A 46,560-nucleotide genomic window follows, 5' to 3' on the forward strand; every position below is an offset into this window, starting at 1 on the left:
ACCCTTGCCTTCAGCTAACACTTCCCCTTGCCGGGTGTGTAGAGGACTTTCACCTCCAAGTCGCCAGGCTCACCACCACAGTGAACCCGACAGCGCCAGTCACGGCGCTACGCGCCATGCCTGGCGCGCCACAAAAAAGGGCGACCGAAGTCGCCCTTTTTCATGAAGAACCCGAACTTAGTTCTGGTTTTCCATCTGAGCACGGATCAGATCACCAATGGTGGTCGGGCCAGTGCTTTCTACGTCCTGCTTGGTGCGCAGCTCTTTCATCGCATCCTTTTCGTCTTCGACGTCTTTGGACTTGATGGACAGGCTGATCACGCGGGACTTGCGGTCGATGCTGATGATCTTGGCTTCAACTTCGTCGCCTTCCTTCAGCACGTTGCGCGCATCTTCAACGCGGTCGCGGCTGATTTCGGAAGCTTTCAGAGTGGCTTCGATATCGTTGCCCAGATCGATGATGGCGCCTTTGGCGTCAACTTCTTTCACGGTACCGCGAACGATGCTGCCCTTGTCATTGACGGCGGCGTAGTTGGAGAACGGATCGTCTTCCAGCTGCTTGATGCCCAGGGAGATGCGCTCACGCTCCGGATCGACCGACAGGATGACGGTATCCAGCTCGTCGCCCTTCTTGAAGCGGCGAACGGCTTCTTCACCCGGCTCGTTCCAGGAGATGTCGGACAGGTGAACCAGGCCGTCGATGCCGCCGTCCAGACCAATGAAGATACCGAAATCGGTGATCGACTTGATGGTGCCGGAGATGCGGTCGCCCTTGTTGAACTGGCCAGAGAAGTCTTCCCATGGGTTGGACTTGCACTGCTTGATACCCAGGGAGATGCGACGACGCTCTTCGTCGATGTCCAGAACCATGACTTCCACTTCGTCGCCGACCTGTACGACCTTCGACGGGTGGATGTTCTTGTTGGTCCAATCCATTTCGGAAACGTGTACCAGACCTTCGACGCCTTCTTCCAGCTCGGCAAAGCAGCCGTAGTCGGTGAGGTTGGTGACGCGAGCCTGAACGCGGGTGCCTTCCGGGTAACGAGCCTTGATGGCAACCCATGGGTCTTCGCCCAGCTGCTTCAGGCCCAGCGATACACGGTTGCGCTCGCGGTCGAACTTCAGAACCTTGACATCGATCTCGTCGCCAACGTTGACGATCTCCGACGGATGCTTGATACGCTTCCAGGCCATGTCGGTGATGTGCAGCAGACCATCGACGCCGCCCAGGTCAACGAACGCACCGTAGTCGGTGAGGTTCTTGACGATACCTTTGACCTGCTGACCTTCCTGCAGGGACTCGAGCAGAGCTTCGCGCTCGGCGCTGTTCTCGGCTTCCAGTACGCTGCGGCGGGAAACGACAACGTTGTTGCGTTTCTGGTCAAGCTTGATGACCTTGAACTCGAGCTCTTTGCCTTCCAGGTGGGTGGTGTCGCGCACAGGGCGGACATCGACCAGCGAACCCGGCAGGAACGCACGAATGCCGTTGACGTCGACGGTGAAGCCACCTTTGACTTTGCCGTTGATGACGCCCTTGACCACTTCTTCTGCAGCGAAAGCCGCTTCCAGAACAATCCAGGATTCCGCGCGCTTGGCTTTTTCACGGGACAGCTTGGTTTCGCCAAAGCCATCTTCAACCGCGTCCAGAGCAACGTGGACCTCGTCACCCACCTTGATGGTCAGCTCGCCCTGCTCGTTGTAGAACTGCTCGACCGGGATGACGCCCTCGGACTTGAGGCCGGCATGCACGGTGACCCAGTCACCGTCGATGTCGACCACGATGCCGGTGATGATGGCACCCGGCTGCATGTCGAGGGATTTAAGGCTTTCTTCAAATAGTTCTGCGAAGCTTTCGCTCATGTTGATTCCTGCTGTTTTCAGGCGAGAATCCGCCCAATCTCCACATTCCAGACAATGTGGGTTCATTCATATAAAAAAAGGCCTGTGGGACTGGATCTGGTCTCCCACATGCCTCCTTGTTAACGGCCCCGAGATGCACAGCCTGCTGGCTGTGCCTACTCAAGATCCGTTTGGCCGCCTTTCGGCGTTCCGATCATCCAGCCAAATCGCGGTCGGCGACTTCGCTCAGAATCTTTTGCAACACCTCATCAATGGAGAGTGTAGTGGAATCCAGTTGAACGGCATCATCTGCCGGCTTCAGCGGGGCCACCGCACGTTGGGTATCGCGCTCATCGCGCTCCCGAATCTCCTCAAGAAGACTCGCGAGATTAACATCATCGCCTCGCGCCTTCAACTGCAAGTAACGTCTGCGAGCACGCTCTTCCGCACTCGCGGTGAGGAATATCTTCAACGGCGCGTCGGGAAATACCACAGTACCCATATCACGCCCGTCCGCGACCAGTCCCGGTGCCTCGCGGAAGGCCTTCTGTCGCTGTAGCAAGGCGGTGCGAACCACCGGTAACGCTGCGACCTGGGATGCGCCGGCGCCAACCTGCTCGTTACGGATCGACTCGGTGACCTCCTCCCCCTCCAGAATGATGATCATGCCGTGCCCATCGCGTGCGGCACCAAACTGGACATCGAGGTGCTCGGCGAGCACCTTCAGCGCTTCTTCGTTGGTCAGATCGACCCCGTGATTGCGCGCTGCGAATGCCAGCAGGCGATACAAGGCACCGGAGTCGAGGAAATTCCAGCCAAGCCTGCCCGCGAGCAAGGCTGCAACTGTGCCTTTCCCCGAGCCACTCGGCCCATCGATGGTGATGACCGGAACGGGCCTGATCATGAATCACCCTCCGAATGTACCTGCATGCCGGCGCGCTGCGCCAAGGAGAGGAAGTTGGGGAACGACGTCGCCACGTTGGCGCAATCATGGATTCGAATCGGGCCATTGGCTCGCAGCGCAGCCACACTGAAGGACATCGCGATGCGGTGATCGCCATGCGCCCAGACTTCACCGGAACCGATCGCACCACCTTCGATGACAATTCCGTCCGGGGTCGGTTCAGCCTTGACCCCCAGTGTCTGCAGCCCGTCCGCCATGACCTGGATGCGGTCAGACTCCTTGACCCGCAGCTCTTCGGCACCGCGCAACGTAGTACGACCTTCCGCGCAGGCCGCAGCCACGAAGAGCACCGGGAACTCGTCGATCGCCAGCGGAACCAGGTCCTCGGGAATGTCGATACCCTTGAGCTGCGCGCCACGCACGCGAATATCCGCCACCGGCTCGCCGCCCACCTCGCGCGGGTTCTCCAGAGAGATGTCGCCGCCCATCAACTTCAGAATGTCGATCACGCCGGTACGGGTCGGATTCACGCCGACATGCTCGAGCACGATCTCCGAACCCTGCGCAATGCTCGCCGCCACCATGAAGAATGCCGCTGAAGAAATATCGGCAGGCACTTCAATATGAGTACCACGCAGCTTGTGCCCTGGCTCGACAACCGCAGTACTGCCCTTGACGGTCACCGGATAGCCGAAACCGCGAAGCATCCGCTCGGTGTGATCACGCGTCGGAGCCGGTTCGGTTACCGAGGTCTGATCAGCTGCATACAGGCCGGCCAGTAACAGGCAGGACTTGACCTGCGCGCTGGCCATCGGCATTTCGTAATGCATGCCGGACAGACGCTGGCCGCCGCGAATGGTCAGCGGCGGACGCCCTTCCGGTGCCGTCTCGATAACGGCTCCCATCTCACGCAGCGGCTTGGCGACGCGGTTCATCGGCCGTTTGGAGAGGGACGCATCACCCGTCAACGTCGTATCGAACGGCTGCGCCGCGAGCAAACCGGACAGCAGCCGCATGGAGGTTCCTGAGTTGCCCAGGTAGATCGGCCCGGGCGGGGCCTTGAGGCCGTGCAGACCGACACCATGGACCGTCACGCGCCCCTGATGCGGACCCTCGATGACGACGCCCATGTCCCGGAACGCCTGAATGGTCGCCAGAGCATCTTCGCCTTCCAGGAAGCCTTCGACTTCCGTCACGCCCTCGGCAAGGGAGCCGAGCATGATCGAGCGATGAGAAATGGATTTGTCGCCTGGCACACGCAGATGGCCGGTCAGGCTGCCGCCAGGGTTGGCGAGGAAAACGAGGTCATTGGAATGCATAACGTCCACATAGGCTCGGCGAGCCAGTATTTTGCTGAAATGTTCCCGGGCAGCCTTGGCGCGAGTGAAAACGCCCAACAGCTTGTGCCCGTCTCCTTCATCGACCGCGGCGCGCAGCGCGTCGAGGTCGGCACGAAAATCGTCCAGGGTATGCAGCACTGCCTCGCGGTTCGCGAGAAAGATGTCGTGCCACATCACCGGATCGCTACCGGCGATACGGGTGAAATCGCGAAAACCACCTGCCGCGTAGCGGAATATCTCGAGATTCTCATGGCGCTTGGCGAGCGAATCAACCAGTCCGAAGGCCAGCAGATGCGGTAAATGACTAGTGGCAGCCAGCACCTCATCGTGATGCGTCACCTCCATATGCTCGACATCCGCACCCAGCGCCGACCAGAGCTTGCTCACCAGGGTGAGCGCTTGCGGATCGGTATTTTCCAGCGGCGTCAGGATCACCTTGTGCCGTCGAAACAGCGTGCTGTTCGCCGCCGTCACGCCACTGAGTTCGGAGCCGGCGATGGGGTGGCCAGGCACGAACCTTGGTGGCATGTTGCCGAACACTTTACGCGCACAGCGCACGACATTGCCCTTGGCGCTGCCGACGTCAGTGATCACTGCGTCGCCCAGTTCGAGCTTCGCCAGTTCACCAAGCAGCCGCTCCAGCGCAAGGATAGGCGTCGCAAGCTGAATTACGTCAGCCCCATGACAAGCCTCGGCGAGCGTGTCGGCGCAGCGATCCACCACGCCCAGTTCGACCGCCAGCTCACGCGAGCGTGCATCCAGATCGAAGCCGACCACCTCGCGACAAAGGCCAGCCTCACGCAAGCCCTTGGCGAACGAGCCGCCAATCAGGCCAAGTCCGATCACAACCAGGCGATTCACAATCGGCGAAGGCTGCTGCGCGTGACGAGCGTGATTCACTGAGCGAGTACCTGGCGCAGCACATCGAGAAAGCGTGCATTTTCCTGCTCGGTGCCAATTGAGATACGCAGGAATGTTGGCATACCGTATCCGGCCGCAGGACGCACAATCACCCCTTCGCGCAACAGCGCCTGATTGATCGGCGCAGCGTCACGGGCGAAGTCCACCGCGATGAAGTTGCCCCGCGAAGGGATCCACTCCAGTCCCAGCTGACGGAAACCCGTTTCCAGCTGAAGCATCCCGGCATCATTCGCCTTGCGGCTGGCAAGCAGGTAATCGACGTCATCCAGCGCTGCGCAAGCCGCCGTCAGTGCCAGACTGTTCACGTTGAATGGCTGCCTGACGCGATTCAGCACATCGGCGATCACCGGCGAACTGATCGCGTAGCCGACCCGCAGCGCAGCAAGCCCATAAGCCTTGGAGAAGGTGCGCGAAACCAGCAGGTTCGGATAGTCGGCCAGAAACGCCAGGCCATCCGGCAACTCCTGCCCTTCGGCATATTCGATGTAGGCCTCGTCCAGCACCACCAGAACACGCTCCGGTACGCGCGCGAGAAATCCACCCAGCGCAGCAGCATCGAACCAGGTTCCGGTGGGATTGTTGGGGTTGGCGACGAAAACCACGCGGGTATTCTCGTCGATGGCCGCCGCCATTGCGTCGAGGTCGTGCCCCCAGCTCCTGGCCGGCACGGCACGTCCCTCGGACCCGACCGCCTGCGTCGCGATCGGATAGACAGCGAAGGCATGCTCGCTGAACACGGCGTTGAGTCCCGGAGCCAGATAGGCGCGCGCAACCAGTTCAAGAATGTCGTTGGAACCATTGCCCAGGGTGACTTGATTGATTCCGACCGAATAGCGCTCGGCAAGTCGCTGCTTGAGCGCGAAGCCGTTGCCGTCCGGGTAGCGGGTCAACTCCGAAAGCTCAGCCCTGATCGCATCAAGCACTTTCGGGCTTGGCCCCAGCGGGTTCTCGTTACTGGCCAGCTTGACGATTCCTGCGGGGTCCAAACTCAGCTCGCGCGCCAGTTCTTCAACCGGCTTGCCCGGTACGTACGGCGACAGCTTCTGCACCCCTGGCTGCGCCAGGGCGAGGAAATCACAACTCATAACAAAACCTCAGGCTGCAGGCCTCAGGCGGCAGGTACAAGCCGGTCGCCTGCCCCACTGCCGCGACCTGAAGCCGCAATTAAAGAACCGCTTTGGGGTAGGAACCCAACACCTTAAGAGCCACAGCTTCCTGCCCGAGCTTCTCCAGAGCATCCTTGATCAGCGGATCCTGGTGGTGACCCAGGAAATCGATGAAGAACACGTAGGTCCACTTGCCGCTGCGCGACGGCCGCGTTTCGATTCGAGTAAGGTCGATGCCGTTGGCATGAAACGGCACCAGCAGCTCGTGCAAGGCGCCTGGCTTGTTGCGCATCGAGACGATTATTGAGGTCTTGTCATCGCCGGTCGGCGGCACCTCCTGGCTACCGATAATCAGGAATCGCGTGGAGTTGTCCGGGCGGTCCTCAATCTTCTCGGCCAGCTTGGTCAGACCGTAGAGCTGGGCAGCCATGTCGCCGGCGATGGCCGCCGAATTCCACTCGCTCTTGACCCGCTTGGCCGCATCCGCATTGCTGGAAACCGCTACGCGCTCGACATTCGGGTAGTGGGCATCAAGCCACTTGCGGCACTGCGCCAGCGATTGCGCGTGGGAGTAGATGCGCGTGATCCGATCAGTCTTGGTCGTCTCGCCCACCAACAAATGGTGGTGGATACGCAGCTCCACTTCGCCGCAGATCACGATGTCGTGCTCGAGGAAGCTGTCCAGCGTGTGATTGACTGCACCTTCGGTGGAGTTCTCCACCGGCACTACGCCGAAATTCACAGCCCCCGCCACAACCTCGCGGAACACCTCATCAATGGCTGCCATTGGCGTACTGATGACCGCATGGCCGAAATGCTTGAGCGCCGCAGCCTGGGAGAAGGTACCCTCTGGGCCGAGATAGGCAACCCGGAGCGGCTGTTCCAGGGCCAGGCAGGACGACATGATCTCGCGGAACAGACGCGCCATCTCCTCGTTATCGAGCGGCCCGCGGTTGAGCTCCATGATGTGCTTGAGCACCCAGGCTTCGCGCTCCGGACGGTAGAACACCGCGGACTCGCCCTCGGCCAGCGCCGCGGTCTTGACCCGGGCGACTTCCTGGGCACAGCGGGCGCGCTCGCTGATCAGAACGAGAATGCGCTCGTCGAGGCTGTCGATTCGAACCCGCAGGGCCTTCAACTGATCGGCGTCGCTCATCAGCCGTGCTCCTTCTCGAACTCGGCCATGTAGGCCACCAGCGCTTCGACCGCATCCAGGCCTACGGCGTTGTAGATAGAAGCGCGCATGCCACCCACGGAGCGATGCCCTTTGAGGTTCAACAGGCCACGCGCGTCGGCGCCGGCCAGGAACACCTTGTCCAGACGCTCATCGGCCAGACGGAACGGAACGTTCATCCACGAACGCGCATTGATGGCGATCGGGTTGGTGTAGAAATCGCTGGCATCGATGGCACCGTAGAGCATGTCCTTCTTGGCGCGGTTGCGCTGCTCCATCGCCTCGACGCCGCCCTGCTCCTTCAGCCACTCGAAGACCAGCCCCGAGAGATACCAGGAAAAGGTTGCCGGCGTGTTGTACATCGAGCCGTTATCCGCCGCGACCTTGTAGTCGAGCATGGTCGGGCAAGCGGAACGCGCATGGCCGAGCAAGTCTTCACGAACGATGACGACCACCAGCCCGGATGGCCCGATGTTCTTCTGTGCTCCGGCGTAGATCAGGCCGAACTGCGAGACGTCGATGGTCCGCGACAGAATGTCCGAGGACATGTCGACGACCAGCGGCGTATCGCCGAGATCCGGAATCCAATCGAACTGCAGGCCGCCAATGGTCTCATTGCTCGCGTAGTGCAGGTACGCCGCGTGCTCGCTCAACTGCCAGTCGTTCTGTCCTGGAATGGCGAAATAATCGAGGGGTTTGGCGCTGGCCGCCACGTTGACGTTACCGAAACGACGCGCCTCTTCGATCGCCTTGCGCGACCAGATGCCGGTATCGATGTAGTCGGCAACACCATCTTCCGGCAGCAGGTTCAGCGGAATCTCGGCAAACTGCTGGCTGGCGCCCCCCTGGAGGAACAGCACCTTGTAGTTCGACGGAATCGCCAGCAGGTCGCGCAGATCCTGTTCGGCCTTTTCGGCGATAGCGGTGTATTCGTCGCTACGGTGACTCATCTCCATGACCGACAGGCCCTTGCCATGCCAGTCGAGAAGCTCCGCCTGGGCACGCTGAAGGACGGCTTCGGGAAGCGCAGCCGGACCGGCACAGAAGTTAAAGGCGCGTTTGCTCACTGCTGTTCTCTCGCTCTTGCTCGATATTGAATCCCGCGGCGCGGCGACCGGTACCTCTACCGTCCGCCGCGCTACCACCTGATTGCGGATTGCTTTCGCCGATCAGTCTTCGTCGTCTGTCGGCACCACATCCGGAGATACGTCGCCAGCCCCGCCGAGCAGTTCATCCTCGCCCGGCTCGGTGCTGAGTACAGGCATTTCCTTCTCGAGGGCGTCGTCATCGAGCAACGCTTCGATGTCTTCCAGCACGTCTTCCTCGGATGGCTCCTGCACGCGCTCCAGACCAACCAGATGCTCGCCCTTGCTCAGCTTGATCAGGGTGACGCCCTGAGTATTGCGACCCAGCGATGACACCTCGTCGACGCGGGTCCGGACCAGCGTGCCCTGATCGGAGATCAGCATGATCTCCTCGCCCTCGAGCACCTGCACGGCACCGATCAATGGACCGTTACGCTCGTTGGTGACCATGGCGATGACGCCCTGACCACCGCGACCGCGGCGTGGAAACTCTTCCATCGCGGTGCGCTTGCCGTAGCCACGCAAAGATGCGGTAAGGATCTGAGCACCCGATTCCGGAATCAGCATGGAGATGATGCGCTGCCCTTCGGGCAGACGCATACCGCGTACACCGCGGGCATTGCGGCCCATGATGCGAACCTTGCTTTCCTTGAAACGGATGACCTTGCCGCCGTCGGAGAACATCATCACTTCCTGGGCACCATCGGTGACGGCCGCAGCGATGAGGGTGTCGCCTTCTTCCAGCTTGAGCGCGATCAGGCCGGACGTACGCGGACGGCTGAACTGCACCAGAGGTGTCTTCTTGACCGTGCCATTGGCGGTAGCCATGAAAATGTAGGAGCCGGTCGGCTCGTCTTTCTCGTCGCTGTCGGCGTCATCGCTTTCGACGTCGTCCGCATCATCATGCTCGATGACCAGGCCTTCTGCTTCGTCCAGGTCGTCCTCACCTTCGGCGGCCTGCTTGCGCAGCGCTTCCAGATCGACCTGAAGCATGGCGGTGATGCGCTCGCCCTCATCGAGCGGTAGCAGGTTGACCAGCGGGCGGCCACGCGAAGTGCGAGATGCTTCGGGAATCTCGTAGGTCTTCAGCCAGTACACTTTGCCCTTGCTGGAGAACAGCAGCAGCGTGGTGTGACTGTTGGCAACCAGCAGATGCTCGACGTAATCCTCTTCCTTCACACCAGTCGCAGCCTTGCCGCGACCACCACGGCGCTGCGCCTGGTAGGCGGCCAGCGGTTGCGACTTGGCATAACCACCATGAGAGATGGTGACGACGCGCTCTTCTTCAGTGATCAGGTCCGCCAGCGTCAGGTCCAGACGCGACTCGAGAATCTCGGTGCGCCGTGCATCGCCGAAATCGCGCTTCACGCCTTCCAGTTCTTCGCGGATGACTTCCATCAGGCGAACCGGATTGGTCAGGATGCGGATCAGCTCGCCGATCTGGGTGAGGATTTCCTGGTATTCGCTGAGCAGCTTCTCGTGCTCGAGGCCGGTCAGGCGGTGCAGACGCAGATCAAGAATCGCCTGCGCCTGTTCCGGCGACAGAAAGTACTTGCCGTCACGCAGGCCAAACTGCGGATCGAGGCCTTCCGGGCGACAGGCATCAGCCCCTGCGCGCTCGACCATGGCTTCAACGGCGCTCGATTCCCAGGCAGTGGAAATCAGCGCATCCTTGGCCTCGGCTGGAGTTGGCGAAGCCTTGATCACCGCAATGACCGGATCGATGTTGGACAGCGCGACCGCCTGCCCTTCAAGAATGTGCCCACGCTCGCGCGCCTTGCGCAGTTCGTAGACGGTACGGCGGGTAACGACTTCGCGGCGGTGGCGAACGAAGGCTTCCAGCAGCTCTTTCAGGTTCAGCGTACGTGGCTGGCCATCGATGAGCGCAACCACGTTGATACCGAAGACGCTCTGCAGCTGGGTCTGGGCGTATAGGTTGTTGAGGATCACCTCCGGCACTTCGCCGCGGCGCAGCTCGATGACCACGCGCATGCCGTCCTTGTCGGACTCGTCACGCAGCTCGGTGATGCCTTCGATCTTCTTCTCTTTCACCAGCTCGGCGATCTTCTCGATCAGCCGTGCCTTGTTCAGCTGGTAAGGCAGCTCGGTGATGACGATCTGCTGGCGGCCGCCGACCTTGTCGATATCTTCGATATCGGCGCGAGCACGGATATAAATGCGGCCACGGCCGGTGCGGTAGGCCTCGATGATGCCAGCACGGCCATTGATGATACCGGCAGTGGGGAAATCGGGGCCCGGGATGAACTGCATGAGTTCGTCGATAGTGATATCGGCGTTGTCGATCAGCGCCAGGCAACCATCAATCACTTCGCCCAGGTTATGCGGCGGGATGTTGGTCGCCATGCCTACCGCAATACCGCTGGAGCCGTTCACCAGCAGATTGGGAACCTTGGTCGGCATGACCGCCGGGATCTGCTCGGTGCCATCGTAGTTGGGCACCCAGTCGACGGTTTCCTTTTCCAGGTCGGCCAGCAGCTCATGGGCCAGCTTGGCCATGCGCACTTCGGTGTAACGCATCGCTGCAGCGCTATCGCCGTCGACCGAACCGAAGTTGCCCTGACCGTCGACCAGCATGTAGCGCAGCGAGAACGGCTGAGCCATACGCACGATGGTGTCGTATACCGCCGAATCGCCGTGCGGGTGGTATTTACCGATCACGTCACCGACCACACGGGCGGATTTCTTGTACGGCTTGTTCCAGTCGTTGCCGAGTTCGCTCATGGCGAACAGTACGCGGCGGTGTACCGGTTTCAGGCCATCGCGCGCGTCCGGCAGCGCACGGCCAATGATCACGCTCATGGCGTAATCAAGGTAGGACTGCTTGAGCTCGTCTTCGATATTGACCGGGAGGATTTCTTTGGCCAGTTCGCCCATGGAAGCCTGGTTCCTTATAGTCAGCAGGGTCCTGTAATAAGCGCGGGATGGTAACACAGACGACTGCTATAAACTGAGCCTTGCACGGAGCAAAACCGGCTTGCACGCCACGCCCGAGCGCGACCGGCCATTACTCAGTGCAGCCGTTTGCGGCTCATCAGCTCAGCCAACTTCGCGGCGTTCGGGCGCTCAACCACACCTTTCTCGGTGACGATGGCGTCGATGAGATCGGCCGGCGTCACGTCGAACACCGGGTTGAATGCCTCGACATCAGCCGCGAAGCGCTGACCGTTGACCTCAAGCAGCTCGCTGCCGGCGCGCTCCTCGATCTGGATCTCCTCGCCGCTCTCCAACGCCATGTCGATGGTCGAACTCGCCGCCACCACCATGAAACGCACGCCGTGGTGCATCGCCAGGACCGCAAGCTGGTAGGTGCCAATCTTGTTCGCCACATCGCCATTGGCGGTGATGCGATCCGCACCGACGATCACCCAAGAGATGCCTCTGGATTTCATCAGATGAGCAGCCGCCGAGTCCGCATTCACCATAGCCGGAACGCCATCACCGAGCAGTTCCCAGGCCGTCAGCCGGGAGCCCTGCAACCACGGCCGGGTCTCATCGACATACACCCGCTCTACCAGCCCCTCAAGATGCGCCGCCCGGATGACTCCGAGCGCCGTACCGAAACCGCCGGTCGCCAGGCCGCCGGTATTGCAATGGGTGAGCAGGTTCTGCGGATTACCCTGATGGCGGCGGATGAGGTCGACGCCAAACTGCGCCATCGCCAGATTTGCCTCGCGATCGCTGTCATGGATGGAAATGGCCTGGGCTTCCAGCGCTGCATACGGGTCTTCACCCGGCTTGAGGCGATCCAGTCGTTCGCGCATCTGGTTCAGCGCCCAGAACAGATTGACCGCAGTGGGACGGGAATCGGCCAGCACCTTGAAGTCCTCCTCCAAGGCCTGTCGCCAATCACCGCCGCCGGCGATACGGGCACGCGCCGCAAGGACCAGGCCATAGGCTGCGCTGATGCCGATTGCCGGCGCGCCGCGCACGACCATATCCCGGATCGCCGCAGCGACCGACGCTGCGGAATCATGGCTGCACCAAATCTCTTCGACGGGAAGCTTGCGCTGATCGAGCAGGTTCAGGCGCCCGTCCAGCCATTCGATCGACTTAACCTTTTCCGCAGCCAACAAACGCTCGCGCATGGCATTTCCCTCGTTCAGCTTCGTCGATACAGGGCCATCATGCGCCCCGAACAGCAAAGAAAAAGCCCGGATCGCGGGCGAACCGGGCTTTCCAATCTCGATATGGCCGGGAAGCAGCAAACATGAGCACTGCGGCCTCTTATCCCGGGCGCGAATGCTAATCGACGGGTTTTCCGAGCACAAGCAGTGATCAGGGCTTGGCGACGCCTAATGGCCGAGCAGCTTTCAGGCTGGCCCCGCCTTCCATGGAGAGAGCATGCGCTCGAACAGATGAAGTGTCGCGCTCACTCATCGCGTCGTGCTTGACCAACTCGCGGCAGGCCAAATACTGTATCTATATACAGTTATTTTGGATGCCTCTTCATGACCGCAGTGGTCGCCCTCGATAGCCTGCTGGATACACGTCGCGTCTGGCGTGGTCAGGCCATAACGTCTCGCACGGCCGTCCAGCCGACCGGAAATGCCACACTGGATGAGTTCCTGCCCGGCGGCGGCTGGCCGGAGTCGGCCATCAGCGAGCTCCTCGTCGCGGCCACGGGCATTGGCGAGCTGAATCTGCTGTGGCCGACCCTTGCACGACTGACCACCGCCGGCGAGCGGGTGGTGCTGATAACGCCCCCTCATCGACCTTACCCCCAGGCCTGGCTGGCCGCGGGTGTAGACCTGCAGTGGCTGACCATCATCCAGGCAAAGGGCCGCGATGCGCTGTGGGCTGCAGAACAATGCCTACGTTCCGGCAGTTGTACCGCCGTGCTGTGCTGGCCGCAACAAGCTGATGACCGTGCCTTAAGGCGCTTGCAGATTGCTGCTGAATCCGGCCAAACCCTGGGCTTCGTCTATCGGTCACTGCGTGAAGCAAATAACCCATCACCGGCGGCACTACGCTTGACCATCGAGGCCCAGCCGGCGCAGCTACGTGTCATCAAGTGCCGCGGCGGCCTGGCTCCAGGACAGGCGCTCCCGGCCAGCGCCTGGCAACAGGCGTGACGATGCTCTGGGCCTGCATTCTGCTGCCGCAACTGGCCATGGACGGCATCCTGCGCCACCGCGACGATGCCGCCGCGCCGCTGGCCCTGCTCACCGGCCCGCCACAGCGCCGCGTGCTGCAGGTCGTCAACGCAGCCGCCCGCAAGCTCGGCCTCAAGCCAGGGCAAACGCTGATCGCAGCCCAGGCATTGACCCACGACTTCGCCACCGCCGATTACAACCCGCTGATGATCGAACGCTGGCAGCGGTTTCTGGCGGCCTGGGGTTACGGCTACAGCGCACAGGTCAGCCTGCACTACCCGCGCTGCCTGCTGTTGGAGGTGCATTCCAGCCTCGGCCTGTTCGGCCCATGGCCACGATTCGAGACGCGTCTACGCAAGGAGCTCACGGCTCTGGGCTTCCGCCACCGCATCACCCTGGCGCCCAACCCGGCGGCCGCGCGCATCCTCGCCAATGCCCATGACGGGCTGGCCGTGACCGATACAGCCACGCTGCATCAGGCGCTCGGGGTACTGCCGATCGAGCGCCTCGGCCTGCCCCGAGAAGTCAGCACATCGCTGGTACGCATGGGCCTGCGCTATCTTCATCAACTGCTCGCCCTGCCGCGCGACAGCCTGGCCAGACGCTTTCCGGAAGAAGTGCTGACCCAGCTCGACACCCTGCTCGGGCATCGGCCGCTGCCTCTGGAGTTCTACCGCCCGCCGGATGTCTTCGACACCCGCATCGAACTGAATTTCGAAGTCGAATCTCACCAGGCTCTGCTGTTTCCATTGCGCAGACTGACCGCCGACCTGGCCGCCTTTCTCGCCGGGCGGGACAGCGGCGTCCAGCGTTTCAGCCTGTACCTGGAACATCGCACCCTGCCCGACAGCGAGGTAGCGGTCGGCATGCTCAGTACCGAACGCGAGCCCGCCATGCTGTTCGAACTGACCCGCGGCCGCCTCGAGCACCTGCAACTGCCGGCCCCCGTCCTGGCCGTGCGTCTGCTGGCTCGTGATCTGCCAGCCTTCACGCCGGCCCATCAGGCCTTGTTCGACGAGCGCCCGCAGCAGAATGTGCCTTGGGAGCAACTGCGCGAACGCCTCCGCGCCCGACTGGGCGACGATGCCGTGGTATCGCTGAGCGCACGAGCGGACCACCGTCCCGAATATGCCTGGCGGGAAAGCAGCCTCGCCCGCACCGAACCATTGCCTCACGTGGGGTTGCGCCCCGGCTGGCTGCTGAGTAATCCGCAACCCTTGCGCGAAGAGGGTCTGCTCACCCTGACCGGCCCCGAGCGCATTGAGTCAGGCTGGTGGGATGGTGCCGACGCGCGACGCGACTACTACCGGGTGCAAACCGCTACCGGCCAACAGGGTTGGGCGTTTCGCGACCTCGCCGGAGGCCCCCTGCTGCTGCACGGCTGGTTCGCATGAACGCCGAATATGCCGAGCTGCATTGCCTGTCCAACTTCAGCTTCCAGCGGGGTGCATCCAGCGCGAGCGAACTCTTCGAACGCGCCAAACGCCAGGGCTATGACGCTCTGGCGATCACCGATGAATGCAGCCTGGCCGGTATCGTGCGCGCCTGGCAGGCCTCGAAGGACACCGGCCTGCCGCTGATCATCGGCAGCGAGGTGCAGATCGAGGGCGGGCCCAAGCTGGTCTTGCTGGTGGAAAACCTGACCGGCTACCAGGCACTCTGCCAATTGATAACCCGTGCCCGCCGACGAGCCGAGAAAGGCCGTTACCAGGCGCTGCGCGAAGACCTGAGCGAGTGGCCACTAGAGGGTCTGCTGGCAATCTGGCTGCCCGCCCACACCGGCGCCGATGCCGAAGGCCAGTGGCTGCGCGAGCGTTTTCCCGAGCGGCTGTGGCTCGGCATCGAACTGCATCGGGGGCCGGACGACGCGCTGCAGCTGCGGCAAAGCCTGGCGCAGGCCTCACGCCTGGGCATACCCGCGGTGGCCTGCAGCGATGTGCACATGCATGCCCGCGGTCGTCGGGCATTGCAGGACTGCATGACCGCCATCCGCCACCATCTGCCAGTGGCCGAAGCAGGATGTCACCTATTTGCCAATGGCGAACGCCACCTCAGATCGATCGTCGAACTGGCCCAGCTCTATCCAGCCGAGCTGCTCGCTGAAACCCTTCGCATCAGTCAGCGCTGCCATTTCCAGCTCGACCAGTTGAAGTATCAATATCCCCACGAGCTGGTCCCGCCCGGACATGACACCACCTCATGGTTGCGCAAGCTGGTCGAGGATGGCGCAAGCTGGCGCTGGCCGGACGGCATCACGAAAAAGGCCCGCGCGCAGCTCGAACATGAGCTCGAGCTGATCGCCGACCTGCATTACGAAAGCTATTTCCTGACCGTGCACGACATAGTCCGCTTCGCCCGCGAACGGGGCATTCTCTGTCAGGGTCGAGGCTCAGCGGCTAACTCAAGCGTCTGTTTCGTGCTGGGTATCACCGAGCTCGACCCGGTGCGCAGCAAACTGTTGTTCGAGCGCTTCCTATCCCGCGAACGCAACGAGCCACCCGATATCGACGTGGACTTCGAGCACGACCGGCGTGAGGAAGTCATCCAGTACGTCTTTCAGCGCTATGGGCGCAATCGCGCCGCCCTCACCGCCGTCGCCAGCAGCTACCGCGCAACCGGCGCCCTGCGGGATGTCGCCAAGGCGCTGGGGCTGCCGCCGGACCAGATCAACGCCCTGGCCAGCTGCTGCGGGCGCTGGAGTGAACACATACCCGACGATTCTCGGCTGTGCGAGGCCGGCTTCGACCCGGACAATCCGGTTCTGCGCCGGGTTCTGGTGCTGACCGATGCGCTTATCGGATTTCCTCGCCACCTTTCCCAGCACCCTGGCGGCTTCGTGATCTCCGAGCAGCCACTCGATACCCTGGTGCCGATCGAGAATGCCAGCATGGCCGACCGCACGGTGATTCAATGGGACAAGGACGATCTCGACGCAGTCGGTTTGCTCAAGGTCGACGTGCTGGCCCTGGGCATGCTCAGCGCGATACGACGTTGTTTCGACCTGATCGAGCATTATCGCGGTACGCGCTGGACCATCGCCACGCTGCCCGCGGAGGACAAACCCACCTACGACATGATCAGCCAGGCCGATACCATCGGCGTCTTCCAGATCGAGTCGCGGGCGCAGATGGCCATGCTGCCGCGCCTGTGCCCGAAGACCTTCTACGACCTGGTCATCCAGGTCGCCATCGTTCGCCCCGGACCGATCCAGGGCGACATGGTGCATCCCTATCTGCGTCGACGTAACCACGAAGAAAAGGTGGATTACCCGTCCGAAGAACTGAAACCGGTGTTCGAGCGCACCCTTGGCGTGCCTCTTTTTCAGGAACAGGTGATGGAACTGGCGATCGTGGCGGCCGAGTACACACCAGACGAGGCCGACAAGCTGCGCCGTGCCATGGCCGCCTGGAAACGCCACGGCAACCTTGAGCCCCACCGCGTGCGGCTGACCGAGCGAATGCTTGCCAAAGGCTACCAGCCCGAATTCATCGCGCGGATCTTCGAACAGATCAAAGGGTTCGGCAGCTACGGCTTTCCCGAATCGCACGCTGCGAGTTTTGCGCTGCTCACCTATGCCAGCTGCTGGCTGAAGCGCCACGAACCGGCTGCGTTTGCCTGCGCCCTGATCAACAGCTGGCCAATGGGCTTCTACAATCCGGATCAGATACTGCAGGATGCTCGCCGCCACGGGCTGGAAATACGCCCGGTGGACGTTCGGCACAGCGGCTGGGATTGCAGTCTCGAACCAAGCCGCCAGGCACAACCGGCCATCCGCCTGGGGCTACGTATGGTGCGCGGCTTTCGGGAAGCCGATGCCCAGCGCATCGAAGCCTCACGCCAATGCCAGCCATTCACGGACATCCATGACCTATGCCGTCGTGCCGAGCTCGAACCGCGCGCACGCGAGCAGCTCGCCGATGCCGGGGCCCTGCGCGGTCTGGCCGGTCATCGGCATCGTGCGCGCTGGGCCGTTGCAGGGATCGAACCACAGTTACCCCTGTTTGACGGCCTGCCCGCTATGGAGGAAACGCCCATCTACCTGCCGCTGCCTTCGGTGAGTGAAGACCTTTTCAACGATTACGCGACCCTCGGCACTACGCTGGGGCCGCATCCGCTGAGCCTGCTGCGAAATGAGCTCAAGGCCAGGCGCTGCCAGAACTCACGGGAACTGGCCACGATCGAACATGGGCGCCTAGTCAGCGTCGCCGGCCTGGTTATCGGCCGACAGCGCCCGCAGACCGCCAGCGGTGTCATCTTCGTCACTCTGGAAGACGAGTTCGGCATGGTCAACGTAGTGGTATGGCGCGATTTGGCCGAGCGCCAAAGGCGGCCGTTGATCCAGTCCCAATTGCTTCGCATCGACGGCCACCTAGAATCCGCCAGCGGCGTTCGCCACGTCATCGCCGGCCGCCTGAGCGACCTCACGCCCCTGCTCACCGGGCTCGATGTGCGTAGCCGGGACTTTCAGTAAATTAGAGCTTTCGTCCATTAGTGAGTGCCAGCGAGAAAAGCATGGCGAAAACCAGGCACGCCACCCGATGCATCGAATGAACGATTTGGTCCTACGTTGGGCCACAAGAACGACAGCATCACCAGCCACTACTCGGCGGCCGAACTGGGCAAGCTGATCGATGAGGCCAACAAGATATCGGCGACGGATTCGCGAGGGCCGGCGCTGACGATACTGAGGAGGAAGGCAGGATGAAAAAAGCCCCCCCAAAAGTCCCCACATCGATGAGCGTCGACCGGGCAAAAAAAAATCCAGTCACCGCCACGTGACTGGATTTCTTGAGGTTTTTGGTCGGGACGGAGTGATTCGAACACTCGACCCCTTGCACCCCATGCGCTTATTTAGTGGATTTCCATAGATCACCATAGACAACCGCAAACAACCTAAAACCTAGTAATTACGGGGCTTTCAGGCTATTTTACCTTCCCATGGCGTCCACTATCGTCCACCAGCAGCCAAGCGTTTCGGTGGCACAAAAGTGGCACAAAATTCGGACGCGAAAAATTTTACTAGGGGTAGAGTGTGGCCAAGCTGACGATCAAGCAACTGGAGGCTTTCACAGCTGAAGATCATGGAAAGGTCTTCCGAGAGGATGGAGGGCTGGTGGCAGAGGTGCGAGCTGGCGTACGCGGAGTCACTGTTCAATTCAGCTATGAATTCAAACTAGATGGCTCCAGAACCCGAAAGCGGCTGGGCAGCTGGCCGAAGAAAAGCTTGGCGCAAATCCGGTCTGAGCGTGACGAAGCCCGGACTCTGGTTACGAAAGGCTTGCACCCTACTCTTGCCGCCAAAGCAGCGCGGATAGAGGCGCAAGCTGCGATTGCCGCCACTATTGCTGAGGCTGAGCGTGAAGCCGCCGAAAACAAAACAGTGGCAGACCTGTTTGACGAATGGATACGCGACGGCGTCTCTAGGCAGGATGGCAATGCTGAACTGATTCGCAGCTTCAAAAAAGACGTACTCCCCCTCATTGGCAAGAAGCCGCTTCGCAGTCTGACAGAGAAAGATTTACTCACCGTCCTACGCTCAGTCAAAGCGCGTGGCCTGAACCGTACCGTCGTGATCCGCAGCAAGGACATCGGCCAGATGCTGCGTTGGGGAGAAAAACGTAAGCCGTGGCGCACTCTGATGGCGGACGGCAATCCCGCCGACCTGATCGACGTGAGCAAGCTGCTGGATCACGACTACGAAGAACAGCGCGACAGACTGCTTTCGCCAGATGAGATCCGTGAGCTCCGCAATATCTTCGAGCGCCTCGAGCGTGACTACGAGGCCCTACCCGCCGGCCAAAAATATTCAGGTATTCGCCCTGTCAACTCGCGTGTTCAGTGTGCAGTGTGGATCTGCCTGAGCACGCTTTGCCGCATCGGCGAGTTACTCAAATCTGAATGGCGGCATGTGGACTTGGACAAAGGCACCTGGTTCATCCCAGCCGAAGCAACCAAGGGGCATAAGGGTAAACGTCAGGATCACCACGTCTTTCTCTCAGCCTTTGCTCTGGACCAGTTCAAGCGGCTGCACAAAGAAACCAGCGATACACCGTTCTGCTTCCCCAGCAAGGATGGAAAAAACCACGTCGACACGAAGACGGTCAGCAAGCTGATCGGCGACAGACAGTGCCGATTCAAAAACCGCAGCAAGCCCCTTGCCGGCCGGCACCATGACGACTCATTGGTACTGAGTAAGGGAACCAAGGGTGAATGGACGCCACATGATTTGCGCCGCACAGGCGCAACCATGATGCAGGAGCTCGGCATAACCCTAGAGATCATCGACCGCTGCCAGAACCATCTTCTAGGCGGATCTAAGGTTCGGCGGCACTATCTGCATCACGACTATGCGAAAGAAAAAACCGAGGCTTGGCGGCTTCTGGGAGATAAATTGAAAACTATCTTTCTTAAAAAAACTTCATCTGACTAATCTACCTAGCCAATTCCATTCGCCGTTACAAACCGTAAGACACCGACCAAAAGCGCGTATCGAGTGTCTACGGTTCAACACAGCCAAGGCACTCAATTTCAAAACCACTCACTCATCTGCCCATATCCATAGACAAACGCCAACTTCCGGGCCCTCGTCAGACTGACGTATATCAGCGCACGCTCCTCGTTTTCCTTCTGGCGCCTGGCCACCAAATCAGCTGCCTGGTTAACCACGAAGTCCAGGGGAACCAACCCTTTATTCGCCGAAAGGATGAATACGGCATCAAACTCAAGCCCCTTCACCCGGTGCATCGTCGCTAGGTTGATGGCTCCATCTGGGGTGGGAGTACTGTCGCGATCCAGCATATGGCAGCGCTGACCACGGTTCACGAATTCAGCCTGAATTTCCACTAATTCCTTGCGGGTACGGGCGATCACGCAGCAATTATCTGCGGCCAGATCATTGGCCAGCAGGTCTTCTATCACCTGTTGTACCTGCTCGGTCATGCTGGCAAAGCTCCTGATTGACGGACTAGGCCCGTGCATCAGTGAATGGTAATAAGCCTGGGTATCCTCACCGCCATCAAGATCATCAACAGACACCCCCTCAAGCACACTAACCGCGACCTGTCGGGTTTCATCAGTAGTGCGGTAGTTCACTTTCAGGCGAGAACTCCGGCCTCGAATATCAATACCGCACTGGCCTAATACCACCTTGTTTTTGCCATAAATGCGCTGGTGCCCATCGCCGACAATGAACAAATCGTTAGAGCTTGGGGGCACCAGAGCACGGATGAGCATGAATGCCTGGGTCCCCATGTCCTGAGCCTCATCCACGATAACCGCGCACAGTTCCGGTCGCAGCTCAGGGCTGCCTTCAAGCAGTCGGCGCGCATCGCGATAAGCGTCATCCGGCTCCTTGAGGTAATTGCTCGACAGCAGATGTCGATAACGCTCAAACACAGGCCAGATATCGATACGCTGCTGTCTATTCAGTGGCGTACCGCGACCGATACGAGAGGAGGTCTTGTACTCATCGGCGGTCATAATTGATAGAGGTTGAATCACCCTCGCCCATTCTTCTTGAAAGAACGCCAGACTCAGCCCAGAACCAGCCGGTTTGTCGGAGTATGCCTGCTCCCAGAGCTGCCTCTCCTGCTGGGTATTCATTAGCAAACCGTAATCATAGCCCTGCTTCTTCAGAAAGCTGATCACCCAAGCATCCAGGTTGATTACCTCGATACGCTCGCGTTGGGCCGGGCTGCATATCTTATTAAGATTTTGCTGGATATCCGCCGCCAGATTGCGAGTAAAGGTGGTGAACAGCACCTTATTAGCAGGAGTGGCCACATGCTCTGCCAGCCATTTGGCACGGTGCATGGCCACCACCGTCTTTCCGGTACCAGCACCGCCTAGCACTCGCACTGGGCCATTCTTCTTGCCTTCTACCAAACGCCGCTGTGCTGGGTGCAGAAATACCCTCCATTTCTCCAGCGACTGATTGAGCACCTCCTGCAGTGCCTCTTCATTTTCTGCCACAACAAAGCACGCGCGAGACTCGGGACGAGCCAATGCCGCAGCGAAATCGTCGGTATCCACCTGCTGTGTAATTGCCGGAATAACCTCGTTGAAGGCCTCATCGAAGCTGGCGCCAGCCATCAACATGAATAAGCCATCATGCACATCTGCCGGGATCTGCTCATTTAGGCGCGCAGTCTCCAAATCAGCCTCGATCTTCATGCTACGTACCAGTGGCAAGGCCTCCTCCGGCACTCCCAACTGGACTAGTTGACGGTCACGGATAGCATCAAACAGCCCAGGCTGGGTAACCATGGCAGGCTGCTCGGTCGCAATCAATTCTTGCTCCTGGACAGTAAATACTTGCAGATTGCCTGTATTGGGGTTGATCTCGACCTTACGACGGGCCGCCCAAAAGTAAGCCTGCTCGTGGTGATCGATGTAGAGCATCAGATATAAGTTCTGTTTCTCCACTGTAGCCAGGATGATACGAACATCTTGGTTCACCCGGATCGAACGCAGTTTGTCATCCCTGAAAGCTGTCAGCTTCTCGTAGTGCAGACCGCCATGCTGCGGATCCTGCTGAAACAGCATGACCGCCTTATTAGCCTGCGCTTGCTCGTTCGGCGTAAGCTTCAGCAGGCTGTCAAAATACTTGTCCGAAAATGCAACACTGACCATCTCAGGCTCCTGAATTCAATTGGGTGATGGCCTTAACTAGGCCCTCAGCACTGGAAACGATGGTCCAGCCTGCTTCCTGCAAATACGCCATCGCCGCCTGCTGGTCTTCCAAATACTCAAGCAGCAGGGCAATTTTCTGCTCGGGCAAGAGCAACTCTGCCTCACCGACCACTTCACCCTGTGCATTCATGACCGCATCGCCAACAACTGCAGACATAGGCCAGGCAATCTGATATTCACGCAAGTCTGTTGCCAGGTTCTCATCCAGCAGCTTGAACCAGTCAGGCAGCTGGTGTGCTTCAGCCGATTCTTCGCCCCCTGCACCAACCAAAGGCCAGAGCAAGCTTGCCGCTGTCCCATCGTATTTGGATTGGGGCGTCCAGGCATAAAACAGCGGCAGGAACTGTAAGAAGTTCACTGCCGCCCAGAATCGCTGCCATTGATAGCGAGCAGCCTCTTCACTGCCCTGCGTAAGGTCATAGCACATAGATACCAAAGCCTGGTTCAAATCAAACTGTCTGACCAAATCCGCACCTGCAATCAAGCCTAAGCTGATTTGTGCAGCACCCTGCGCATCTTTGATTTCTACATTGCCCGCGAGAACTACCGGCTCTGGTTGCTGATCGGTAAAGCTAACCGGCAAGCCATGGAGACTTTGCAAAAGCTCAGTTCGAACTTCTGAATCAGCCAACGAAGCAGCTGGCAGGCATTGCAGAACAAAAAACAGCGCCTGCTCTGACAACGCCTGTGGACGCTGATCGGCAAGAAAGTGCATGAGTAAGTCGAAGGTGGGCATGCTCAGGTGTTGAGCCGTGTTGGCTGCCCCTACCAATTTTGCCAGCCCCGCGATCGCCTGGTGATGCTGTGCTGGTGAAGTCATACCGGTTAGTAATGGCACATCCAAGGCTTTATCACCGATAACCTTATTAACGTCATACCAGTTCAACGTCCATACCACGAAACCGGCATGCATCAAGCTTTGTCGCTTGATCAAGTCCTCGCTACTTTTCTGTCCGTGAAATTGGTAGCCATCGAGGAAGATCGCAACTGGCTTGAAACCAGCAGATGCAGGCCAAAGCACGAAATCCGGCCGACTGGCAAATCGGACACCCTCAGCCTTGCCCAGATCAACCTGGGGCTCCACTTCATAGGCATGCTCGCCAATTGTTAGCCGGTAGCCAGTTTTACCGTGAATGATGTCAGCCGATACCCTGACCTTCTGACCGCCGACGCAATCCATACCACTAAATCGCGCAAGCGCCTCAGGGAAGCGTGCTTCTAGCTCACTCTCAACCCAAGGGTTACCGGAGAGAGAACTTAAGGACTCACTGTTCTGCACCCACTCATGCTCGCCTTCGACAATGTCCTTGAGCATTTCTAAGGCTATTGCCTTGCTGGTACTCTCCATTCCATAGGCATTGCGGTACTCCAGCAGACAGCGATAACAACCATCCATTGTGTGCTCATAGCAGTCACAGGCGGCCATGACGTCGTATGCCATGCGGAACACCGCCTGCATGTTCTCAGCCCGGCTCAGTAGCTCATGCAAATAGCCAGTCCCGCCAGGCACAGAGTCGTACAACACAATAAAATGTCGACGTTCGTCTGTTTCCCCTATCGGCTCGCTCTGATGAGCTACTCGCAGATGATCAACTTTGCCGCCAAACCGTCGTTTGAGTCCCAACTGCAGGGCTGCAACAAAGGAGTTAATCTGCTCTTCGGTTCCCCCCGTTGCCAGTCTTGGCAACAGAATACGCAGGGCTTCCGAGGTAAACTGGCGGTACAGATACAGGCAGTTATCCAGGCCAGAGTCGTCACCGCCATTGGCGAGTTTTTTCACGCCCTTGGCATAGCTACAGCTCTTCAGATGAACTGGCTCGCCCTTGCCTGCCATCACCTTACGGCTCTGCACTGAGCCACACTCACGACAAACAGCAAAGCCGGACCGCTGCAGCTGCTCGCCAGCCACCTCGAACATCATCTCGTCGCCGTCACGGCGACCGAAGTTCACCTCAAGGAAAGTCGCCGAGCGGATAAATTCAAAACCAAAAGGACGATCCTTATCATCCAAAACCCAAGTGATATGTATATCCGCAGGCTTAAAATCGATCAGCATCTGCTTACTGAAAAATACCGGCTCCCGATCATCAGAGTGGTCATTCAGTAACGCATCCCGTGCGTTAGTAAACGCATACACCTGAGTCATCTTCAGCATCTTGGTACGAGCGCTTGCATCCCCCCACTGACTGGTATGGCAACGAGGACAGAGCTTATCGCTGAAGCCTGCAGTGGGATTGTCCGCAGCAGCGGAGTAATGGCACCGCGGGCAGAATCGCCAGTCCTGAATATTGCGCCCTTTGGCGGTTTCCACTCGAGATATCTTTACCTTACGGTTACCGGCATAGAACACTGACTCTGGCGCCAATTCCGTCAGCGCTGCCTGTGCCGGTCGTTGATATTCGTACTCGCGCTTGATCAACTCGCGCTCGGCCCCATCACCGGAAACCGCTTTTTCTGATCGGAAGATAACCGAATGTAAGGTTGCCCCCTCCTCAGGGAAGGCGTAGTTAGGGAGCAAGCCTTCATCAGTCAGGAAGTTGAGTGTTTCACGCCTATTCATCACATAGCGCAAGCGGTTGAAACCCTCACGCTCTCGCTCCAACTCAGCAAGCTCGTCACGGATATGCTCGTCCTGCGGTGCCTTAACCAGCTTGTCGATCTGTTTTTTCAGTTCCGCACTACGCACAGCCATATTGGCCCGCTCATCAGCAACCACTTTGAGCCGCCCAAGCACGTACAACTGCAAGTGGTCATCCAAATGCTGCGGTCCACCAAACAAGAATTGGCGTAGCAGCTCAAGGTCATCACCACTGAGCTCTCTGGCTACATAAGCACTGAAACCATCCCAAATCTCCTGCATGTTGTGCTTAAGGAAATTCAGCAGCGTATAAGGGAAGCGATCTTCCTGGGCTTTTTCTACCGCATCCAGCACCGGCTGCATGGTAGATGGCACTAAGTTGTCTCCCCTGGATTCCCTAGTCCAGCAGTCCATGGCGTATGCAAGTAACTGCCTACGCAACACATGCCGCGCCTTGAGAAAAACCGCAGGTGGCTCCACCGGGGTATCCAGCATGCGGCTCGGGTCGGCATAAAAAACCAGGTCATGGGGCCGACCGTTGGCCACGGTTAGGACGAAGGAGTTGCCATCGCGCCGTCCGCCTCGCCCAACCCTCTGCAGGTAGTTCGCCTGCGCCGGCGGTACCGAGCAGAGCAACACACTCGACAAGTTCCCAATGTCGATGCCCATTTCTAGGGTCGGCGTTGCAGATAGGAGATTGTATTCCCACGGTTTGCCACCCTCACGCATAAAGCTGTTCTCAACGCGTATCCGCTCAGGCGTGGATAGCAGCCCTGTATGCTCATGAGCTATCACCCGGTGAATGACGCCATGGCGAAACAAGTTGCGGTATAGCGAGTCCCGAATAGGCACCAATTGCAGGTAATGCAGATCAGGATGTGCCGCGTTTAACAACGGCATACCAAGCCAAGCATCGGCATGACTTGCTGGCAACAGTAGAGAACGATGGCCCGGGCACTCTACAGAGCGAACGTCAGTGGTGACCTGCAGCAAATCAGACACAACCACCCACAACTGCACACCACGCTCACTCAGCTCCTCCTTTAGAAGCCCAGTCGAGCAAAGGGCCTTGAGCGAAGCACCCAATACCGAGTCCAACTGTTTCCGATCGACCAGCTCTCCCGGATTCAGGCAGGCAAGCCAGCGCTGGTACCAGGTGGCACTTTGTCCTCCAGAAAGCGCTTCAAGGCCATCACCATTACCAGCTGCCGGATAACGTGGCCGAGCGGCAGACGGACCACTGGCCGGCGCATAATCAATAAGGTTAAGCAGATAAGACTTTCCAGAACTCCAGCGGTAGCTCGCGAGGTCCTCTAATCCAAAGGCACCGAGATACACCAGATGCAGCATTAGACCTTGCATGAACTGCTGAGCTACCTCAGAAGCAATCCGATAGCCGAGCGTATTATTTACCTCAGTCGCCCAAAGCTCCGCAGCCTGCTGCACCTTATCTAGTGGCCACTCCAGCGCTGCAATGCCTAAGCGATTCAACGAGCGACCAACCTGCGCACGCCACCCCAAATCCTCCAGAACCTGCCAGAGCATGCGATTACGGATAATCTTCAAATGCCGCGCCGGATTACGTACCTCACCGGACTGCTCGAAATACTCAAAGTCACCATCAAAACGCTTGTCCGGCGGCATGAACTCACGCAGGTAATACGGCAGCGTCAAATATCCCTGGTGACCGTCATGTTGTAGCCAATAACGTTCAAACAACTCCGGTATCTGCAAGAGCGGTACCGGCCCTGCATGACTTTCCAGTAGCTGGGTCAGTGCCATTCGAACGTTGTTCTGCCAGGTACGGGCCGCAAAGAAACCGGCGCGATGAGCCGCATCCTGAACCGAATCACTAAAGGTCAGCAGTTTTCGGTCATCGTTGTCGCGACTGCTAAATAGCTGATGAATAGCCACCGCACTAAGACTCGCGGCTCGCGCACCGAACACCACAAGTGATGCTTTGGCGGAGCAATACGGGCAGTTGTGCTGATGAACGACCCGGTTTACCTGGCCGACACGCTCCTCCTTGAGCAAATCAGGGCGGCTTACACGCACCAGCGCTTCATTTCCAGCCTGGCATGCCTTGCAGCCGCCACTATGTTCCAGCCCTGCGGTAAAGCCGCACTCCCGGCAAACCCGAAAATGGGTCAACCTTGGGCCGCTCACCTGCTTATCACTACTAGGCAGCCAAGGCATTAACAACCCAGTTTCCTGGTGATTGCTGAAAAACGCTGAGTAGATATTGGCCAGATCCAATTCGATTTGCTGATTGACTGGCTGCGCCACCTCCATCCGTGTCAACCAAGCAGTACCGTGACACTCTCGACACTGCACGAGTGGCAATCGAATCTGCTGCTTGTCCCTGGCAGGCGGGTCATCACCAAACGCCAGCAAGGGCGGCAAGCGCTTGATACTGTCGACCGCCTCGATCTCAAGATCATCTGCGAGAACAGGCTCACGCAAGGTACCAACAATACGTCGCAGCTCTCGAGCCCATAGCTGCAGCCGCAGCTGCATCAAAGGCAATTTGGTTTCCGCCCGGGCATGAGCTGCCAAAGACAAAAGAGCAATCAGTGCCTGCTCCGGCTGACGTTGAAAACGCTTTGGAATCTGAGCGGCCAAACGATTCGCCAGCTCTCGGAAGGTTGGAGTCTTGTCACCCTGCCGCAAATGTCGCAATAGATTGGCCAATTGCCCGTGCTGTTTCAGCTCCTTACCAAGCGCTATACGCCCTGGCATGCCCTGTAGATCCATCTCCGGCTGCTTGCTGAAGTACAACTCGTAAGCGGCCAACAAGTACTCATTCAAGCCTTGGCGCAGCGCGATCTGCAGCGTCTCTGGACCAATGTCCGGGTTCAGGTTGAGAAACGACAGTGTGTCGATGAACTCATCCGGCGACTGGCGCTGCTCAGTGATCACCGCATCCGGTGGGAAAGGAGCGGAAAAAATATCGCTGGCATACTGAAGTAGCCCAGCCGTACTTTCTTCCCCTCCCAAAGTCGCCGATGTACCAACGCAGATCAGGCGTTCCGGCGCCAGATCAAAGCGGGCACGTAAGCGGCGGATCAGAAGCGACAGATCCGTTCCTTGAGCACCATCAAAGGTATGCAGCTCATCCACGACCAGATAACGAAGGGTGTCAGCCCCATTGTTCACCCACAGCTTCTGATCCTGCGGGCGCATCAATAGGTAGTCGAGCATCTTATAGTTGGTGAGCAGCACGTCGGGCGGGTTCTGACGCAGGGTTTCCTTATCCGTAATTACTTGATCCTGGCCCATGACCTTGAGGCCTTGGCCGTCACCACCAACAAACAACCCAACACGCAGTCCCTTGAGGGACGGCTGGCTATAGATTTCTTTGGCAAAACGCTTGGCCTGATCCGTCGCCAAAGCGTTCATCGGGTAAATCACAATGGCCTTGATCCCTGGCTTGCCAGCCTTATGGCAGTAATCCAGCACCGGGTACATAAAGCATTCTGTTTTACCCGAGCCAGTGCCCGTAGCCACCAGTGTATTGGCTGCTTTGCCATTCGCGGAAAGGCGTCGCCATGCTTGCTCCTGGTGAGCATGCGGGGGGAACTCAGTCTTAAATCCAGAGAAGAAGTCACAGCCTGACTGACCGCTCAAAAATGGCAGACCAACACCAACGTAAGGCCCTTTAATAAAAGCCTCGCCGTCCTGCTGCTCCTCAACCAAACGGCGGAACTCCCCCCGGAACGGGGCAGTTTCAGTCTCGAAGCCGGTAATAATGAATTCACGCAGTGCAGCGGATACTTCGCTGGCCAACAAGCCGGGAATCATGAAACGTCCTTATTGTTCGTGACAGACCGAAACCCGATATTCAGGCTCATGCCTCTCGTCAGGATCAAGGCACATCTTGAGAAAAACAACGCCAGCATTGCAAACTCTATAGATCGGATATAGCAGGGATGAGTTCAAGCCCTGATACCTATGGCAGATCGCCTAGTAAAGTTGTCGGTAGCGCCTTCAATTTTGACTCCAAACCCTTAAGTATCGCTTTGCTCTTCTCAACCTCTGAAATTTTTGAGCGTAGCTCTTTAACAATCAACTCATAATCCTTAAGCTGCGGAGCGAAGAAACTTATTGTTTTATCGGTATCACCAAGAATTTCATAAATATCAAGAAATGAGTTCTTCACAAACTCTGATATCTCATTCTTGGTCTCCTGAAGCTCCTTTTCAAGCTCGTGTTTTTTGTAGGCACCATAAATCTCAGCCCCCACCGAAACGGCCGCACCAGCAGGCCCTGCATATTTAGTGATGTTCCCTGCAATCTTGGTTGCCTGCCAGGGCTTAAACTTGAAAACGACTCCAGTCACACTCGCAAGAGCGTCGCGGGCAGCGAAAACAACGGATTTCATAGCAGCCGGGCTAACATTCGAAACGGAACTTATTGACTTTCCTACGCCTTTAAATATCCCATCACTCATTGAAGACAGAAATGACTCACTGGTATCCAGCTCTCTTGAAATACTCTCGTTCAGTCGGTTCGCGACAAGTGTGGCTTGTTCGAAATAACGATCAACAGTCAATTTAATTTTCGCATGAAGCTTGAAACCCATGCCTTTTTCAGAATAACCAAGCTCATCCTCCAGATAAGGACGAATGGACTCCATCTCTAACGGACGTAGCTTAGAGAGATATTGCCGTTCAATGGACTGCAACTCTTCAAACAGCTCACCAGCCAGCCTTTTGACTTCCGCCCTACCCGATGAGATGTCACCACCTATACGATCTGATTCAAGCTGTCGTTGCTGTGCAAAAACCTCTAAATCAGCCAATTGTGCATTCGCCTTGGCCACTCTCTGCCGGACGATGTCACTGACAACATCCATGCCAGTTTTAGTAATAAGATTACCGCTGACACTCTTGGCCAAGATCTTTTGTGTCGCCGCTTTCAGATTATTGATTCTAGACCGTGCCTCATAATGCGCGGGCTTCCCAAACCAAAACTCAAGCCCGCGACCATTTGGGTTGGATGCCATGCACACAATATTGAGACTATCCGCTTCACGGTCATCAAGCGAAGCGACTCTAACCAGCTTTTTTTTAAGATTATCCGTTTTAATTCTTGCTTGCTCCTCAAAGAGCTGGTTCTCGGTTAAGTCAGTTACCTCATCCATCTTGTTTATGACAAAGATAGTTGAATCTAACTTTGCAAGATCACGCAGCAGCCATCGTGCAATCTCGCCGTGGCTTTCCTTTAAAGGATTAGTGGCATCAACGACGTACAAAATAATGTGTGCTTCCGATATATACTGCTTAGTCAAGTCCGAATAAACAACTGCTTGACCATCGATTTCCTTTTCTTTATCACCGAATAAGCCAGGAGTATCAACAATCTCACATTTTTCCCGCAAACCTTCAGGCTTATAGATTGCAACACTGTCCGACGACTCATCCATGTCAATTTTCATATCTGCCATCACTTTCCCAAGCCAGGCAGCAATTACGCTGGTCTTTCCATCAGAAAAAGCGCCCATCAATGCAATGCGCAGCATATCGTCGTTAACTGAAGTCAATGCAGATTCAACTTTCTTCAAATCCGCGTCAACATCAACACCAATGGCTGCCAACTCGCTGAGCATGGTCTTCAATTCTTCAAACGCACTTACAACAGCTTGCTTGCTAAGGTTATACTGCTTAAATTGTTCCATAAGGCATCATCTCAATTTTGTTTTTCATGGCTTTTAGCCGCTCAAGTTCCTGCTGAAGCGTATCCGCAGGAACCGCCAACTGCTCTTCCATTTCAGAAATTTTTTGAAAAACCGGAGTAGATAAATTTTCTTTAATATAACCAGAGAAAGACGCTACATCGTCATCAATGCTCTTTATATGTTGAGCCCTGGCCTCATCTAGCTTTTCGTAAATCTTACCTTTTACCTTCCTGACGCGGGAATCTTTACTCATAAACACGGTTAAAAATGAAGTAATCGCCCCGATCAACGCCCCAATTACGCCACTTATTATCGCACTGATTGGGATGCCCGCAGTAAGTGGAGTAGCGGGGAGGCCTGCTAAAAAACCCGTATAAGCCATAGAGCCAATTGTAAATAAAACACCGCCAACTCCACCAAGCCCAAGATCTCCCCCTAGCTCTTTTGCCCCCCCAATGGCCACATTCATCTTGCCTTCAAAATCAACACGGCTTTCAAGGTATACAAGGCTTATATCTTGCTGGAGCCGCCCCAGTGCATCTTTTATTTTTTCATGCAAGTCGGCAATCAACTGGTCACACTTGGCTTTATTTTCCAAACCTGCTTTAGTCTGTTCCGCACTAAAAGCCTCTTCGATTTCCTGCTTAATGATCTCGTTGTTCCCGAAATTTCCCGAGACTACCCGATCAACATGATCCACCATTGCATCAAAAACTTTATTGATATAATTCTTCTTAGCGGCCGAATACAACCTTGTAGAGCTTGCTAGTGCTCCTTCGATCAGCGCCTTGCATTTCTCAACTTCCGGCTGGAGTTTTTCAAGGAAGGCATGGTATTCATTCAGGGCTAGTTCAATAACCTCTATATTTTCCCCAAGAAGGTCCGTAACCTTGGATTTGTTACTTTCTACAATGTCCTCTCTGAAAGTTAACTGCTTTTTATTCACCAGTTCTTTCGTGATTCCAAGATTACTAAAAAGGTACATTTCATTGGGTGAGCCAAAAAACTTAAGGTAGTTTCGCTGCTGTACACACAAATCATGCAACCGAGAAGGGTGGATTGTCGTCTCTTGAGCATCCGCTGTATAAGCCAACCCTGAAAACCCCAGTAAACCCTGAACGCAGAAACCTTCCAGCAAGGAATTCTCTCCGAGGGTTTCTGATAGCACATCAACAGTCTGGGATAACGCACTCTGGTTATGGGCAGTCAATAATGTCTCACGATCCTCCTCAAACTCGTAAGCATCTGCACTGCCACGGACGTTGACGATCGGGCAAACCTTGGCGCCTCTGCGCAAGTATCTTTTGATTTTTTCAGCCGTTGTTTTTTCTGGCTTCTTATTTGTCCCATTGACATAAAAAACCAGATGAGCCTTGGCTATAGCCCTCTCTACCATAGGCTGATATTTTTTTTCGTCACCCTCGATGCCAGGAACATCAACAAGACTAAAAGGCTTTTCTTTGTAGGTTAACGAATAAAAAACATTATCCTTAGTAAAGTCTGCCTCACCTGTCCCAATAATCAACCCATCAACGCGGTGAACTGCAGCCTGCATACGCACAGCCCTTAGCAAAGCCGTGCTATGGGCAGATATAGCGCTTTCTATCTCGCCGATCTTTACGTCGAGAGTATGGCTAGCCGTTGTAGCCTTATCTTTCTTTCCATTTACAACAGACTTATTGCCATGAGCAACTGACAGACTGCAGGGCACGCTATTCGCAGGACTTTGCAACATTTAAGCCACTCCCACCATCCAGGCAATCGCAAGCAAGGCAAATACCGCCACTGTGGAGGTCGCGATTAAAAAGGCTTTGAGCCGACTGACCTGCTTGCGCAGCGTCTGGTTATCGGCTTCTGCAGCCAAGCGTTTGGACTTCTCCGAGTCCATATACTGCTTAAATACAATGAGATCCTGCCTCAACGACAGCAGGTCTTCTGCCAACGCCCCGTAAGCCTCAGAGAATTTACGTTTCAACACGTCAGCCTGTTCAACTAGAGCAGCCTCAAACTGATCAAGCTGCCGCTGGTTGTGTACAATGGCATCTCTGCGTGCTTCTTCATCAAACATGATGCGCAGGGATTCAATAATGGTGCTTTTACCAGCATTGGTTTCACCAAAAAACGCAATGGTAAACTTATCCCACTCGGCATTATTCTCAAGCAGCGCAATTTCATCACTGAAGCTTTTCTGGATATTTTCCAGCTTGTCCATCATACCCATGACATGCTGCTTGCTTTCTTCATGCTCAACGCGTAAGTCCTGCAACTGTGCCAGCGTATCGTTTAAACCCTCTGCGACTTCACTGTAGAGCTTGTTGAGTTTTTCTTTTTCCAGCATTGCAGTTCCTTTTGCTTAAAGCAGGTTCAGTCGCTTTCAAAAATTGACCACGCCACCCGGTAATCCTCTTCCCGGTCGGGCTTGAAGAAGGGGGCCTGGTAAGTGATGGTGGTTTCCCAGGGGCCGCCAGGGAGGGTGTCGTCCTGATAGGTTTTGCGCACGGCACCTTGGGTCAAGTGCTGGATATCTTCCCAGCCGAGGGCGATGTCGTGAGCATTGAAGTCCGGGGACTCTACCGAGTAGTGGGTGCCTTCGGCCAGGTCACTGTTACGGGCTTTTCTAGGCAAGCCGACACCGACCAAGCCTTTGCTGGGGGTGAAGACGATGCGGCCACTCTGGTCATACCAGGTATCGGCTTCATACTGGCGCATAACCGGGAACTGAACCCTGTAGATGGTGAGCAGTTCTTCCAGCATTAGGCCAAGGGCCTGAGAGACGAGCACATCGATTTCCACCAAGGCCTGGCGGCGAGTGTAGTCACTACGCAGGGCGTTGTGACGCTGCCACTCGGGGGTGAGGTTGACGAAAAAATCCTGCGGCAGCGCGGCGATAGGCTCGTACAAGGCCCAGCGTTGTTGGCGAAAGTTGTCTTGCCAGTGCTCGCTCCACAGTTCGCTGTAGCCAGTTGTCAGGCAGTTCAGAGCGAGAATTCGGCTTTTTGCCGATGACCAGTTTTCGCCAAAATTCAATAGAGGCAGAAGAGAAGCAATATCATTTCTGAAATGGCCTTTCCCAGTGCTTTTTACAAAGAAATCGAAGATCACGGAAACATAGGAGGCGGCAAGATTCAGCAGTACCTCACGATCTTTCGGCAGTACGCTGAACCCCAAATCAATGTGCGCAACACTTTTCTGAATAATCGCGCTTTGCAGAGTCCTTTCAGAGGATGAGCCGATCATTGTCCGTGAGGTTAGCCGATAATACTCTGTCACCAACCGCTCCCGATGCTCGCTTTCTTCCACCCAGGACACACGCGGGGTACGGTCGTAGTAGGTGGCGGGGTCACAAGTGGGGGTGTAGTTAGTACGTGGCAGGTAATCGTCCGGCAGAGTTAGCAGGTCGAGGTTGTCGTAGGCCTTGTTGGTGTCGCACACCGCCCGCGGAGTGTTGTAGAACGGGTTGCCAACGAAAAAATGCGGGCCAGAAAGTACCCATTGCTCCGGACTTTCCGGGAACTGGGTATCGCGCCTGATAGTTCCGTCGCGCTGGGCATAGCTTTCGTCAAACATTACCGTGGAGAAGTACTGCCCTTTCAGATCTCCCAATCGTCGGGGCTGGGCAGCGAATTTTTGAAGTACGCTAGTGAGCTGTCGAGCATGCAGTGCTGGCAGGCGTGCTTCCAATGCGTCTGTACCGGCATTGTCATAAAGCTTGGCGAACAGGTACAACTCGTGCTGACCGACCTCGATAATCCGGTCTCGGTGGCCGTCGAAGTTCCACTTCACTTTTACCCGCCCATCCGGCAGCTCCATTTCCTCCTTGATACCAGGCACCTGCCCCCTTCCGTCGTGAGCAAACGCCTGATCAATAGTGCTCGGCACAAACAGATTGGAGACGTGCTTGAAGCTCGGAGCACTGAGCGGGCCATGAATATTGATACTGAAGAGCGTCTGGTTATGCACCTCGGCAAATAATTTAGTTTCGTTGATAAATTGGAAGTGCGCACGCAAGCGAGGATATAGCTCCCGCCGGAACACACCACCCTTGGGGTCGTCGTAAATCCCCTCCGGATGCAAAAAGCCGCTCACGCCCCGCTCATTGGCATTAGCCCAGGCGCGAGGCAGGAAGCATTTGTACAAATTGGTCTGCACGCCCTTGAGCTGCGGATAATTCTGAGTGGCGTTGAGGAAGGCCTGCGAGCCCTCCGCCTCCGCAAGCTCATCAAACCAGGCCTGCTGCAGTTGCGGGCTCCGTTCAAAGGCGGCTTCGCGCTGGTCGGTGAGCTGCTTGGCGCTGAGTTTGTGCAATACAAAAGCCGGATTGTAATCGCCGAGTACCCCTCCCTCCTGCCACTCCACCTTGCGCCAGGGCGGGTTACCTAGGGTGATATCAAAGCCTCCGCGCTTGGCGTAGATATCGGAAAAAGCCAGTTCCCAGTGGAAAAAGCGGAAGCGCTCACCTAGTTCGTTCGCGATAGCCAGAGTGTTAAAAAACGGATTTTTGAATAGCTTTTCCAGGTTAAGCTCACCCTGCTGGGTGCTGACGTCGCGGACAGCCTGGGTTTCAGTGCGTAGAGTCTGTTGCGGCTCGTCTGCAGCGAACAGGTCTTCGATAGGTTTGGCGAAGATGTCTTCGCTTTGCTCCTGCTCCGCACCGAAAAGGCCTTCTTGCGTCGGTGCGAATTCAAAAGTGCCAGCGCTGTTAAGGATGGTGTTGAGGTCGAATAGCCATTTTTGCCGGTCGGGCAGTTGCTCTGCCTTGTCCAGCGGCCAGAACCAGAGGGCACACCAGTAGTCCATCGCAAGCTTCAAGCGACGGTAGGGCGATGCGATGCGGGCATTGGTATTGAAGATGCCTGAGGTACGCAGCTGGTCTTTTTCTTTGGTACTTGTGTGGCGCTCGGCCATACCCTGTTGGCCCCACAAGGGGTAGCTGTCTTCGGTGCGCCAGCGGTGCTGCTCCAGCATCTGGGTATGTTCGCGCCAAAGGCGATCGACTGCGTCACTGAGGGTTTGCAAGGTACGAATTTCCTGCGCTTCGAACGGAGCACAGAACGCTTTTTTCCAGTCTTTGATTGCCTTGAAGGCCTCTGGACGCAGCTGTTTGGCTACGCTGTCGTTGTAACCGACCATGCCGGGGTCGGGCAGCAGGAAATGGTAAATCTCCCCTTCTTTTCGCCCGCCCTCACCGGCTTGCTCCAGCAAACTAAAGGGGTTGAGCCTCCGCGGAGCGTGGTTGTACCAGAGGCTTTCCTTGGCTTGTTTCTTGAGGGCACTAGCCGAATAGACCTCGCGGCGGGCGCCAATCAAGCTATTACCGGTGAAAAGCTGGTAGCCAAACCAGGGTACGTTGTGGCCACCGCTAAGGGCATTAAGCCAGAGGGAAACTTCCGCCAGTTCAACAGCAATAGGGTTGAGGTCAACACCGAACACGTTGTGGTCGGCGATATGCATTTTTACCCGCTGCAGCTGGTGCTGGTAGTCCTCGTGGGGAATACGCTGGCCCAGCTCCTGCTGTTTACGCGTGAGGTAGGCCTCTGCGAGCTGGTTGACGGCTTCGTTCAAGAAGGCGGCGCTGCCCATGGCGGGTTCGCACACTGTCAGGTTGAGGATGTCGTCGGCGGTTACATCGTCCGTCAGACGTTCCTTGAGGGTGTACTTCACCAGGCTTTTAGTAAGCACCTCCGGGGTGTAATAGCTGGCGGATTTTTCCCGATCGCGACCGGCCATGCGGTAGATGAATTTGCCTTTGGGGTGGACGCGCAGCTTTTTCTTCTTGTCCTCAATGTCGTAGACCCATTCGCTGTCTTCGTCGAATTCGTTCAGCTGGTTTTGCGTGACGAAGAAGCCGGTTTCCAGTTTATCAGGATTGATGTTTTGGCCTTTTGCGGCGACTTCGTAGAGGTCCTCGGTGGCGAAGAAACCACGGTAACTGAGCAGTGCTTCATACACGGCGCCGAGCTGGTTGATACCGAGCTGGGTGTAACTGACACGGCCACGACGCTTACGACCCTTCTGGGGGCGGGTCAGGGACATGCTCTGGATCACCTGTTGCAGAGTTTCGTTGCTGAAGGTGACGCGGTTGAGCAACTGAGTGTTAGCGGGGTCAAACAGGTGGCTGTCCAAACCCCGCAGGGTGAAACCGTTGGCGGTGCTTTCGTGCAACTGGTCAAGTTGGCGGTTGAGCTGGTGGCCGTTGTAGATCAGGCCGAACATGCGCTGCAGGCTGTCATGAAAATAATGGCCGCGACGACTTTCTTCGGTAGTCAGGCGAACGCTTTCGAGATCGCGCAGGCTTTCCAGGCTGTAGCCCTGGCGCCAGGCATCGTGCTGGTGCGGCAGGTAGCCGAGCTCTGGCCGGGCTTCAATATAGAACAGGAACAGGATGCGGTACATGGTGCGCAGGCATTCGCTGGATAGCTGGTCAGCGTCCAGCGCATTGCTGCCACTGTAGATCCCCTCCTTGCGGTCTCGAGCCTGCTCTATCAGTTGCGCGGCTGCTTCGTCACCTAGCAGCTCAATAGCGTGGCGTAAGGCGTATTTCAAATCGTCAGAGACGGCAAAGGCGTGCTTGTGGCTGTTTTCATCCAGGCTGTCGAGTCGACTCGGGCCGTCATTTGGCACCAAGCTTTCTCGATGCAGCAGTACCGCAGTGGCTTTGAGGGTGCGGTCGTCTCTACGCCCGAGAATTTCTTCCCAGTCAAAACGCAGCATACGGTTCTGCGACCACTTGTAGCGGTCAATCAGAATGCCCTGACGGTCGCTGAGCAGCAGTACCCAACGCGGCGGCTGCTCGTTAAACGGGCTGGACTGGCGAAATACCACTTCATTGAGGATGCGGTACCAGTCGGTATTGCTCAATTTGTCGTGGTGCGGGCCAGGGCCGAAGAACTGGTCACGGTGCAGTTGCAGCGAGAGCGGATCTTCGCCCTCGCTATTAGCATCCACTGCACCCAACACCCACAGCTGGTCACCCAGCACACTGAGCACTGGCAGCTCCATATTGGCAGCAACCTCACGGTTGCCGGGCTGGTAGGGAATACCCAGCGCAGTAAGCAGGTCAAGGTAGAACTCACGCTGCAAGCGGATGCGCTCACTGGCGCTGCGCTCTGTCTTGAGCTTATGCTGCAGGGCAAAATACCCCTTATTCAGGTTGCGCAGAGCGCGATGCGGAGCGACGAAGCCATCGCCCTGCTCTTCCCTGCTGTCCCACTCTTTGATGGTGTCAGCCAGGTCGCCCTGGAATACCTCAGCAAGGTAATGGGCGCTGAAAAACTCGTTGTCGTTGCTCAACCCTATAAAGGTGGCCACGCTGTCCTGTAACGACATCTAACTGCTACTCCTTTGCCTAAGCGCGGCTGCTCAGTCTATGACCCGGGTGAATACGGCAATAATTTGAATAAACGGCACCGGTTCGATGGTGTGAGTGTCCTGCACCCAGGTCTGGTAGTCGGCAAACACCTTTTCAATGCGCTTCAAACGCTCCTCTTTGCGAGCGGCCTTGAAGTGCTCCGCCTGGTTGGAGCCTTCGAATTGCAGATCGAGCTGGTTGACCTGACGCCCCTTCAGCGCTTTGAGCTCGCCCAGTTGACGTTCCAGCTGCGGACGATGGGTGGCGATATAGTCCTGTTGCAGTTGCTGCATCTGATTGCGCGCGGCGGTAATCACTGCTGGCCGCATACGTTCTAGCAGCGCGGTATCCAGCGGCTGAGCGCGGTTAGGCAAGCGGTTGTCCAGCTGCAGGCGTTGCAGCCACGCCTCGGCAGGCTCGATACCCGCAACCGCGCCATTACGGATCCTGATGGCGAACCACTTCCAGATCACCGGGTGGGCCTTGCGGTTGGGGATCAAGCCACTGACTAGGAACACAGTCTCGCCGGCTTGCATTAGCTGGCTGACTCGGTCGATATCCGGCAACGCGAGCACCGGCGCACTGTGCCGAGCCACCTGGGCCAGCAGCTTGTCCTGCAACCACTGAATAGCCGGGTGTTGAGGCCAAAGGTAGTGCAGCTTGGGCCAGGCGTTCTCGTCCTGACGGCTGCGGCGGATTTCCTCGGCAAAGCGCTGTTTGTCAGCGGTGAGGACCAGGCTGCCATCTTCGGGGCGGATCTCCGGAGGCAAGAAACGGAACCGGTAGTCCAGGTCGTCCGGAGGCGTCAAGGTGATGGTTTGACGCTCATTATTGGCCGAGAAATTGACCTGGCGGCGCTCGCGATTGACCGCTTCCAGTGCCTGACGAGCAAATTCATAGTCACTGGCGAACAGGCTAAAGCCGTCAACGGTGAACTGCTCTACCTGCTCTGGAGCTTTCGGCTGCGCGGCCTCAGGGTTGAGAAACAGCGCCAACAGATCGTCGCCCTCATTACTATCATCAGCCTGGTATTGCTGATCAAAGGTCTGGGCATCGATGCCGGTAGCCATGGCCTGCATGGTCAATACTTCTTCAGCGTCCGCATCATGGACCTTCATGAAGGTAGCTGGGTCACCGATGTTGCGGTAGGCCTGATCGTCCTTTTCCTTGAGGATTTCCAGTATGCGCTGGTCGCCCTTGACCGTCGGGTTGCTGCTTTGGGCGATTAGGTAAGTGATGATCGGCGTCTGCTCTTGGCCGTAGCGGTCAACCCGGCCATTGCGCTGCTGGAACACCATCAGCGACCAGGGCAGATCAAAATGCACCAGACGATGAGACAAGTAGTGCAGGTTGATACCCTCACTAGCCACGTCCGAGCACAGCAATACGCGCAGCTTGCTTTCCGGCTTACCGAACGCTTCGACGATAGATTGCTGTTCTATGTCGCTCATACCGCCATGCAGTATCTGGATGGCATCGTCCTTGAGCTTGAGATCCTGTTGCAGTTGGCCCTGCAGCCAGTTGAGCGTTTCAATACGCTCACTGAAGATCACCAGTCGGTCGTCAGTGTCGCTCTTCTTCCAGCCAAAGTCCTTGCTGTTCAGCAGGCCGAGAAATTCCCGATATTTGCTGAAGTTGGTCGGGGTGATGTTGCGCAAGGCGTGCTGAAGGCTGTACAGCGCTTCAATTTCAGCCTGCTCGTCGGCGCTGACACCCTTGCCCTGCAGCTTGGCAATGCGCTGTTTGACCGAAATCTCGGCGGCAGCCGGTGAGCTGAACATGGCCTTCTGCAAGCCGATACGTACCAACTGGCCGTTGCTGGTCGCGCTATGTTCGCCGCGGTAGGTGAAGGGCACATCAAGCAGGGCCTGATAAGCCCCCTCTTCCTCCAGCGAGGCGTGCAGATAGATGTCCTTGACTACTCGCTCTTTGAACTCCTGCTTGACCTGGTCGCGGATGTCCTTTTTGAAGCGGCGGATGACCAGGCCCTTGTCGCGGAAGTCTTCCTTGGCGTAGTCGTCCGGATCGGAAATGGCAGTCGGGTCAAGCATGTTCATCAGGCTGGCAAAACTGCGCGCCTTGCCGTCGTGCGGCGTGGCCGACAGCATGATCAACGTATCGGAGCGGCCGGCCAGCAATTGCGCGAGCTTGGCACGCTGCGAACCACTGCTGCGCTCAGCGACGTTATGGGCCTCGTCGATGACAATGATGTCCCAGTAGGCCTGCTCCAGATGGCGGCGGTACTCGTTGTCCTGCTTCAACGTGTCGATGGAGATGATCGACTTGTCATAGTAGTAGAAAGGGTTGTGGTTACCCGGGATGTGATTGCGCACACGCTGCAGGCCGGCGGAGTCCAGTCGGGTCAGCGGGATGGTGAAGCGATTCCACATCTCCTTCTGGAACTGGGTCATCATGCTTTTCAGCGTAAGCACTAGAATGCGCTTGCCGCGGCCCCGGCGAATAAGCTCGGACATTAGGATGCCAGCTTCCAGGGTTTTACCCAGACCTACAGAGTCGGCAATAAGAATGCGCTGACGGCTCTGCTTGAGCGCCTGCAGCGCTGGGTCGAGCTGATAAGGCACCGTATCCATTGCGGCGCGATGGCCCAGATGAATCTTGTCATCAGCAGGAGTGATCTGCCGCAGCTGGGTTTCGATGAACAGACGACTCTTCTCAAACCCGGGAGTGGTGTCCTGCTCGAAGCGGGTCTCTGCAGGATCCAGAATACGAATCGCATCAGCCTGCTCCTCTAGCCGGGACAGAAACTGCGCACTCTTGCCATTGACCAGCTCGGATAACCCATCGACGGTAAGGATGTAACCACCGTCATCGCAGGGATCAGCTCGGCGCACTACCCATTCGCAGTCACGAATAACGACGCGAGCGCCTGGAGCATAAAGACTTTGCATTGAACATTCCTGTAACAGACACGACCCCGACATCCAGTGTCATGTGACGACTACGATAATGGCCCGATGATGCGACAGATCATCAGTGAGGTGAAGCCTTGACACCTAGGATGCTGACCTAAGAATTAGCTTCGGCCTGAACGCTGAACAAAGCCCTCCCTATGCTTTCCGTAAGATCCCACCTCACTCCCACAGCGCCCCGATCTTGCCCATTTCTTCTTGCTGCGGGGCAACGCCTGGGACGATCAAGCTAGAAAAAACTTACCAGCTTGGCTTTAAGTATCTCTGCCTGAGTAGCTAGACGTCCCTCCAACGGCTCATGCTTGCATTTCGGGCATTGGACGTAGAGATCACGCCCAACCTCTAGGGCATCGCTCAGGGGTACTGTAGTTTTCTGCCATGCGCAACGAGGGCAGATAAAGGTCAGCGGGCGCGGCGGTATTGGCATGAAAAACCTCGTATTTAAAAACTGTTTTAGAGCAAGCCTTACTGTCAAGAATGGAAATTCTGCCTACAGGCACCAAGTGCCAATACCGACATCAACTATTAGACGCTCTCTCATCTGCAGGAGCAGAATATGTAGCAAGGTACGACGCGACTAGATTGTTTACCTGTACAGGTAAAGTTTTCGAGCAGATTGAGAGAACATGTGCAGCACCACCAGCATGCCAATGAGCTAGCTTCCACTCACCTGCTCTCCGCTCATTTCTCGGTATAGCGATCACTGAAGTCCACTGCCCTAGGATTCTCGGCCAGAGCCGGAACATCCATCACCAACTTATCGAGCTTCAGTTGGCTCAGGCCAAAGGCAACGGAGAGGCGGTCATATTCAGTACGGGGTAGTCCGGGCGCCACTAATCCTCGCGGCTTCTGTAACGGTTTCGGAGTAACGCCAAACCAGCTGAACCCTTGAGCAGAATGTAGGTCGCTCCTCAGCTTGGTGTAAAAACCCGAACGACTGCCGCCACCACAGAGAAACATGGGCATACCAGCCATTTGCTGCCTTTCGAGTAGCCTCTCATTCGCCACGTGAAGATAGGTATCCTGGACAACCTGGCGGTTCACCTGCGTATAAAAATGCTGATCAAGGCTTCGACCTTTGAATTGGACATCAACCCCATTGAAATACCCGTCTACCCTGTCGGGAAGAGCCTCCTCGGCATCAGTCAAGTGACTGACAGCCTGCACAGCCTGTCGCAAGTCCTGCCTATCAGGAAGCTTTTGCGCCAGCGCTGACTGCAGCCAATCCATACGCTTCTTATGAAAATTCATCACGCCATGGGGCTCAACCGTGGTTCTAAAGATGACGAGGCTGTCCTTGCGCTGCCCCCTCCTACGCTCAACACGAAATACAGAGGCATCCAGTGTTCCAGCACCTACATCAACCATTAGATAGATATTACTGGCGTGAGGGTCGTAGGCACCTGAACTGACGAAGCCATAAATTTGCGCAGCAATTTCTGGCTCCACCCTTACTTCAATGTCTTCGCTGTCACACTCAACCTCGGCACCATTGCACAAGGCTTCTGCTCGTTTTAGAGCTAGGCCTATTGCCTCTAGCGTCAACTGTTTCTCGGTCGAGGCGATCCAGGCCGCAGTGCCTACTAGCTGGTAAAGCCTTACAGTTTTTGCGTCGCGACGGCTTGCCACTGGTAGTCCGATAGCAAGATCCCAGACGATGGTTCCTGAGTAGGTTTCTCCGTGAGTACTCAGCAACCAGCCTCTGATCATTCTCAGCGCCAGGGCAAGAAACCCCACGACAGGCAATTGAGCTTGCAACGACTCGGCGTTAGCTAGCAAGGCAAGTTTGAGATCCTGATAGACCTGCCCCTGCCCTTCCAGGCTATATCCGTTTTCGCCCAGATAAACCCTACACGGCAGCAGATAACCTTCGATGCCCTGGATATCTCTGAACGGAACTGCGTATGTAGTCTGCCTCTCCCCATCACTAATGACGGCCTTGAGCGTCGAGCTGCCAAAGTCCAGCCCCAGGCACAAGAACTTCTCGTCAGCGCTTTTATTTAACTGAGTCTTATCCCCTTGCGGCCACTCCATGAGAAATGCGGTTTGACCTTGTTGGAGCGTATGCCAAGTAACACAGGCCTCAGCAGTGGCAGTTATCGAGTAGCCGGAATCACTGTGCAGACTCTCACTAGAGCCCCCCTTGGCCCTTTCAGGCACGCATGACTCAGCTATAGCCTTTCTGGTAGCTGCCTTGGCTAACGGCTCCGAGCTTGACCAACGCGTGATGCAGGTTCCGTTGGCTGTCACGGTAACTTTTTTGCCGTTTTGCGCTGAAGCCGACGTTGCAGGCTGACTGGCTGCAGCTTTCTTTCTGGCAGTCCTGGGCCCTGTTTTTCGTTCCTGATTGGCATCTGACTGGGCAACTTTCTTCTTACGCTGATCCAGCACTGGAGTGGCCGCCTTCTTCGGCTTCTCCGGTAAAGGCACACCGGCTTTCTCAAAAGCTTCCTTGAGTATTCCTGCAAGCTTCATCTGACCTCCCTATCAACCGACCTTGACAACCCCAGCTGTAACGAAGTGGTTCTCAGCCTCAAGCTTTTGTTTGAGGCGCAACTCCGCCTCACGCTGTTCTCGCCGCTTCAATGCGGCATCACGCTTACCTTTTTCAGCAGGGATCATGCGCTCTTTGCCAGACTGCCGGAGAGCAACCATACGCTCATTGATACGCTTGACCTCCAAATCACAGCGGTCGCGAATCAGCTTGATCAGTAGGTTGACGCGATCGTTGTTCTCATCCCGCATTGCCTGCCTGACATCCCTAAACTGGTTAGCAATCTGACTGCGGCACTCTTCGTAGGCATCTACTACCGAATGTGGCACCAGTAGATTTTTTGCTGCCGGCCAGTCCTCCCCCGCTAACGCGGCGAGATTCACTAGCTGCTCGGCGCGCGCTGCTTCCAGTCCATTCTCGCTATCAAGCGCCTTGGCGGCATAGACCAGTCGCTCATTCGTCTGTGCGCCACTAAAGCTCCAACGCGAAACGACGAAGGCGTAAATACCAGGTTCAATACCTTCCGATGCCAAGCGCGACAGCTGGACAGCACTGATGGGATAACGCTGATTGACTTGATCCTGGCTACCGAGCTGACTGGTAACAAAGCGCACCAATGGATGATCTTGAGCCACACGTTCAAAACGCGAAGAAGGTGCACGATGGCAGTTCTCGAACAGTACCGGGAGCGCCCTGGCATCAAGCAACTGCGTCTGTCCTTGCAGCCCCTTATCCTGAATAAACTGACTGAGTTGCACCCGCAGATCCATCGACAATTCGACGTTGTACAGCTCCAGTTCACCGTCTACAGGGATGAAGCGAGTACCCGGGTAGCTGTCCAGAATGAAATCCGTCACATAGGCATGTAAATCATCGGAACGCACGTAACGCCCCAGCTGCTCAGCCACACGTACCTTGTTCATGATGAAGTCGCCATGAGCAACCAAATTTGGAGCCTCGGCCTCCAGCTGCTCCTGCCGAAGCTTGGTTTCGGCAAGGGCCTGCAGATTCAGTTCGATACGTTGCGTTTCTTCCTCAGGGCTGAGCTGATGACTGAACAGCTCCTTAGTCATCTTTTTGATGACGCGCCCAATGATGGACTCCATGCTACCAAGCGCCTGACGGAAGATGTCCAGACGCATCAGCAGACGATCATAGATGCGTTCATCAATGGTGTTGGCATACATCAGGTTCCAGATCAGGATCTTCTCAGACTGCTGACCCAACCGATCAACCCGACCAATCCGTTGTTCGATCTTCATCGGATTCCAAGGCAGGTCGTAGTTCACCAACAGAGACGAGAACTGCAGGTCCACTCCCTCCGAACCGACCTCGGACGACAACAGAACCTGGGGCCCTGAGTCAGCTTTGAAAGCCCGCAGTATTTCGTCTTTATCATCCCCTCCTTGAAGTACGACGCAAGAGATGCCGTCCTCGTTCAGCCGTTCACGCAGGTAGGCAAGAGTCTGCCGGAAGAACGAGAAGAGCACGGCTTTCTTCCCGGGAAATTGCGCACGATATTTGCGCAAATGATCCCGTAGTAACCGATACTTGCTGTCATGCAGCTTCAGTTGCTCGTAGTCGCCAACTGATTGAGATATCTCAACTAGCTGCTCGATTAAGCTGCCGAGGACCGGGGGCTCGTCGATCTCATCATCACTCTCGTCCTCTGACAGTTCGTACATCGCTTCGTCGAGCCCAGCCATACGCCCACGACTTAGCTTTTCCTGCCAAGCACGACAAGCGGCTGGCATGCAGCTGGCCATCTGGCGCTGGGGTGTTGTCAGGATGAAGCCCGTCAAGAGGCCGTTCTCTTGACAGTACTCGCGCACTCGTTGAGTCACCTGATCGTAGAAAGCTTGCTCCACCTCGTTGAGAGGAGCGCGGAAATCCAAGGGAACGCGAATGACCCGATTTTCTTGCACTTCGCGCTTAAGCGTTCGAGTAACAACTTTGCTCAGCGGATGCACCCGATCGAGTCGATCAGCAACCTCGGAGCGGCTATTAGGTGCTTTGAGCTCTTCGTCTGAGGGGGGTTGCTTGAGCATGGACGCAAGCTGCGCACTTTCATCCAAGAACTGGTTGTCCATCGCTTGACGTATGGCCGCACAGAACTCATCACGATTGACCCGACCGGCCAATACCGCATCACGCAATTGCACGATAGGACGCGTGACGGCCATGCTCAGGTCAAAAAGGTACTCGTGCGGAAAGGCCGACTCATCAAGTAACTTCAGCAAATTGAACAAATCAGTGTCTGCTAGCTGGATAGGTGTAGCGGAAAGCAGAACAAGATTTTCAACAAGAGGCCTGAGCAGGTGACCCAGAAGGTTGGTCTTTGTACCCGTGTTGCGCAGGTAGTGAGCCTCATCTATCACTAGCAGATGCAGCAACGGATCACCAGCTGGGTCGGCATCCTCCAGGAAGCGAGCCAGCTTTGCCGCACCCTGCTTATTGTTTAAGGCGTCGTAATCGCTTGGTGGACGCAGCCCTTGCATGCTGGCGATCAATGCAAACTCCTGCCTAGGCCTGCCTCTAATGCTTTCGAGACGCTCACGCAGCTCTTCGGCATTGACCAATTCGGCCTTGATGCCAAACCGGTTTAATAACTCTTCACGCCACTTGTTGCGCAGCACCGCAGGACAGATAACTAGTAGCCGCCGCGCATCGAATCGAGCTCTTAGCTCTGTCCAGATCAATCCCGCCTCAATTGTTTTTCCCAGACCAACCTCGTCGGCAATGAGAATGCCGTTGCTGGGTGAGTCCAAGAACTGCAGTACAGGCTTAAACTGATGCGGATAGAAGTCCGTATTGGTTGTCTTCAAGCTGTAAATGAGGTTCGCCAGCTTGCCACTCAATCGATGGTGAGTAATGGCTGTACGCAGATTTTTTGCTAGGGAATAACGGCCTGCGTTGAAGCAGGCAGTGGGACTGTTACTCTCATGTAGGATAGGATCCAGAGCACTTGGCGGGAAATGATCCTCCGTGCCATCCAGAAGGAAAACTTGAAGGCGAAGACGCCGCCCACTTCCTTCAGTTCCTGCCCCGATAATGCCCATTCGCGCCGGATTATCCCTCAGCCGCACCTTTGTGCCCGGCTTAAGCTCATTCATAGTAAGCGTCCGCTCTCTACCGTCTTGACCCTCAGACTTTAATCCGCTTCAGACGCTGATTGATGTCGTCGCGGTCAAATGCCGTGGGATCGAAGGTATCGCCGTACCAGTCGAGCATGTCCAAGTATTCGGGATGTTCGGGGTCGGCAAGCGCGTCCAGAAAATCCGCGTAACCCGGTGCACCGCCGACATCCTCCGGCGGGCTGGCATTGGCGCCGTCGATGCAATACAGCACATGCGGGCACG

The 46,560-nt window shown here is 56.7% G+C and carries 22 protein-coding genes and 1 pseudogene; 5 read left to right on the forward strand and 18 right to left on the reverse strand.

The genetic code is table 11. The features are described 5' to 3' along the window. Nucleotides 1–177: 177 nt before the first annotated feature. The 8 genes from rpsA to mtnA all read right to left on the reverse strand — a co-directional run bounded on the left by rpsA (nt 178) and on the right by mtnA (nt 12,475). A complete protein-coding gene (gene rpsA, locus IEG05_RS18745; protein WP_003302488.1) occupies nt 178–1,860 on the reverse strand; it encodes a 30S ribosomal protein S1 in 1,683 nt (560 codons plus the stop codon). Nucleotides 1,861–2,053: 193 nt separating this feature from the next. Then, on the reverse strand, nt 2,054–2,743 hold the full coding sequence (gene cmk / locus IEG05_RS18750) for a (d)CMP kinase (protein WP_046621889.1): 690 nt from the start codon (nt 2,741–2,743) through the stop codon (nt 2,054–2,056). Next, a complete protein-coding gene (locus IEG05_RS18755) occupies nt 2,740–4,983 on the reverse strand; it encodes a bifunctional prephenate dehydrogenase/3-phosphoshikimate 1-carboxyvinyltransferase (protein WP_191122514.1) in 2,244 nt (747 codons plus the stop codon). Before IEG05_RS18755 ends, cmk begins: the two co-directional genes overlap by 4 nt. Then, the gene (gene hisC, locus IEG05_RS18760; protein ID WP_191122515.1) at nt 4,980–6,089 is read right to left on the reverse strand and encodes a histidinol-phosphate transaminase; all 1,110 of its coding nucleotides are present in this window, start codon (nt 6,087–6,089) and stop codon (nt 4,980–4,982) included. The genes IEG05_RS18755 and hisC overlap by 4 nt, the downstream gene beginning before the upstream one ends. 79 nt (nt 6,090–6,168) lie before the next feature. Then, nucleotides 6,169–7,266 (reverse strand): prephenate dehydratase, encoded by a 1,098-nt coding sequence (gene pheA / locus IEG05_RS18765; RefSeq protein ID WP_191122516.1) that lies wholly within the window; start codon nt 7,264–7,266, stop codon nt 6,169–6,171. Further along, nucleotides 7,266–8,351, reverse strand: a complete 1,086-nt coding sequence (gene serC, locus IEG05_RS18770) for a 3-phosphoserine/phosphohydroxythreonine transaminase (RefSeq protein WP_191122517.1) — start codon at nt 8,349–8,351, stop codon at nt 7,266–7,268. Before serC ends, pheA begins: the two co-directional genes overlap by 1 nt. Nucleotides 8,352–8,453: 102 nt before the next feature. Beyond that, nucleotides 8,454–11,264 carry a DNA gyrase subunit A gene (gyrA, locus tag IEG05_RS18775; RefSeq protein WP_191122518.1) on the reverse strand — a complete coding sequence of 937 codons (2,811 nt, stop codon included), beginning with the start codon at nt 11,262–11,264 and terminating at the stop codon, nt 8,454–8,456. 134 nt (nt 11,265–11,398) lie between these two features. Then, nucleotides 11,399–12,475, reverse strand: coding sequence for an S-methyl-5-thioribose-1-phosphate isomerase (gene mtnA / locus IEG05_RS18780; protein ID WP_191122533.1), 1,077 nt, complete (start codon nt 12,473–12,475; stop codon nt 11,399–11,401). A 363-nt stretch (nt 12,476–12,838) separates the two neighbouring features. On the opposite strand from mtnA, the gene imuA reads away from it, so the two are divergent. From imuA to IEG05_RS18805, 5 genes and pseudogenes are all read left to right on the forward strand, one after another. After that, the gene (gene imuA, locus IEG05_RS18785) at nt 12,839–13,462 is read left to right on the forward strand and encodes a translesion DNA synthesis-associated protein ImuA (protein WP_191122519.1); all 624 of its coding nucleotides are present in this window, start codon (nt 12,839–12,841) and stop codon (nt 13,460–13,462) included. A 2-nt stretch (nt 13,463–13,464) separates the two neighbouring features. Next, nucleotides 13,465–14,877, forward strand: a complete 1,413-nt coding sequence (locus IEG05_RS18790) for a Y-family DNA polymerase (RefSeq protein ID WP_191122534.1) — start codon at nt 13,465–13,467, stop codon at nt 14,875–14,877. Further along, the gene (locus IEG05_RS18795) at nt 14,874–17,954 is read left to right on the forward strand and encodes an error-prone DNA polymerase (RefSeq protein WP_191122520.1); all 3,081 of its coding nucleotides are present in this window, start codon (nt 14,874–14,876) and stop codon (nt 17,952–17,954) included. Before IEG05_RS18790 ends, IEG05_RS18795 begins: the two co-directional genes overlap by 4 nt. A 96-nt stretch (nt 17,955–18,050) precedes the next feature. Further along, nucleotides 18,051–18,188 (forward strand): annotated as a pseudogene (locus IEG05_RS18800) (tyrosine-type recombinase/integrase); the annotation flags it as partial. Between the two features lie 327 nt (nt 18,189–18,515). Next, nucleotides 18,516–19,913, forward strand: coding sequence for a tyrosine-type recombinase/integrase (locus IEG05_RS18805; RefSeq protein ID WP_191122522.1), 1,398 nt, complete (start codon nt 18,516–18,518; stop codon nt 19,911–19,913). Between the two features lie 98 nt (nt 19,914–20,011). Here IEG05_RS18805 and IEG05_RS18810 read toward each other — a convergent pair whose 3' ends face one another. The 10 genes from IEG05_RS18810 to IEG05_RS18855 all read right to left on the reverse strand — a co-directional run. Beyond that, a complete protein-coding gene (locus tag IEG05_RS18810; RefSeq protein WP_191122523.1) occupies nt 20,012–22,114 on the reverse strand; it encodes a UvrD-helicase domain-containing protein in 2,103 nt (700 codons plus the stop codon). A gap of 1 nt (nt 22,115) precedes the next feature. Beyond that, nucleotides 22,116–28,553, reverse strand: coding sequence for a DEAD/DEAH box helicase (locus tag IEG05_RS18815; RefSeq protein WP_191122524.1), 6,438 nt, complete (start codon nt 28,551–28,553; stop codon nt 22,116–22,118). Nucleotides 28,554–28,701: 148 nt separating this feature from the next. Continuing rightward, nucleotides 28,702–30,429, reverse strand: coding sequence for a LeoA/HP0731 family dynamin-like GTPase (locus IEG05_RS18820; RefSeq protein ID WP_191122525.1), 1,728 nt, complete (start codon nt 30,427–30,429; stop codon nt 28,702–28,704). Next, nucleotides 30,416–32,164 (reverse strand): GTPase, encoded by a 1,749-nt coding sequence (locus IEG05_RS18825; RefSeq protein ID WP_191122526.1) that lies wholly within the window; start codon nt 32,162–32,164, stop codon nt 30,416–30,418. Before IEG05_RS18825 ends, IEG05_RS18820 begins: the two co-directional genes overlap by 14 nt. Further along, a complete protein-coding gene (locus IEG05_RS18830; RefSeq protein ID WP_191122527.1) occupies nt 32,165–32,767 on the reverse strand; it encodes a P-loop NTPase family protein in 603 nt (200 codons plus the stop codon). A 26-nt stretch (nt 32,768–32,793) separates the two neighbouring features. Further along, nucleotides 32,794–37,755, reverse strand: coding sequence for an Eco57I restriction-modification methylase domain-containing protein (locus IEG05_RS18835; RefSeq protein WP_191122528.1), 4,962 nt, complete (start codon nt 37,753–37,755; stop codon nt 32,794–32,796). Between the two features lie 33 nt (nt 37,756–37,788). Further along, nucleotides 37,789–40,686: a DEAD/DEAH box helicase gene (locus IEG05_RS18840; protein WP_191122529.1), complete on the reverse strand. Its 2,898-nt coding sequence runs from the start codon at nt 40,684–40,686 to the stop codon at nt 37,789–37,791. 702 nt (nt 40,687–41,388) lie between these two features. Further along, nucleotides 41,389–43,182 (reverse strand): hypothetical protein, encoded by a 1,794-nt coding sequence (locus IEG05_RS18845; protein WP_191122530.1) that lies wholly within the window; start codon nt 43,180–43,182, stop codon nt 41,389–41,391. A gap of 12 nt (nt 43,183–43,194) precedes the next feature. After that, nucleotides 43,195–46,314 carry a helicase-related protein gene (locus tag IEG05_RS18850; RefSeq protein WP_191122531.1) on the reverse strand — a complete coding sequence of 1,040 codons (3,120 nt, stop codon included), beginning with the start codon at nt 46,312–46,314 and terminating at the stop codon, nt 43,195–43,197. 31 nt (nt 46,315–46,345) lie between these two features. Continuing rightward, nucleotides 46,346–46,560: plasmid pRiA4b ORF-3 family protein (locus IEG05_RS18855; RefSeq protein WP_191122532.1), on the reverse strand; the 215-nt coding region annotated here is incomplete at its 5' end.

The sequence above is a fragment of the Stutzerimonas kunmingensis genome (genome assembly GCF_014764705.1).
Classification (GTDB): domain Bacteria; phylum Pseudomonadota; class Gammaproteobacteria; order Pseudomonadales; family Pseudomonadaceae; genus Stutzerimonas.

What these genes read in the sequence shown, in the direction of transcription:
- hisC (WP_191122515.1), bottom strand. Translation starts at nt 6,089, where the DNA reads ATGAGTTGTGATTTCCTCGCCCTGGCGCAGCCAGGGGTGCAGAAGCTG.
- IEG05_RS18815 (WP_191122524.1), bottom strand. Translation starts at nt 28,553, where the DNA reads ATGATTCCCGGCTTGTTGGCCAGCGAAGTATCCGCTGCACTGCGTGAA.
- IEG05_RS18850 (WP_191122531.1), bottom strand. Translation starts at nt 46,314, where the DNA reads ATGAATGAGCTTAAGCCGGGCACAAAGGTGCGGCTGAGGGATAATCCG.
- cmk (WP_046621889.1), bottom strand. Translation starts at nt 2,743, where the DNA reads ATGATCAGGCCCGTTCCGGTCATCACCATCGATGGGCCGAGTGGCTCG.
- IEG05_RS18790 (WP_191122534.1), top strand. Translation starts at nt 13,465, where the DNA reads ATGCTCTGGGCCTGCATTCTGCTGCCGCAACTGGCCATGGACGGCATC.
- pheA (WP_191122516.1), bottom strand. Translation starts at nt 7,266, where the DNA reads ATGAGCGACGCCGATCAGTTGAAGGCCCTGCGGGTTCGAATCGACAGC.
- IEG05_RS18820 (WP_191122525.1), bottom strand. Translation starts at nt 30,429, where the DNA reads ATGGAACAATTTAAGCAGTATAACCTTAGCAAGCAAGCTGTTGTAAGT.
- IEG05_RS18840 (WP_191122529.1), bottom strand. Translation starts at nt 40,686, where the DNA reads ATGCAAAGTCTTTATGCTCCAGGCGCTCGCGTCGTTATTCGTGACTGC.
- IEG05_RS18795 (WP_191122520.1), top strand. Translation starts at nt 14,874, where the DNA reads ATGAACGCCGAATATGCCGAGCTGCATTGCCTGTCCAACTTCAGCTTC.
- IEG05_RS18845 (WP_191122530.1), bottom strand. Translation starts at nt 43,182, where the DNA reads ATGAAGCTTGCAGGAATACTCAAGGAAGCTTTTGAGAAAGCCGGTGTG.
- IEG05_RS18835 (WP_191122528.1), bottom strand. Translation starts at nt 37,755, where the DNA reads ATGTCGTTACAGGACAGCGTGGCCACCTTTATAGGGTTGAGCAACGAC.
- rpsA (WP_003302488.1), bottom strand. Translation starts at nt 1,860, where the DNA reads ATGAGCGAAAGCTTCGCAGAACTATTTGAAGAAAGCCTTAAATCCCTC.
- IEG05_RS18830 (WP_191122527.1), bottom strand. Translation starts at nt 32,767, where the DNA reads ATGCTGGAAAAAGAAAAACTCAACAAGCTCTACAGTGAAGTCGCAGAG.
- mtnA (WP_191122533.1), bottom strand. Translation starts at nt 12,475, where the DNA reads ATGCGCGAGCGTTTGTTGGCTGCGGAAAAGGTTAAGTCGATCGAATGG.
- IEG05_RS18810 (WP_191122523.1), bottom strand. Translation starts at nt 22,114, where the DNA reads ATGGTCAGTGTTGCATTTTCGGACAAGTATTTTGACAGCCTGCTGAAG.
- IEG05_RS18825 (WP_191122526.1), bottom strand. Translation starts at nt 32,164, where the DNA reads ATGTTGCAAAGTCCTGCGAATAGCGTGCCCTGCAGTCTGTCAGTTGCT.
- gyrA (WP_191122518.1), bottom strand. Translation starts at nt 11,264, where the DNA reads ATGGGCGAACTGGCCAAAGAAATCCTCCCGGTCAATATCGAAGACGAG.
- imuA (WP_191122519.1), top strand. Translation starts at nt 12,839, where the DNA reads ATGACCGCAGTGGTCGCCCTCGATAGCCTGCTGGATACACGTCGCGTC.